General features: G+C 42.2%; 43 protein-coding genes and 3 pseudogenes (1 of these 46 running past the window's edge). 17 read left to right on the forward strand and 29 right to left on the reverse strand.

What is annotated here, in order from left to right; translation table 11 throughout:
• Positions 1-91 precede the first annotated feature (91 nt).
• Positions 92-379: pseudogene (locus H6G26_RS15285) on the forward strand (Uma2 family endonuclease); the annotation flags it as partial.
• Positions 380-440: 61 nt separating this feature from the next.
• Here the strand turns inward: H6G26_RS15285 and H6G26_RS15290 are convergent.
• Positions 441-1,007, reverse strand: a complete 567-nt coding sequence (locus H6G26_RS15290; RefSeq protein WP_190730066.1) for a DUF2808 domain-containing protein — start codon at positions 1,005-1,007, stop codon at positions 441-443.
• A 22-nt stretch (positions 1,008-1,029) separates the two neighbouring features.
• Entirely contained in the window at positions 1,030-1,467 is a 438-nt protein-coding gene (locus tag H6G26_RS15295; RefSeq protein WP_190730067.1) for a DoxX family protein, read from the reverse strand.
• 296 nt (positions 1,468-1,763) lie between these two features.
• Here H6G26_RS15295 and H6G26_RS15300 point away from each other — a divergent pair, with 296 nt between their 5' ends.
• Positions 1,764-3,938 carry a DEAD/DEAH box helicase gene (locus H6G26_RS15300; RefSeq protein WP_190730068.1) on the forward strand — a complete coding sequence of 725 codons (2,175 nt, stop codon included), beginning with the start codon at positions 1,764-1,766 and terminating at the stop codon, positions 3,936-3,938.
• Positions 3,939-4,087: 149 nt separating this feature from the next.
• Here H6G26_RS15300 and H6G26_RS15305 read toward each other — a convergent pair whose 3' ends face one another.
• Positions 4,088-4,966, reverse strand: a complete 879-nt coding sequence (locus H6G26_RS15305) for an SMP-30/gluconolactonase/LRE family protein (protein WP_190730069.1) — start codon at positions 4,964-4,966, stop codon at positions 4,088-4,090.
• Positions 4,967-5,144: 178 nt separating this feature from the next.
• Positions 5,145-6,083 carry an NAD-dependent epimerase/dehydratase family protein gene (locus H6G26_RS15310; RefSeq protein WP_190730070.1) on the reverse strand — a complete coding sequence of 313 codons (939 nt, stop codon included), beginning with the start codon at positions 6,081-6,083 and terminating at the stop codon, positions 5,145-5,147.
• 274 nt (positions 6,084-6,357) lie between these two features.
• Here H6G26_RS15310 and H6G26_RS15315 point away from each other — a divergent pair, with 274 nt between their 5' ends.
• The 6 genes from H6G26_RS15315 to H6G26_RS15340 all read left to right on the forward strand — a co-directional run bounded on the left by H6G26_RS15315 (position 6,358) and on the right by H6G26_RS15340 (position 12,903).
• Entirely contained in the window at positions 6,358-7,512 is a 1,155-nt protein-coding gene (locus H6G26_RS15315) for a glycosyltransferase (protein WP_190730071.1), read from the forward strand.
• Between the two features lie 98 nt (positions 7,513-7,610).
• Positions 7,611-8,366, forward strand: coding sequence for a sugar transferase (locus H6G26_RS15320; RefSeq protein ID WP_190730146.1), 756 nt, complete (start codon positions 7,611-7,613; stop codon positions 8,364-8,366).
• 792 nt (positions 8,367-9,158) lie between these two features.
• Positions 9,159-10,238: a GDP-mannose 4,6-dehydratase gene (gmd, locus tag H6G26_RS15325; RefSeq protein WP_190730072.1), complete on the forward strand. Its 1,080-nt coding sequence runs from the start codon at positions 9,159-9,161 to the stop codon at positions 10,236-10,238.
• A 23-nt stretch (positions 10,239-10,261) separates the two neighbouring features.
• Entirely contained in the window at positions 10,262-11,206 is a 945-nt protein-coding gene (locus H6G26_RS15330; protein WP_190730073.1) for a GDP-L-fucose synthase, read from the forward strand.
• Positions 11,207-11,279: 73 nt separating this feature from the next.
• The gene (locus H6G26_RS15335) at positions 11,280-11,855 is read left to right on the forward strand and encodes a 5-formyltetrahydrofolate cyclo-ligase (protein ID WP_190730074.1); all 576 of its coding nucleotides are present in this window, start codon (positions 11,280-11,282) and stop codon (positions 11,853-11,855) included.
• Between the two features lie 37 nt (positions 11,856-11,892).
• On the forward strand, positions 11,893-12,903 hold the full coding sequence (locus tag H6G26_RS15340) for a catalase family protein (RefSeq protein WP_190730075.1): 1,011 nt from the start codon (positions 11,893-11,895) through the stop codon (positions 12,901-12,903).
• A 489-nt stretch (positions 12,904-13,392) separates the two neighbouring features.
• Here the strand turns inward: H6G26_RS15340 and H6G26_RS15345 are convergent, their stop codons facing one another.
• On the reverse strand, positions 13,393-14,478 hold the full coding sequence (locus H6G26_RS15345; RefSeq protein ID WP_199326909.1) for an alpha/beta hydrolase: 1,086 nt from the start codon (positions 14,476-14,478) through the stop codon (positions 13,393-13,395).
• 240 nt (positions 14,479-14,718) lie between these two features.
• On the opposite strand from H6G26_RS15345, the gene H6G26_RS15350 reads away from it, so the two are divergent.
• Positions 14,719-15,645, forward strand: coding sequence for an AraC family transcriptional regulator (locus H6G26_RS15350; RefSeq protein ID WP_190730076.1), 927 nt, complete (start codon positions 14,719-14,721; stop codon positions 15,643-15,645).
• Positions 15,646-15,866: 221 nt separating this feature from the next.
• On the opposite strand, the pseudogene H6G26_RS15355 reads toward H6G26_RS15350, so the two are convergent.
• A pseudogene (locus H6G26_RS15355) lies at positions 15,867-15,989 on the reverse strand (IS5/IS1182 family transposase); the annotation flags it as partial.
• 56 nt (positions 15,990-16,045) lie between these two features.
• On the opposite strand from H6G26_RS15355, the gene H6G26_RS15360 reads away from it, so the two are divergent.
• Entirely contained in the window at positions 16,046-16,882 is an 837-nt protein-coding gene (locus tag H6G26_RS15360) for a carbohydrate ABC transporter permease (RefSeq protein ID WP_190730077.1), read from the forward strand.
• Positions 16,883-16,936: 54 nt separating this feature from the next.
• Here H6G26_RS15360 and H6G26_RS15365 read toward each other — a convergent pair whose 3' ends face one another.
• The 3 genes from H6G26_RS15365 to H6G26_RS15375 all read right to left on the reverse strand — a co-directional run bounded on the left by H6G26_RS15365 (position 16,937) and on the right by H6G26_RS15375 (position 22,363).
• Entirely contained in the window at positions 16,937-17,590 is a 654-nt protein-coding gene (locus H6G26_RS15365) for a sugar transferase (RefSeq protein WP_190730078.1), read from the reverse strand.
• Positions 17,591-17,905: 315 nt separating this feature from the next.
• Positions 17,906-21,901: a hypothetical protein gene (locus tag H6G26_RS15370; protein WP_190730079.1), complete on the reverse strand. Its 3,996-nt coding sequence runs from the start codon at positions 21,899-21,901 to the stop codon at positions 17,906-17,908.
• 312 nt (positions 21,902-22,213) lie between these two features.
• A complete protein-coding gene (locus tag H6G26_RS15375; protein WP_190730080.1) occupies positions 22,214-22,363 on the reverse strand; it encodes a hypothetical protein in 150 nt (49 codons plus the stop codon).
• A gap of 476 nt (positions 22,364-22,839) precedes the next feature.
• On the opposite strand from H6G26_RS15375, the gene H6G26_RS15380 reads away from it, so the two are divergent.
• From H6G26_RS15380 to H6G26_RS15390, 3 genes are all read left to right on the forward strand, one after another.
• Positions 22,840-23,544 carry a Crp/Fnr family transcriptional regulator gene (locus tag H6G26_RS15380; RefSeq protein WP_190730081.1) on the forward strand — a complete coding sequence of 235 codons (705 nt, stop codon included), beginning with the start codon at positions 22,840-22,842 and terminating at the stop codon, positions 23,542-23,544.
• A gap of 13 nt (positions 23,545-23,557) precedes the next feature.
• Positions 23,558-24,295 carry a DUF2232 domain-containing protein gene (locus H6G26_RS15385; RefSeq protein ID WP_190730082.1) on the forward strand — a complete coding sequence of 246 codons (738 nt, stop codon included), beginning with the start codon at positions 23,558-23,560 and terminating at the stop codon, positions 24,293-24,295.
• 91 nt (positions 24,296-24,386) lie between these two features.
• Entirely contained in the window at positions 24,387-25,601 is a 1,215-nt protein-coding gene (locus tag H6G26_RS15390; protein WP_190730083.1) for a nicotinate-nucleotide--dimethylbenzimidazole phosphoribosyltransferase, read from the forward strand.
• A gap of 150 nt (positions 25,602-25,751) precedes the next feature.
• Here the strand turns inward: H6G26_RS15390 and H6G26_RS15395 are convergent, their stop codons facing one another.
• On the reverse strand, positions 25,752-26,120 hold the full coding sequence (locus H6G26_RS15395) for a hypothetical protein (protein ID WP_190730084.1): 369 nt from the start codon (positions 26,118-26,120) through the stop codon (positions 25,752-25,754).
• 357 nt (positions 26,121-26,477) lie between these two features.
• Here H6G26_RS15395 and H6G26_RS15400 point away from each other — a divergent pair, with 357 nt between their 5' ends.
• Positions 26,478-27,635 (forward strand): extracellular solute-binding protein, encoded by a 1,158-nt coding sequence (locus H6G26_RS15400; RefSeq protein ID WP_190730085.1) that lies wholly within the window; start codon positions 26,478-26,480, stop codon positions 27,633-27,635.
• A gap of 77 nt (positions 27,636-27,712) precedes the next feature.
• Here H6G26_RS15400 and H6G26_RS15405 read toward each other — a convergent pair whose 3' ends face one another.
• The gene (locus tag H6G26_RS15405) at positions 27,713-28,285 is read right to left on the reverse strand and encodes a hypothetical protein (protein ID WP_242053728.1); all 573 of its coding nucleotides are present in this window, start codon (positions 28,283-28,285) and stop codon (positions 27,713-27,715) included.
• 48 nt (positions 28,286-28,333) lie between these two features.
• Positions 28,334-29,128: pseudogene (locus H6G26_RS15410) on the reverse strand (class I SAM-dependent methyltransferase).
• 364 nt (positions 29,129-29,492) lie between these two features.
• Here H6G26_RS15410 and ppk2 point away from each other — a divergent pair.
• Complete coding sequence (gene ppk2 / locus H6G26_RS15415) at positions 29,493-30,395, forward strand: polyphosphate kinase 2 (protein WP_190730086.1); 903 nt, start codon at positions 29,493-29,495, stop codon at positions 30,393-30,395.
• A gap of 45 nt (positions 30,396-30,440) precedes the next feature.
• Here ppk2 and H6G26_RS15420 read toward each other — a convergent pair whose 3' ends face one another.
• From H6G26_RS15420 to H6G26_RS15465, 10 genes are all read right to left on the reverse strand, one after another.
• On the reverse strand, positions 30,441-33,110 hold the full coding sequence (locus H6G26_RS15420; RefSeq protein WP_190730087.1) for a U32 family peptidase: 2,670 nt from the start codon (positions 33,108-33,110) through the stop codon (positions 30,441-30,443).
• 100 nt (positions 33,111-33,210) lie between these two features.
• A complete protein-coding gene (locus H6G26_RS15425) occupies positions 33,211-33,861 on the reverse strand; it encodes a DUF3226 domain-containing protein (protein WP_190730088.1) in 651 nt (216 codons plus the stop codon).
• 2 nt (positions 33,862-33,863) lie between these two features.
• A complete protein-coding gene (locus H6G26_RS15430; protein ID WP_190730089.1) occupies positions 33,864-35,006 on the reverse strand; it encodes an ATP-binding protein in 1,143 nt (380 codons plus the stop codon).
• Positions 35,007-35,190: 184 nt separating this feature from the next.
• Complete coding sequence (locus H6G26_RS15435; RefSeq protein WP_190730090.1) at positions 35,191-35,808, reverse strand: Uma2 family endonuclease; 618 nt, start codon at positions 35,806-35,808, stop codon at positions 35,191-35,193.
• Between the two features lie 185 nt (positions 35,809-35,993).
• A complete protein-coding gene (locus tag H6G26_RS15440; protein WP_190730091.1) occupies positions 35,994-37,799 on the reverse strand; it encodes an ABC transporter ATP-binding protein in 1,806 nt (601 codons plus the stop codon).
• A 122-nt stretch (positions 37,800-37,921) separates the two neighbouring features.
• Positions 37,922-40,063 carry a peptidase domain-containing ABC transporter gene (locus H6G26_RS15445; protein ID WP_190730092.1) on the reverse strand — a complete coding sequence of 714 codons (2,142 nt, stop codon included), beginning with the start codon at positions 40,061-40,063 and terminating at the stop codon, positions 37,922-37,924.
• Between the two features lie 531 nt (positions 40,064-40,594).
• Positions 40,595-43,861 (reverse strand): type 2 lanthipeptide synthetase LanM family protein, encoded by a 3,267-nt coding sequence (locus H6G26_RS15450; RefSeq protein WP_190730093.1) that lies wholly within the window; start codon positions 43,859-43,861, stop codon positions 40,595-40,597.
• Between the two features lie 182 nt (positions 43,862-44,043).
• The gene (locus H6G26_RS15455) at positions 44,044-44,298 is read right to left on the reverse strand and encodes a mersacidin/lichenicidin family type 2 lantibiotic (protein WP_190730094.1); all 255 of its coding nucleotides are present in this window, start codon (positions 44,296-44,298) and stop codon (positions 44,044-44,046) included.
• A gap of 1,201 nt (positions 44,299-45,499) precedes the next feature.
• On the reverse strand, positions 45,500-46,630 hold the full coding sequence (locus tag H6G26_RS15460) for an aldo/keto reductase (protein WP_190730095.1): 1,131 nt from the start codon (positions 46,628-46,630) through the stop codon (positions 45,500-45,502).
• 95 nt (positions 46,631-46,725) lie between these two features.
• Positions 46,726-47,223, reverse strand: coding sequence for a bifunctional nuclease family protein (locus H6G26_RS15465; RefSeq protein WP_190730096.1), 498 nt, complete (start codon positions 47,221-47,223; stop codon positions 46,726-46,728).
• Positions 47,224-47,563: 340 nt separating this feature from the next.
• Here H6G26_RS15465 and H6G26_RS15470 point away from each other — a divergent pair, with 340 nt between their 5' ends.
• Positions 47,564-48,244, forward strand: coding sequence for a riboflavin synthase (locus H6G26_RS15470; protein ID WP_190730097.1), 681 nt, complete (start codon positions 47,564-47,566; stop codon positions 48,242-48,244).
• Positions 48,245-48,311: 67 nt separating this feature from the next.
• Here the strand turns inward: H6G26_RS15470 and H6G26_RS15475 are convergent, their stop codons facing one another.
• The gene (locus H6G26_RS15475; RefSeq protein WP_190730098.1) at positions 48,312-49,868 is read right to left on the reverse strand and encodes a M23 family metallopeptidase; all 1,557 of its coding nucleotides are present in this window, start codon (positions 49,866-49,868) and stop codon (positions 48,312-48,314) included.
• Between the two features lie 90 nt (positions 49,869-49,958).
• Positions 49,959-50,777, reverse strand: coding sequence for a biotin--[acetyl-CoA-carboxylase] ligase (locus tag H6G26_RS15480; protein WP_190730099.1), 819 nt, complete (start codon positions 50,775-50,777; stop codon positions 49,959-49,961).
• Between the two features lie 77 nt (positions 50,778-50,854).
• Between H6G26_RS15480 and pgeF the strand changes: the two genes are divergently transcribed.
• A complete protein-coding gene (pgeF, locus tag H6G26_RS15485; protein WP_190730100.1) occupies positions 50,855-51,631 on the forward strand; it encodes a peptidoglycan editing factor PgeF in 777 nt (258 codons plus the stop codon).
• A gap of 68 nt (positions 51,632-51,699) precedes the next feature.
• On the opposite strand, the gene H6G26_RS15490 is transcribed toward pgeF, so the two are convergent.
• From H6G26_RS15490 to csaB, 5 genes are all read right to left on the reverse strand, one after another.
• Positions 51,700-52,788, reverse strand: coding sequence for a hypothetical protein (locus H6G26_RS15490; RefSeq protein ID WP_190730101.1), 1,089 nt, complete (start codon positions 52,786-52,788; stop codon positions 51,700-51,702).
• Positions 52,789-52,795: 7 nt separating this feature from the next.
• Positions 52,796-54,250, reverse strand: coding sequence for an MBOAT family protein (locus tag H6G26_RS15495; RefSeq protein ID WP_190730102.1), 1,455 nt, complete (start codon positions 54,248-54,250; stop codon positions 52,796-52,798).
• A gap of 85 nt (positions 54,251-54,335) precedes the next feature.
• Positions 54,336-54,521: a hypothetical protein gene (locus H6G26_RS15500; RefSeq protein ID WP_190730103.1), complete on the reverse strand. Its 186-nt coding sequence runs from the start codon at positions 54,519-54,521 to the stop codon at positions 54,336-54,338.
• Between the two features lie 275 nt (positions 54,522-54,796).
• Complete coding sequence (locus tag H6G26_RS15505; protein WP_190730104.1) at positions 54,797-56,272, reverse strand: glycosyltransferase family 87 protein; 1,476 nt, start codon at positions 56,270-56,272, stop codon at positions 54,797-54,799.
• A gap of 404 nt (positions 56,273-56,676) precedes the next feature.
• On the reverse strand, positions 56,677-57,671 hold the 3' portion of the coding sequence (csaB, locus tag H6G26_RS15510; protein ID WP_190730149.1) for a polysaccharide pyruvyl transferase CsaB. It continues 49 nt past the right edge of the window; 995 of the gene's 1,044 nt are visible here — the last part of the coding sequence; its start codon lies off the right edge, out of view; its stop codon occupies positions 56,677-56,679.

Consider the following 57,671-nt stretch of genomic DNA (forward strand, 5'->3'; position numbering starts at 1 on the left):
GACACACCAACGAAAAATCTCTCAGATGCACCACACTTAATTTCCATTCTTGGGAACAATGCTTAATTTACATGACTTTGAACCTTAACTGAACCGTATTGATGCACTCACACCCGAAGAACAAGAAAAGTTTCCGCCCGCACCAGATTTTGTTTTAGAGTTAATGTCACCAAGCGATAGTTTGCGAGAAACGCAAACGAAAATGCAGGAATATATCGATAACGGAGTTAAATTAGGCTGGTTAATTAATCCGAAAATGCGTCAGGTAGAAATATATTGTATTGGTAAACCAATAGAAACATTAGTATCTCCACAAGAATTATCAGGAGATGGTATTTTACCAGGATTTATTTTAAATTTACAAATAATCTGGGGATAAATATTTGCGATGCCTGCGGCGGGCTGCGCCTACGCAATTTTGCAACAAGTTGCTGTAATACTTATGGAAACCACCAGTGACTTCTATTGCTGTAAAACTGAAACCGTCCAAAGCCGAGAAATTGTCCGTGAGATTTTTCACCTACTGGGAATGCTGTTACACCCAGTAAGTAGACACCAGAAAAGCTGGGATTCTTCACAGGGCTAAGGGCGATTGTAACTGTCTGTCCCGGAGTAACAGGCGGATCAAAATTCACAGTAACGGTTCGTGTCTTGCGTTCTGCTGTAACTGGGCCTAATGTTAGCCGAGATTCTTTGCGATCGCTGGTTCCGACAAAGGCGCGGGTATCATTAAGATCATAGCGGATGTTTTCTGCTCCTTCCCTTTGTGCGATCGTTACCTTCTGGAGGGATTCTCCAGCATTTTCCGGCACGTTAATCTTGAAATAGTAAGTTGCGCCCCAAACATTCACATCTTTATAAGTAGTTGTTGCCTCAACAAGTTTCGGCGGTTGGACAAAGTAGACTGTGCCATCTCTAAGCTGCACCGCTTGAGTCACGGGAAGGGTTACTCCTCCAATACCGATTGCTAACGAGAGTGTTATTCCAAACAAAGTTGCAACACGCATAATTCAGATATAAAAAACGCACTCATTTCAATTCTAATTCTTTAGGAATGAGTGACTTGGGAATGATAGAAATTTGTTTTTCGCAATCAGAAGATTTCGTGTACCACCAAGCCCAAGCAATTAAAACTGCTTGAAAGGGAAGCCTGACTACGTGTACCCAAGGTGAATTAGGTATATGTTCAATCTTAATAAGATTAACCGCCATATAAATATTGGCAGGGTAGACAGCAATAAAAAGAGCAAGAAGTCCCCAAGCAGCAGCTTGACTTACAGGCGGGACTAATAAGCCGATACCACCCAAAATTTCATAAAAGCCACTAAGATAAACTAATCCTAAAGGGTAAGGAAGTTGCGGAGGTACAATTTTGACATATTCTTCTGGAACAAGAAAATGTGTCACTCCAACCACAATGATGGATATAGCAAGTATGACTCGTAATATTTCCTTATATTTATTCATGGGTTTTGCCTGATTATATACTTGTCCCTATTACTTCAGTTTGATTAATAGATGTTAATCTGTCTTGAGTCAATAGGGGGAAAAATCGGCAAAAATTACTAAAATACCATTGAATTAAGAGATTTATCTATAGCTTTTCCTAAATGAGGTAAATTATAGCCCCCCCCTTCGCTTGCGGGGTGGGGTTCTTGTACCTCACTCAACTGAGAACCGCTATAAGTCCATCACATCCTAAAGCTATGTGACCGATTCTTTAATGCTCACACAGCTACTTATCACTAATTATTCATCAAAAAATGAGCGATGCCTTTAGCCGACTTGCACCCTTCATTCAAGAATATATTTATCATCACCAGTGGACTGAATTACGACCAGTTCAAATTGCTGCTTGTCAAGTTATATTTGACACTGATGCTCATTTGCTAGTTACTGCTGCAACTGCTGCGGGGAAAACAGAAGCAGCCTTTCTGCCAATTTTGACTTTATTACATACCAACCCTGCTACAACTATAGGGGCATTATATATTAGTCCAATCAAAGCTTTAATTAATGATCAATTTGAGCGCCTCAACGACTTACTCAAAGAAGCAGATATTCCAGTTTGGCATTGGCACGGTGATGTTTCTCAAAGTCGAAAAAGCAAGCTTTTAAAGAACCCTCAAGGCATTCTACAAATTACACCAGAATCTTTAGAAAGTTTATTAATTAATAAAAATAACGACCTACTTCGCTTATTTGGTGATTTAAGATTTGTGATCATTGATGAAATTCATGCCTTTATGGGTTCCGAACGCGGTTGTCAAATTATTTGCCAATTACAACGTTTAGCAAAGTTGACGCAAAGGCAACCACGCCGTATTGGTTTATCGGCAACTCTTGGTGATTACTCAATAGCTGAAGAATGGTTGCGTTCTGGAACAGAGAAGCGAGTCATTACACCGCAAGCTGACGGAATCAAACGCCAAATAAAACTAGCTGTAGAACATTTTTATATTAGTGATGAAGTAGATGAATCAGAGGCAACAGCTTATGAACAATATATTTTTAACCTTAGCAAATCTCGCAAATGTTTAATATTTGCTAATAATCGTACGCGAACTGAATCTGTAATAGCATCTTTGCGACAAATTGCCACAGAACAAGGACTACCAGATATATATCATGTGCATCATGGGAGTATATCTGCTAGCTTACGGCAATCTGCTGAAAATGCGATGCGTGAACCCAACAATCCAGCAGTTACCGCCGCTACTCTGACTTTAGAATTAGGTATAGATATCGGTTATTTAGAGCGAGTTATTCAGTTAGAATCACCCTTGTCTGTAGCTAGTTTTTTACAGCGTTTAGGACGTAGTGGCAGGAGAGGTGAAGCTGCCGATATGCGCTTTATCTGTGCTGAAGAGAAACCATTATCAGAAGCTTATCTACCAGAGCAAATACCCTGGCAACTTTTGCAGTCTATCGCTATAATCCAACTTTATTTAGATGAGCAATGGATTGAACCAATCAGACCGATTAAATATCCTTTGAGTTTGCTTTATCACCAAACAATGAGCATTTTAACAGCAACAGGGGAACTTTCACCTAATGCCTTAGCTAAACAAATTTTTAGCTTGCCACCCTTTGTTGCTATTTCCAAAGAGGATTTCCAATTACTGCTGCGCTATTTAATTGATATTGGTCATATTCAGCATACTGAACAAGGTAAATTAATCTTGGGTTTGGCAGGAGAAAAGATTGTGAGAAAATTTCAGTTTTATGCTGTCTTTGCTGAACAGCAAGAATATATTGTTAAACAAGGTGTAACGCAAATTGGCAGTATCGTCACGCCGCCTGCTGTTGGCAATCAATTTGCTTTAGCTGGGAGAACTTGGGAAGTCGTAGAAGTTGACTTTAAAAAAAAGGCTATTTTTGTTAAACAAGCTGAGGGGAAATCTAGTATTTATTGGCGTGGTGGTAGTGGTACTATTCATACCAAAGTTTTACAACGAATGCAACAGGTTCTATTTGAAAATATCGAGTACAGCTATTTGCAAAAAAATGCTTTGCAACGTTTACGTAAAGTTCGCCAATTAGTTAAGCAGGTTGGATTAGATAAACAAAATATTTTGCAATTAGAAAAAGGTAAATGCTGCATTTTCCCCTGGATGGGTACAGTTGGTTACCGCACTTTAGAAAGATTACTCAACTCTTACTGTCGAGAATCGTTAGAAATTATCAGTATTGGCGGAGTAAATCCTTATTATTTGACAATTAAACTAGGCAAGGATAAATTTAAATATCTTTATCCTGAAATTGCTTCATTGTGTGAGCAAAGAATTACCTCAGAAGATTTAGTCAGTACTTCAGAAGCACCGGAAATCCAAAAGTATGATCAATTTATTCCTCATCCACTTTTACGAAAGGCTTTTGCTAGCGATTATTTAGATATGAGAGAGCTAAAACAGCAAGTGGCATTGTGGAGACAATAAAGAAGAAGCTGTTACGCATTCAACTTGAACATTTACATGAAGGCTGATGACTGATAACTGATAACCGTTGACTGTCAACAGTTAACAGAAAAGAGAATAAAAATAGAATTTATAAATTCCACGAATGATTTAGGACTACTATATAATTCTTAAAAATTATTACTAGGTAATCCAGTAACATCAGTTTGCAGAGCAAACAAATCACCAGAGTAGAAACTTTGTTCGATCTCTGCTTGACTGAGTCCAACTGAAGCAGTGGTAATGTAAAGTGTTTGCAAATCTTCGCCGCCAAAAGTACAGCTAGTTGGCACTTGCACAGGTAGCTTTATCCGCAATATCTCTTCACCCTTGGGATTGAAACGAATCACACACCATCCATCCCACATAGCTGACCAAATATGTCCTTCACTGTCTATTGTCAAACCATCTGGGTAGAATGATTCATGAGTTAAATCAACAAAAACCCGGCGATTAGTAATATTCCCTGTTACGGAATTAAAGTCGTAAGCATATATTTTTTGCTGAGGAGAATCTGTTAAGTAAAATGTCTTTTGATCTGGACTCCACCCCAGACCATTAGAGATAGTCAATCCTGTTTCCATTACATGCAATGAACCATCATTGTCATAGCGATAGAGGCTCGCCTGAGGTTTTTCCAAAGAACACATTGAGCCAAACCAAAAGCGGCCTTGAGGGTCACATTTGCCATCATTGAAACGATTATCTAGGAGATTCTCTTCAATTTCCAAAATGGGGTTAACTTCACCTGTCTGGGTGTTGAGAAACGCCAAATGATGGCGCAGTGCCATAATTAATCTATCTTTACCTGCTGTTGCGATCGCACCTACTACATCTCCCACATCAAAAAAGGAACTTTTTCCCGTAGCAGGATGAAACTGATGCACGCGATGGTTATGAATATCAACCCAATACAGTAGGTTTTGAGTTGAGTCCCACATTGGGCCTTCACCTAAGCGGGCACGGGCTTCTAGAACATTGTGGAGTGGATATTGCAACTTGTTCACCATTTACAAAAAGGAATTTCAACGGCATTGACGCAATAAATATGTTAAAAACGTCTGCCTTCCTATTCAAGTAAAAACTGAAGACGTGATGAATTTCTTCTTCCCCAGGTAAAAGAAAAAACTCTTCCTTTTGACTAAAACTCAGATTCCCGACTTATTTAATAAATCGGGAATCTTGTTGTTAAACAGCTTGTAAAATCTCCTCATCTACAGAGAAATCTACTTCAGCTTTGTCTTTTGCATTAGCCAAAAAGTCATTTTCTAAAGAATCTTGTAATCCAGAAATTAAATCATATTCAGGATGCCAGTTTAATTCTGTTTGCGCTTTGTTCACCGAAGCAAAGAAATGCTGCACCCGCATCGGAAAAGCTTTACGCTTGCCGAAATCAAACTTTTTCGGGTCGTAATGGACAATTTTTACAGCATCGGGTGATTTACCAGCCGCTATAGCGCTAGCACGGGCTAAACCATCAAAAGTGACAAAGCGATCGCCAGAGATATTATAAATCTGTCCTATGGCTTGTTCATTACCTAAAACCTGAGTCATTGCTTTTGCTAAGTCTTTTACATGACCTAGCTGCGTGATATGTAACCCATTTCCCGGGATGGGAATGGGGCGATCGCGCACAATTCTGTCAAAAAACCAGCCTTCTAACTCATTATAATTACGAGGCCCGTAAATATAAGTAGGACGAATGGAAGTAAAGGGTAATCCCAATTGAGTCAGATAAGCTTCTGTTTCATGCTTACCCTTGTGGCGACTTTTCGGATCTACCGAATCGCCTTCTACGTGGGGCAATTGGTCAGATTTGAGATACACGCCCGCAGAACTCATATACACAAAATGTTGCACTCGGTCTTGAAAAATTTCTGCCAGTGGTTGAGTATCAGTAAGTTCCCGCGCGTTATTGTCAAAAATGACATCAAAGTTTTCATGTGATAACTTTGCCTTTAATTGAGTAGCATCAGTGCGATCGCCTATAATTTGTCCTACTCCCTCTAAAGAAGGTGCTGGTCGATTTCCCCGATTGAACAGCACCACCTCATGTCCTTGTTCCACTAGTAGTTGAGTCAAATAAACACCAATGAACCGAGTACCACCCATAATGAGAATTCGCATAAATTCACCATTTCTATATCAGTTGTCATTAAAGGAGTAGGGGAAAAGCAGGGGAGCCAGGGCAAGAATAACTGTTGGTATTCCCCATTCCCCACTGCCCACTCCCCAATCTGAGATTATCAGGTTGCAGCATCCATCTGGAACCTCTGACAAAAAGATTGCGTCTGATGTGCTAATCTGGGTGGCTTCCCGTTAATTGATCACAAGGGGAAACTTTTCAGTTAACGTCATCAAGTTGGCCTTTGTATTTTCTTTCCATTTATTCAAGTTAGCTGTGCCCTTGAAATATGCTCTGGTTCATGAGTGGTTGACACCCAAAGCCACCGGTGGTTCAGAACTCGTTGTACGAGAAATTTTGAATCACATTAATGCTGATTTGTATGCCCTCATAGATTTTGAATCCAGCAATCCTGAAAGTTATTTGTACAAGCGTCAAATTGGCAAGACGTTTCTTCAGGACTTTCCCTATGCCCGCAACGGTGTACAAAAATACTTGCCTTTGTGGCCTTTGGCAATTGAACAGCTTGATTTGCGGCATTATGACGTAATTCTGTCTTCATCCCATGCTGTTGCCAAAGGAATCTTGACTACTCCCGAACAGATGCATATTTGCTACTGTCACAGCCCTATGCGCTATGCCTGGGACTTGACTTTTGATTATCTGCGCCACAGCAAACTAGGTAGTGGTTTCCCTGGATGGGTGACACGATATTTATTACATCGTTTGCGCCAGTGGGATGTATTGAGTGCCAATCGCGTTGATTACTTCATTGCTAACTCGCAACATACAGCTCGGCGGATTTGGCGTTGCTATCGCCGAGAAGCAACAGTCATTTACCCACCAGTGAATATTGCGGAATTTCCATTTCTGTCTGAGAAAGAGGACTTTTATCTGACAGTTTCCCGGTTAGTGAGTTACAAGCAAATATCGTTGATTGTCAAGGCTTTTAATCAACTAAAACGGCCATTAGTAGTCATTGGTACAGGAGATGAAATGAACAAGATTCGCGAGATAGCAAACTCTAATATCCAAATACTGGGATGGCAACCCGATAATGTGGTAAAAAAATATATGTCTAGGGCTAAGGCGTTTGTATATGCAGCTTGTGAAGATTTTGGTATCGCCCTAGTGGAAGCACAAGCCTGTGGCACGCCAGTGATTGCCTACGGTGCAGGGGGTGCTCTAGAAACAGTGCGAGATATCCGCTCTGGAGTGGATACAGGGACAGGTATATTCTTCAGGACGCAAACAGAGGCGGCTTTAGTGGAGGCAGTAGAAAAGTTTGAAGTGTATGAGGGTTCGTTCAGTTCCGAGTATATGCGATCGCACGCCGCGCAGTTTTCACCGCAAATCTTTGCAGATCGTTATCTAGATTTTGTAAACAAGTGCAACGAAAAAGACCGTTTTCGGCATAATGGTCTTGGTTAATGTCTTATTTTTTTAGGCTTTTGGCAATTTTCCCCAGAAGCACATCATTTTGGCTTTAATATTGGGACTATGTGTGGTGTGGATTATAAAGGAGTATGATGACTGCCCAGAGCTCACTCCTCTCCGGCAAGCGAGGCGTAAGGCAAGACACCAGAACGTCTACGCGTTTCTTAAAACGCGGTCCAAAAACGAAGACACCAAAAGTTAAACTTAAAGGTTTATCTTTTCAGGGTTTAAACGGAGAGTTTGCCAAACGACTGTTCGATATAGTGTTTTCGCTGTCAGTGTTAATTTTGTTCTTACCCGTCTATTTAATTTTGGCCTTGCTGATTGCTTTCAGCTCAGAAGGCCCAATTTTTTATGTCCAGGAACGGGTAGGGAAAAATTACAAACCGTTTAATTGTATTAAGTTCCGAACAATGGTAAGCAATGCTGACGAAATCCTCATGCAAATGATGGAAACATCGCCTGAATTGCGACAAGAATTTGAAAGCAGTTTTAAGCTGAAACAAGACCCCCGGATTACCAAAATTGGTCGATTTTTGCGAATTACTAGCTTAGACGAATTTCCCCAGTTCTGGAACGTTTTAAAAGGGGACATGAGTGTAGTCGGCCCCCGACCCTTAGTAGCAGAAGAACTGCCAAAATACGGTTCTTACATTGATGAGATTTTAACGATCCGTCCAGGAATTACAGGTTTGTGGCAGGTGTCTGGGCGTAATGATATTCCCTACCCTCGGCGAGTCCAGATAGACCTGCATTATGCTAGGTTTAGGAATCTCTGGCTTGATTTATGGATCATCTTGAAAACTGTTGATGTGGTCATTGTGCCCAAAAATAATGGGGCATACTGAGTAACTACTTAGGGCCGATTCTGTGGGGCAGTTAATGCCCCTAAGTATTAATTATTGCCATAAGACTAAAGAACTATAGGGCTCATATTTGATTTTTGAACAAAACTCAGTACACCTTTATTCCTTCTTCCCAGTCCCTAATCCCCAGTCCCTTACCTCTATGAGTGATTCTCCAAATCAAAGACGCTTGATAGCGCAGCGTATACCCTTCGGGATGCTTCGCTTAGAGCGACGCAGGAGCGTCTGACTCGCTACCGCTTCGCTATCGGATTGCTATATAACAGTCCTAAATCATTTGTAAAAAAAATTAACCGCAGACGCGACCCGACGCCGTTGACGGTTAACAGTCTTTCGTGTTATCCAATCCCCTTTTACAGGTAAGATGAGCTTAAGTGTTTCCATTTAGCTAAAATTCCTTTAAGTCTGTTTGTAGTTCATTTTGCTCTTATTCTGATTTTTGCAATAAATATAATTTCAAATACTTATTTTATTCAGTCTTCATAAAACCAGATATATATAAAATTTTGACAAAAAAACAACGAACACAAAAAGAATGTTGATTTATTTGTTAAAAGAAAAAATATACATAATCAAACAAATTAAACAGTTTCGATATATTTAAGCTTGGACTTACGTGTTAAATTAATCTTTATTAAGTATATTTATTTAGGAGAAAAGTATCCTAACAACAATAACTCGTAGGTTTACCATTAGGCAATTCAGCAATTAGTTGCTAAGTTGTATCAGATTGTTTGTAACTTTTTAATCAAAGGCAATAAGGGATAATTGAGCATGACGCAACAGAAACGAGCATTAATTACTGGTATTACTGGGCAAGATGGTTCATATTTAAGTGAGTTTTTGTTGGAACAAGGTTATGAGGTTCATGGCATTATTCGCCGGACTTCTACCTTTAACACAGACCGCATCGATCACATTTATGAAGACCCCCATAAAGAGGGAGTGCGGTTATTTCTTCACTATGGTGACTTGACAGATGGTACGACGTTGCGACGCATTTTAGAAGAAGTCCAGCCAGTAGAGATTTACAACCTGGGCGCTCAATCTCATGTCAGAGTAAGCTTTGATTCACCAGAATACACAGTGGATGCTGTCGGAATGGGGACGTTGCGTCTTTTAGAAGCAATTCGGGACTATCAACACCGTACCGGAATTCAGGTGCGATTTTACCAGGCGGGTTCTTCAGAAATGTACGGTTTAGTACAAGCAATACCTCAAACTGAGACAACGCCCTTTTATCCCCGCAGCCCTTATGCCTGTGCGAAAGTTTACGCCCACTGGCAAACTGTAAATTATCGTGAGTCTTATGATTTATTTGCTTGTAACGGCATACTTTTTAACCACGAGTCACCACGGCGGGGTGAAACCTTTGTAACCCGCAAAATTACTAGAGCAGTGGCTGGTATCGTTGCTGGGAAGCAGAAAAAAATTTACATGGGTAATCTAGACGCAAAGCGAGATTGGGGCTATGCGAAGGATTACGTCAAAGCAATGTGGTTGATGTTGCAGAAAGACCAGCCAGACGATTACGTAATTGCTACTGGTGAAACCCACTCGGTGCGCGAGTTTTTGGAACTGGCATTTAATTACGTAAATCTCAATTGGGAAGATTATGTAGAGTTTGATGAGCGTTACCTCCGTCCATCTGAGGTAGAGTTGTTGATTGGCGATTCTACCAAAGCACGGCAGAATTTGGGCTGGGCACCATCAGTAACCTTTAAAGAATTAGTTTCATTAATGGTAGAAGCAGATTTACAAGCATTGGGTCAAACTTCACCCAATGGAAATGGTTCACAATTCCCATTAGATATTGCGACTATTCGTCAACAACTAGGCGCTTTGCACTTCTGATTTGCACCACAGAGGATAAAAATATGACCGCCTTAACATTAAAAAATAAACGCATTCTTGTCACTGGTGGGTCGGGGTTTCTAGGTCGTCGGGTGATAGATCAACTGTGTAAAGCAGGGGCTAATCATGAGAAGATTACAGTAACGCGATCGCGCGATTGTGATTTGCGTGTTTGGGAAAATAGCCAACGTGCAGTTGACCAGCAAGACGTAATTATCCACCTAGCAGCTCATGTTGGTGGCATCGGTCTGAACCGCGAAAAACCCGCAGAGTTGTTCTACGATAATTTGATCATGGGTACGCAGCTAATTCACGCTGCCTATCAAGCTGGAGTAGAAAAATTCGTTTGTGTTGGCACAATCTGCGCCTATCCTAAATTTACTCCAGTGCCATTTAAAGAAGACGATCTTTGGAATGGCTACCCAGAGGAAACCAATGCCCCCTACGGAATTGCTAAAAAAGCGCTTTTAGTTCAATTGCAATCTTACCGCCAGCAGTACGGTTTTAATGGAATTTATCTACTGCCAGTGAATCTATATGGCCCAGAAGATAACTTTGACCCTGGAAGTTCTCACGTTATTCCAGCGTTAATTCGCAAAGTTCACGAAGCCCAAATTCAAGGAGAAAAGCAACTCCCAGTTTGGGGTGATGGCAGCCCCACCCGCGAGTTTCTATATTCAGAAGATGCAGCGCGGGGGATTGTTATGGGAACTCAATTGTATAACGAATTGGAACCAGTTAACTTGGGAACAGGTTATGAAATCTCCATCCTTAATTTAATAACTCTAATCTGCGAATTGATGGAATTTAAGGGTGAAATTGTATGGCAAACTGACAAGCCTAATGGTCAACCCCGTCGCTGTTTAGATACTGAACGGGCAAAGCAAGCCTTTAATTTCACGGCTCAGGTGGGCTTTGAGCAAGGGTTAAAGAATACGATTGAGTGGTATCGTCAACACGCTGCATAACCATGTATTAGTAAATGTAGAGTGTTATAAGCTGGGCAATGCCCAGCTTATTTTTTTGGCGCATAAATATTTCATGGACAAAGTTAATCATCAATTAAATAAAGCAGAACTACGGCGCACTCTACTTAAAACCCGTCAATCAATGCCCGTTCGAGAGTGGAGAGAAAAAAGCGATCACATTTGCTCTCATTTACAAAACTCTACTTCGTTCTCCCAAGCAAAAACAATACTTGCTTATTTCAGCTTTCGTCAAGAACCTGATCTCAGTCCACTATTTGCGAACACCAAATACCGTTGGGGATTTCCTCGCTGCATTGATAAATCTCTATGTTGGCATATTTGGACACCTGAAGATTCTGTCCAAAGCGGCACTTATGGCATTACTGAACCACACCCCGACACTCCAATCTTAGATGTTGCCGAAGTAGATTTAATTCTCGTCCCCAGTGTCGCTTGCGACCATCAAGGATATCGCCTGGGTTATGGCGGTGGATATTACGATCGCTTGCTCAGTTTACCGCAGTGGCAGACAAAGCCGACTATCGGAATTATCTTTGATTTCGCCTATTTGTCCCAAATACCTATTGAAACTTGGGATAAACCACTACAAGCTGTTTCTACGGAAACCGGATTGACTCAGAAAGGCTAAGGCTTCAGGATGATGAAGACATACCATCAAATATTTTATGGCTAATCCAACATCATCTACCACTGAGCAGGAAGCAATAATCGACGAGATTATCGCAACTAGCCTCCAAGCTCAACAAAAAACCGGCCCAGACCTCCGCCAAATTCATAGCAAAAGTCATGGACTCCTTTCAGGAGAGTTTATTATTGAACCCAATCTTCCTGAAGACCTGAAAGTAGGTTTGTTCAAAACGCCCCAAACTTATCCTGTGTGGATTCGTTTCTCTAATGGTGGTGCGCCTCAAAAGCGTGGTCAATTTAACTCCGATAGCCAACCGGATGTTCGTGGTATCGCCATCAAGGTGATGAATGTGGAGGGGCAAAAAGTGCTGGATGACGAAGAAAAAACTCAAGATTTTATACTCAACAATTATCCTACTTTTTTGACCAAAGACGTTCGTGATTACGCTGATCTTTCCAGAGCAGGTAGTGGAGAACTTAGCCCAGAGCGGATGCAGGAACTTGGTTACGCCTTTGCTATCTTGCAAAAAATTGGCAGCCAGAAGGTAGGAAATCCGCTTTTGATTCAATATTGGAGCATGGCTCCCTTTAAGTTTGGTAATCGCATTGTAAAATTGTCTGTCAAATCTCAACAACCTGAACAACCACCCGAAACACTTCCCGAATCAGAAAATTACCTCCGAGAAGCGTTGGTGAAATATTTGACTGAAGAAGGTCGAGAAGCATCTTTTGACTTCTTCATTCAGTTTTATGTAGATGACGAAAAAACGCCAATTGAAGACCATGTTAAAGAATGGCAAGAAGCAGATTCACCGCTTATTAAAGTTGCAACTATCCGCATTCCCAGCCAAACATTTGACTTTGAAGAACGCAAACGTTTAGATGAGGGTATATTATTTTCTCCTTGGCATACACTGCTAGATCATGAGCCTGTTGGAAGCGTGAATCTTTCTCGCAAGAGGCTTTACAGCGAACTTGCAAAGTATCGACGAGAACAAATTGCCCAACGCTTGCGGGAACCACAACCTTATGTAGCGGTTGAAGGTTAACCACTGTAAATTGGCTGAAAACTGCCAGATAATAATTCAAAATTCAAAATAAAGATATTTTCAGGCGGGTATTTAAACCCCAACTAAAACCGAGCGGAGTCGGAGCAACCGTTGCTCCGGCCTATATTTATGCTTAGGGTATTAAACCTAGAACTCTTGCAAAAGTGTTTTGTGGTATGATTAAAAATTTGACAATTTGCAATTAGAAAATTTAATTAGCAGTGAGATTCGGGAGAACTAAACAGCTTACCTCAAGGAAATTTAAGCGAATAACTGGAGTAAGCCGTCAAACCTTTGAGCGCTTCTTAAAAATCGAAATTCAATCTTTAACAGAACTTTTATTTGTACTCGAATGAGTGCGAATACGAATTCAATCATCGTGACAAAGATTTGTTTCAATTATTGTTGAAATTACTCGCAAAGAAACCGTCGTTATATCTCAAACGACGGTTTATTCAATAATTCTTCGTTTCTTATCCCAAACTCACTTTACTTTAAATGTTCGGTAAAAAATGACGTGAGTTTATCAAAGGGAATTAACTCAACTCTGTCATATAAATCAACGTGTCCTGCTTTCGGAATGATATACAATTCTTTGGGTTCGGCTGCACGTTTGTAGGCATCCTCACTAAACTCTCTTGAGTGAGCCTGATCGCCCGTGATCAAAAGCATAGGACGAGGGGAAATCGTTTCTATGTCATTAAACGGGTAAAAATTCATAAACTTAACGTTACTGCTTAACGTCGGGTGCGTTGTGAGTTCCGGCGACCCTCCTTTTGGAGTGTATTCACCTCGCGGAGTGCGGTAGAAATCATAAAACTCACGCTGGATAGGGTGTGTGTTTTCATCTAATCTATGTACAGTCCCACTCGTGTATTTGGTTTCACCATCGGTAAACTCTACATAACGTTGCTTTGCAGCCTCCTCCTGGATTTTCTTTCTCTGCTCAAGGGTCAGCGAATGGTTAAGTGCATTTCGGTTAGCTGCTCCCATATCGTACATGCTGACAGTTGCGATCGCTTTCATTCGCGGATCAATCTTAGCGGCACTGATAACAAAGCTTCCGCTACCACAAATTCCAATTATTCCGATTCGGTTTCTATCAACAAATGGACGGGTGCCAAGAAAGTCAACTGCTGCACTGAAATCTTCAGAATAAATATCAGGCGCAACAGCGTTGCGTGGTTTGCCCTCACTCTCGCCCCAGAAAGACAAGTCAAGAGATAAAGCCACAAACCCTCGTTCAGCCATATTTGTAGCATACACGTTGGCACTTTGTTCTTTTACAGCTCCCATAGGATGCCCAACAATAATCGCCGAATGTTTTTTACTCTGATCTAAATTCTTGGGAATAAATAGATGCCCCGCAACATTCATTTTGTATTGGTTTTTAAAAGTAACCTTATACATCGTAACGTTGTCGCTTACCTTAAAAGTTGTATATCCCTTTGGTGTTATTTGTTCCATTTCTTCCATTTCTTTTGTTTTTTCTGATTGTCCTTTTTGTTCTGTTTGTGTGTAAGCTTGCCCGCTTATCATAAGAGCCATCATCGGTAAAATTAATATATAGTTCATATAATTTCTCCCCTTTCCATTGTGAGATTTACAGATTGAAATTGTTGCTCTATTAATCTTAAATTTCTCCAAATATCAATCTGGTTTTATCAGCAGCGTTTCTATCGTTTGCTGTATGAGTTCAATTATGCAGGCATGGAAACGGATAGCGTGAGGACGTTCATCGAAAAAAACCGGACAATTCTCCAAAAAATCGCCGTGCAATGTGCTGAACAGAAACAGAATGTTTAATATAAATTTATGAACCAAAAGGAAGCAGAATTTGAAAAGCGAAAGATGCAGATCAATCGGGAAGAGCTGATCGAAAGAATGATTCGTCTCGCTCCTGAAAACAGCCTTTTGGAAGTGTTTCCGGGCATTTTCATATATCAATCGTCGAAACCGACCGAGAGTCAGGTATCCGTATTAAAGCCCGCCTTCTGCGTCATAGCGCAGGGCAGCAAGGATGTGCTTTTGAACGATGAATTATTTCACTATGATTCCGGTCATTACTTAATCTCGACACTTGATTTGCCGATTATGAGTAATGTCGTCCAAGCGTCCGAGGAAAAACCTTATTTGAATCTTCGGATAGACCTCGACCCGGCACTTGTTGCTGCGGTGATGATTGAATCCGGCATCAAAACAAACAAAAGCGGTGCCGGAGTCAAGGCGATGGATGTTAGCCCGGTTGATGCCGATTTACTCGATGCGGTCGTCAAATTAGTAAAACTATTTGACACGCCGGACGAAACAGAGTTTCTCGCGCCGCTCATCATCCGCGAGATCATCTACCGACTTTTAAAGGGAAAACAGAGCGCACGCCTGGGTCAGCTTATCACTACCGAAAGCGACGCGCAGCGCATCTCCAGGGTTGTCAAGCAAATCCGCGAGAACATTGATCAGCCGCTGAAAATCAAAGATACAGCCCGCGAACTCGGCATGAGCGTGTCAGGCTTTCACCAACATTTTAAGTCCGTCACGGCGATGAGTCCCTTGCAGTTCCAGAAACAAATACGGCTTCAGGAAGCACGCCGTCTGATGCTCGGCGAAAACATGGATGTGGCGAGCGCCAGCTTTCGGGTCGGTTACGATGACGCGTCTTATTTCAGCCGGGAATATAAAAAACTATTTGGTATTCCCCCGCATCGTGACATCGCCAAGCTGCGGAGCAATTTAGGGCAATAAGAATTGTACAGGTTTATTGTGCAAAAAACTAATACAAAATAACTCTTGCATAAATATTTTCTGGTATAATCATGGGTTATTCTTCTTGGCTTAGAGAAATATAAATAGTCGCAATTTACCAAGTTTATAATATTAACTGTTGCTGAAGAATACCATTTAGAAATTTGATATAGCTAACTGATTCAGCAAATTACTAATTGATGAATTTCTGCAATTCCTTAATAACCTTTATCTGCTATAACTTTAAGTAAGTCTCCAAACCTTACACTACTGATTTTAAATAGCCTAAAATCATTAATTCTTACCTTTCCATGCCCTAAACAAATAAGCTGACCACTTTTTTGGCATTTAACAGTCACTACTTATAAATATTTACAAAGCTCGGAAATTTATTAATCCAATGCTGAACTTGAAAAAATCACGATCGCAGATTCTGCTAATGTATGTGCTATTGGGAGCGATCGCACTGGTGATGCTCTTTCCTTTACTGTGGCTGGTTAGTACAGCCTTGAAATCGCCTACAGAAAATATTTTGCAGTCGCCGCCACAGTTATTGCCTGCCTCACCAACACTAGATAACTTCTTTAGTGTATGGAACTCTTTACCTTTTGGGCAATATCTGTATAACAGCACTTTGGTTTCAGTGCTGACTGTGGGCTTAAATTTACTATTTTGCGCTTTAGCTGCCTATCCGTTGGCAAGGTTATCATTTGTCGGGCGAGACTGGATTTTTGTAGCGATCGTCTCTACGATTATGATTCCCTTCCAAATCGTGATGATTCCCCTTTATATTTTGACAGTCCAGTTGGGTTTGAGAAATAGTTATCTAGGGATGATTTTTCCGAGTTTAGCTTCTGCTTTTGGCATTTTTCTATTACGCCAAGCTTTTATGAGTGTGCCCAAAGAGATAGAAGAAGCCGCGCGGATGGATGGCAGTTCGGAGTTAGGTTTGTGGTGGCATGTGATGTTACCAGCAGTTCGCCCAGCATTGGTAACTTTAGCTATTTTTGTATTTATTGGTGCTTGGAGTGATTTTTTGTGGCCTTTAATCGTCATCCAAGACGAAAATTTATACACTCTCCCCTTGGGAGTTGCCAAGCTGGCAGGCACATTTTCTCTTGACTGGCGCTTGGTAGCTGCTGGTTCAGTGATTGCGATCGCCCCAGTATTATTACTATTTTTGTTTTTACAACGTTACATTGTCCCCACGGAAACTGGTAGCGGGGTCAAAGGTTGAATAAGAAAGTGGAGATGAGGGAACGCAAAGAAAAACTAGTGACTAATGACTAATTCAATAAGCCCCAGTCTTTTTTAAAACTACCCAGATAGTTTTAACAATCAGACTCAGGTCATAAGTTACAGACCATTTGCATTGATAATCTATATCCATCTTGACAATGGTTTCAAAGTCTGTAATGTTAGAACGTCCATTAGCCTGCCATTCTCCGGTAATGCCTGGTTTGACTCGCAATCTATCCCAGTGGTGTGGATCGTAATTGCTGACTTCATCAGGAGTGGGTGGACGAGTACCAACTAAACTCATGTCCCCTACCAGAACATTCCAAAATTGGGGAAATTCGTCTAAACTGGTACGCCGCAAAAACTTACCGACAGGAGTAATGCGAGGATCGTCGACAGATTTAAAAATGTGACCTTTGGCTTGGTTTTCAACCAAATGCTTGAGTTTATCGGCATCGACGATCATGGAACGGAATTTCCAAATGCGGAAAGTTTTTCCGTTCAAACCACAGCGAATTTGGGAATAAAATATTGGACTTGGCTCATGAATAAAGGTAGCAATCGCCAGTGGAATTGCTACCATAAATGTAATAATCAGCCCTACAATGGCTCCAATAATGTCAATTAATCGTTTTCTTACGCTTAAAGTTGACGGGTGTAAAGGCTGTTGCGAACAATTAACTGAATAAAGATAAAGGTGATTCACTAGGACTAACTTATCTACAACAGGACTTTTTGATCAGTAGTGTAGACATGAACACAATGTTTAGTCGATTTTTACTGCTTTTATCATTACCACCGAATATGATGAATATACACAAAAGTTGAACAATATAAAAACCGAAAATCTAAAGTTTACAAAATCTTTCAATTAAGGTGGTAGATCGTAAAGTTACAGTATTTTTTTCATCTAATAAAAATATAGTGTTCTGGATACACATTTAAAATATTACAGTGTTGAGAGCAGAAAGCCCATCAGGATGTGACCGACTCAGAAAGACACATCCGTGATGCATTAATCTCAATGATTAACCTCTAAAGCAAAATTCACTAAGTATGGTTCCTCCAGTGATTGCTGATTACTAGCTTTGATCGCATCTAGATAGCGGCGCAAAGATAACAGTTGTTGGGAATTGGGACGATAAGTGAGACTCCCTTGTTTTTCAAAAAGTGGTGCTGTAGTGATCGCCTGATAGTCAGGATTTTCTTGCGAACTCTGAGTGAGCCAAGTTGAATCTGTAACTGAAGGTATCAAACCCGAAGGTAGTTCACCTTCCAAAAAAGCCAGCAGGCGTTGCTGACAAGTGCGAGTATTGATCCCACGACCCTCAAATAGCTGGATAACTTCACCAAAAGATAAAGCTCGGTCTGGTAGCAGCCGCAGCAATTCTGTAAATAAGAAATAATCAGTGTATTGTTGCCTGGGTATATCTAATATCTGGGGATGCAGAGGCAGCATCGCTAAACCATAAGCAACCCGACTACAATTGGGAGCGCCGTTTTCGCCGAGATATAAATCTTGAATAATCTTGGCACCGGGGAGTTTTTGCCGTAGCCATCGGTTTACCGTCCCGACACAAGCCAACCCACCAGTCAGAATCGCTTGATTAATGGATTCTGTGGGGATGCCACGAGCTACCAACAACTTGTTGAGTTCTCGGTTTAGGCGACGCACAAAGGGGACAAATACGTGGCTTTCTAAGTCTCGTCGCTGCAAAATCCATTGCTGATCGGCCAATTCCAGGGTAAAAGAATCTTGGTGTTGCAAAATCAGCTTTAGAGCTAGGGCGGCATCTAATACCGCCTGTCCCAGTAGAGAACTTTCTAGACGCTGCTGGAGGCGAATCCGAGCAGTGATATCTGGTTCCCCGACTCTTGGTAGTTCTAATTCTTCCAACCCTAAACTCTGCCAACGCATTTGGTCTAAACCGGGAATTGACGGTTGCCATTGCCAAGGATTACTGATAATAGTTTTGCCATCGCTTGGTGTTTCTTGGCGTGATTGCCGAGATTTCGGTGGCAATAGCAGGTGGCAGATAATATCTTGTTCAATTCCCTTGCTAGCATAGGCAAAACTATGGAGCATGAAATCATTGTATGTCAATTGCACCAATGTTTCTGGGACATCAACCAGCAACATTTCTGTGGTAGATGTTCCAATGTTAATGACAAGGGTATTGCCAACAATGGGATGTTCGCTGGTTTTTGCAGGATAAGAACCCTGAGGTTGGCTTAATTTTACTTGCTCACCGTTAGCAGCATCGAGTTCTGGGAGTAAACTAGCGATCGCTTCTTCTACAAAAAAGACTTGCTGCGGATGTTGGATGAGTTTACTGGTGAGTAAAGCTTCCCGTACATTGAAGCGGTATGATTCCGACCAACTAGATGGACATGTGCAAATTACACCAGCAATATTATTGATAATCTTGGGAAAATCTTGTTCGCTGATCCCCACAGCAGCAGCCATTAAACTAGGGGTGGTACAAGTTTTTTCGGATTTGAGGGTTAATAGTAGCTTAGAGAGCGATCGCACAATCCAAATCAAAGGGCCTGCCGAAAATTCATTTAATTGCAAAACAGGTTCCCATTTCTGTCGTTCACTCTTGTAGGGAATGGCTACTTGTAAATAGGGCTTTAACTGCGCCGAGTAGAGATTATTTTTTCTTGCATCTGCTGTTGATCTCCGTGTTACAGGAGTGGTGGCCGAGCGATCGGGCACTTTATCTTGGGCAACAGCCGCAGGTGCTGTCTGTTCATGTACTTCAATACTTTCGTTTTCTCCGTGGGGAACAGAAGCTGTAGGTAGATAAACTTCTGTTGGTAAACGAAATGATTGTTGAAAGGAAGTTGTTCCCGGCGGATTTTCTGATGACCAGTAGATAGGATGTACAACAAAAGTCGAGCGATTTAATAATGCGGCAGAAATTCCTGTTGTACCTAAATCAATTCCTAAATACCAGACTGATTCTAGAACATTGAGCGATTCTGGATTATTGATGGAGTTAGAAATTGGAGGTAAAGAACTTTCTTCAACAGGAGTTATAACTTCCTTTTTTCGTTCAGTTTCTACCTGGGGGACTGCCAAACTGGAGAAAGCAGCAGTTGAGCTATTTTCTACTATTTGAAGATTTTCTGTTTCCGTTTCAGGGGAAGTTGTGGAGATTGTGTCTTGAGTTTTATCATTTAGTTCTGAGAAAATATCCAAGTTGTTAGCTGGTTGGGACTCAGAATTTAGCTGCTGATCAAAATTAGCCAAATCCCGATCTAATTGCTGCAACTGTTCTTCATCTAAAGAAATATCAAGTATGGCTGGAGCCTGGTTTGACTCAACACAAAGCAAATTTTCTTGTGGCGAAGCAGCAATGTAGTTATCTGAAGATGGTTCTGGTTGATCATCATTAATTAATACTTCTGGTGTGGCGATACCTTGGGTAGGCTTTGCCAACGCAATTTCCGCAAATTCCTCTGCTTCTGGAGTAACTGGTGCTGTAGTTGTGGCATCCTCCGCAGAGAATGACACTTCTAGCAGTTCCTGATCATCGCCTGCATCAGGCAATAGGTCAGTTAGGGTATTAATTGTATCAACACTAGCTGGCTGAGTGTCGATTTGCGCGGGAAAACTGTCTGTTTGTGGCAGAGAGTTGCTAAGAGGCGAGTTTAGGTCAGTCTCCTCTGCAAAAAATAGTTCTTCCTGTGTTTCCGATGATGAATCTGTGGTTTCTACTAAAGTCTCTTGGGATGAAAGACCCATATCTGATGTCACAACAGGAGAATTCACAGTTGCAGGGACAGATGAATTCTCAGCGATGTTCAACGTTGATTCTGAGGCAGTGGCAACCTCAAGGCTTGGATTATTAACATCACCAGTACCAAACAAACTGGCGTAAAGCTGATCTACTTCATCACCTATTAACGCAGAAATATCTTGCGATAATTCCGTCGGGGTTTCAGAAGATTCAGATGAGTCTAAGCCAAGCTGTAACATCACTGCATCTAAATCCTCTGTGAGAGTAGTCTCCTGTTGCTCAGAATTAATTGTAACTGAAGATGAAGTTTCTGATTGTAGAAACTCCAAGGGTTGGGCTGCAACTCCAGCAGGAATCTCGCCTGAGTCAACCAATGATGCTTGTGTATCAGATTCGACCTCAAGGAAAGATGGCTGGGAACTTGGGGATTGTTGCTGCAAATGCTGGGTCAAATTGTTGATAAAGCTGCCCATCAACTGTTCGCCTTGCATTCCCTTGCTATGCATTCTTGCCAGCGCTTGCGACAGGGATTCGTCATAAGTATTAATGTTGCGCTGTAGTGCTTCAAATACTACATTTACAGTCCCATCTAATGATAATAGGTGTTGATCCAACTCCCTAGCCAGCTGCGTTAAGCGCTCCACACGGTCTGGTGATTCTAATAAAGGTTGAGTTGCAAAAGTTGCTGGTTCTGAGTTTGCAGTATTTTCTCCTGAAGAACTGGCGGAATTTTCCCACGTCTGTGCTAGTGGTGTTAAAGCTGGCACAAGACGACTCATGAGTACCTGTAAAAACTCGGTAATCACCTGCTCTTGGTTTGTCAACTGCTGCGCTAAGGAGTAATTTTGCAATCGTCTTTGCTCTAGCTGCCGAATTTCCTGTACGAGAGTGGCTCGCTCTTGCAAGAGCAATTCTAATTCCGATCGCAATGGCTGGATCAAGCTCGAAAATTCACTTTTTAATTGTTCTGCCCCAACAGTACTCTGTTCCTGATAGAATTCGAGCGGCGGTAATGGATACTGGTTATTATCTTGGTCAAGAAATTTTGTGAATAAAGGCGATGGCGGTTCTTCAGAAGATTGATCTGAGATGTCGCTCTCTAATGCTTCTTTTTCTTGTAGTTTCACCAAGAAGTTGCGAATTCGTTCTAAAACCTCTTTATGCTCCTGCGCCTGACCAGGCAGAAATCTAGACAGGCGCTTGCCACCACTGGCAAGTAAGTTGTCAATGTCTGCGATCAGCTTTTGAATTTCATCTGCACTGGAAGTCACTTTTATCACCTTACCTAAAAACGTCTGTCACCTAATGTGACAATTACTTTACAATCACCGTACCCCTACGGGTATCTTGCTACGCGCAGCGTCTCCCATAGGAGAAGTTTTGAGTGACAAAAGCCGCTGCTTGTGCTTGTGACTGTCATTATGTTATGGATTACTGGGAGTCGTGGCAATCTTCAGTCAGCGTTTGTTTAAGAAGCTTTGTTTTGCAGCTCATTAAGTTGCCTATTTTTGAAAATCGCTAAAATACCTGAGCAATAATTTACTCCCTTTAGTATCATTAGTATTGTTTGCCTATATTTTTAACTAAACTAGCAGAAGTCTCTCGCTTACCTGATAGGAGAGTGATTGGATAGCAGTTTCTTTAAGTCGCCTCTGCCGACGCCACTTTCTGATGGGAGAAACCCCAAGACCACTGCCGATAACTTTTTGCTCCCGCAAGAGGTCAGAGGACATGGAGAAAACAAACTCTTTTTCTGGTATGATTTTATATCTTGCCCATATTTCGACTCCGCTCGACAACCATCAATGCCGTAAGCGAAAACCAAGCTGATCGGTACACATTGCAAGAGAAAGATTTGGATCTTGGGAATTAGGACTCCTAACAAGAGGAGGGAATGTAATACCAATAAGGACTATGGAGTTCGGTAGTCTATTCCTGATGAATTAGGACTTAGACTATACCGCCTAGCGGTTAGTATGTGTTAGTTTACCAAATTCGGCCTCAGTCCCCCGCCATAACACTACTTTGTTTTAATGGTGGGTACTTCACACTTATAGGTAAAGATTATTTAGAAAAACGTTCTTGTCGCTTTCTTATTTAGCATAGTTTAGTTTTCTTTTTAAAAGGGAGCTGTGCTTTGATAGCTTAAGCTGAAAATGGCGGTCTTGTTTTTCGTGTGTATATAGCAGCTTCAATTAAAGATGTCGTAATGGAAGACCGATATAGCTTGCAAGCACAGGCTAATTCCTGGATGATCACGTCGTCGGCTCCCTTTTTTCAAGGGTTGCCAGAAACTGTTGTGGAATCAGCCCTGAGCCATCTTGCTACCCGCACTCACCCAGCCAATCAGGTAATTCTACTGGAAAATGACTGGGGTGGTTCTGTGTATTTTATTTTGGACGGATGGGTAAAAATTCGCACCTACAATCTGGAAGGAAAAGAGGTAACGCTGAATATTCTTGGCAAAGGGGAATTGTTTGGTGAAATGGCAGCGCTAGATGAAGTTCCTCGATCCACAGATGTGATTACCTTGACCCCAACGGTAATTGGTAGTATGCCTGCTCAGGATTTTGTCAAGTTACTTCATATAGAACCCTTGGCGGGAGTTCGATTGGCGCAACTAATGGCACGACGGTTGCGGCAAGTAAATCGCCGATTGAGGTTGCGGGAATCTGATAGCCAGTCACGAGTGGCAGATACGTTGCTATTTTTGGCAGAAGGACAGGGAAAAAAAGGGCAAACAGGAATCGAAATCCCCAATTTACCTCATCGGGAATTGAGTAGTTTGAGCGGACTGGCGCGGGAAACTGTGACACGAGTGTTGACAAGGCTAGAAAAAAAAGGCTTGATTAAACGGGATCAAGACACTATTTGTATTCCCGATTTGTCAGCCTTAGAAAGAATGATAGTTTAAAAACTTGTCAGATATGAGTATTTTAGATTCTCTGCCAAACGAGCCGGAGGAAAATCCATCCCCTGAGTCTCCAACTCCCCACAATCATTGGTTAGACAAAGAACAGCAGTTAATGCCTCCTCAAATCAAGGCTGATGCGCCTTTGAGGATGGTGGAAACGGCGTTTTTAGCCAGTACTGCGAGCTTGATTTGGTTTATTAATTTCTACTTTCCCTTAGGTCCAGTTTTACGGATATTTTTTCCGGTGCCGATCGCTCTAGTTTATCTGCGTTGGGGCAGGCGTGCGGCATGGATGGCAGCACTCACTTCCGGCTTACTGCTGACGGTACTAATGGGGCCAGCCCGCAGTTTGCTGTTTGTCATGCCCTACGGGTTCATGGGTGTGCTTTTGGGAGCGACATGGTATCGTCGTGTTCCCTGGATTGTTTCTATCACTTTGGGTACGTTGTTGGGTGCTTTGGGAGTCTTTTTTCGGCTGTGGTTGCTGTCTGTTCTGTCGGGTGAGGACTTGTGGATTTATGGAATTACCCAGGCGACTAGGATCATAGAGTGGGTATTTTTGAGGCTGAGTTTGTTGGCGAGTCCCAGTGTGTTTTTGATTCAAGTGGTGGTGATCGGTCTAATTTTACTCAACAACTTTATTTACCTTTTTTTGGTACACCTAGCATCATGGTTGCTTTTTGATCGTCTGGGTAACCCCATTCCCCGTCCACCACGCTGGGTACAAGTTCTCATAGATTATGAAGGATAGTTATTGGTCATTAGTCACTTGTCATTAGTCATTTGTCCTTGGTTAAATAATGAGTCCTAACTAATCACCAATGCTCCATGCCCAATTCCCAATGCCCAATTCCCAAATTCGTATTTATACCCAAAAAGCACAGGGTGAAGAATGGCTACGACGGTATAGTGGTTCTCTACCCATATTTGCCTGTGTTTTAGGATTTACTGAAACTGGTTTAATTCCAGGGATTTCAGCAGCAGGTCGCACTCCAGAAGATCGGAAATATACTGCTTGTGCCGATGCTGAGTTTTTGTACTATGGCCCAGAACATAAAGCCCAATATCCCCTACCACCATTAGCTGCTGGGGCTTCGCCTGTGCTGATTTCTCGCGCTGTATTTGAGTCACTAAATATACCAGTTCATTTGTTTAATGCTGGTTTACCCCAGCCTCCTGCTGTGCCAGCAATTGATTTAGGTGGCGCTCCTGCTCACTGTTTAAGTGGAGGTGCTGCTATGGAAATAACAACAGTACACCACTTGTTTAAACAAGGGCTACTTTGGGGAGAACGCCTTGCTGCCAATATCCAACAGGGGTATCTAATAATCGGTGAGTGCGTCGTCGGAGGTACTACAACTGCCTTGGCAATCTTAACTGCTTTGGGTATAGATGCTGCCGGAAAAGTCAACAGTAGCCACCCTATTTGTAACCACGTGCAAAAATGGGCACTAGTGCAAGCTGGGCTGGAGAAGATGATGGGGAGCAGGGAGCAGGGAGCAGGGGGAGATGAGGGAGCAGGGGAAGAAAATTTTACTTTGTCCTCGTTATCCTCCTCATCTTTTCCAGTTAACCCCTTGCAACTCGTCGCTGCTGTGGGTGATCCGATGCAAGTAGTGGTAGCTGGGATGGCGATCGCTGCTAGTCGTAGTTGTGGTGTAATGCTTGCTGGTGGAACGCAAATGCTAGCGGTTTATGCGCTAATAAGTGCGATCGCTCAAGCTTATGCCTTATCATGGCAACCAGAAGAAGTAGTTGTGGGCACAACTCGCTGGGTAGCAGAAGACCCTACTGGCGCTACAGTTGATTTAGCCCTCAACTTAGGAAAAGGTAACTTAACTCAGACTGGAGAAACCCCTCCCTTATTAGCAACTCATTTGAGCTTTGCTGATTCTCGTTATCCCCAACTGAGAGCTTATGAGCAGGGCTTTGTGAAAGAAGGTATGGGCGCTGGAGCGGCTTGCATAGCCGCCCATCTTAGCCAAAATTGGCAGCAACACCAGCTTTTGGCAGCTATTGAAGCCCAACTTGAACGGCTAAGTACAGCATTTCATTAATTAATAGCTAATTAAATTTGGCAAGACTCTGGCTTCCTCTACACTTGATTAAAAACTTCCAAGATTGTCATCAAGTACTAGCAAGAAATTAATCAGATTTGCTTGCTGCGGGGAATTAAACCTAGCCTGTCTATCTACGTAGCAGGAAATTTAATGAATTCTCTCTTTGAGTAATTGTTCTTCCAAGGCAGCAATGCGATTGTATGCTGCTGTTAATTGTGCTGTGAGTCGTTGTATTTGAATTTCTGGTGTTATATTATCTCCACCTTGACGATGCATATCTAGATAAATGCCATCTATCAAGACATCCTTGTGTTCCATTTCTGGATTTAAATTGTTACGTCTGAACTGGTAGCCACCAGTTGCGCCATTTTCTTGCTCATTATGCTTTGCTTGTGTATTTGCTAAAGAACACTCTGAGAAAGCTTGAGCGACTTTACCATCAAGCTGCTCAATCACTTGGCAGAGCGCATCCAGTTTTTCGCTTAAAATCAGGATTTGCTTCTGTAATGGCTCCATTTAATACCCTCATCCGTACATTTTCTATATGTTATTCAATTTAGTCTCAAGGTTAACAATACTTATGGATTATTTAAGTATTGATAATTTTTGGTGGAAAAGTGACATTTAAATCATTATTTCTAAATATAAGCAAAGTTTGACCATAAGTATCACTAAGGAAATTTCTGGATAAAAATTAATCTCTAGCTATTTATTTGCCGAAAAATGCGCTATTTTAAGCCAAATTTTCAAGATTATGGGTATTAACAAGAAAAAATATCGGTAATTTTCCAATTCCACTTTTTCAAATAGTCAGCCTCTGGTAAATCTCTGCTTAATATTAGGTATAATCTAAAATTTCAAAATCCAAAATCAATGGATCGACGGTCTTTTTTGCTAGGTACAAGTACATTGGCACTTTCACAAGTGCTTTTTGGCTGTGGTGGAGACAATGAGAGGGAACTCAAAGTACAGTTATTAAAAGGTTCTATACCTGGTCAGGTTGTTAATCAGTTCCAAAAAGGTTTGCAGCAACAGGTGCAGTTAAAGTTTGCTCCAGTTGAGCAGATACAAGATTTATTTCAGCAATTACAAAATTGGCAGCAGAAACCAAAAGCCACCGATGAACAGGGATGGAGGCGCTTTATACCTTTTAGGCAAGGTCAAAAATCGGCTGATGCAGACCTAGTGACGTTGGGAGATTACTGGCTAAAAGCAGCTATTGAGCAAAAACTGATTCAACCACTCCAAGAGGCACAGGGAAACGAATTAAAGCAGTGGTCTGCTTTAGATGAAAGGTGGAAACAAGTGGTGACGCGCAACGACCAAGGTAACTTAGATACTCAAGGAAAGGTGTGGGGTGCGCCTTATCGGTGGGGTAGCACGGTGATTGTTTATAACCGTGACAAGTTTCAAAAATTGAGATGGACGCCTAAAGATTGGAGTGATTTGTGGCGAGATGGAGTGCAGCAGCGCATTTCCCTATTGAATCAACCACGAGAAGTTATTGGTTTGGTTTTAAAGAAGCTAGGAAAATCTTATAATACAGAGAATCTTGACCAAGTACCCGACTTGGAAAAGGAATTACAGACATTAAACCAACAGGTGAAATTATACAGTTCCAATAACTACTTGGAACCTCTAATTATGGGAGACACTTGGCTAGCGGTTGGTTGGTCAAGCGATGTATTGCCACTTCTGGGACGTTATCCGCAACTTGCCGTAGTTATCCCCCAGTCAGGAACAGCAATCTGGGCAGACTTGTGGGTACGCCCCGCAGGTATCACTAAGGATACTTTATCAGTTCAATGGATTGATTTTTGTTGGCAACCAAGCACAGCTAAACAAATTTCGGTGCTGACCAAAAGTAATTCGCCAATTTCTACAAATATTGTCGCTTCTGATATCCAAGAACCATTACGGAGTCTGTTGCAAAGCGATGGCGAAGTTTTTGATAAAAGCGAATTTTTGCTTCCCTTACTACCATCTGCAATAAAACAATACGAGTCTTTATTCGCCAAAATTAAGGTTTAATTGGGAATTGGGGATTGGGAATTGGAGATTGGGTATGGTTGGTTATTCTCCTTGTCCCCCCATTCCCACTCCCTTTTCTACAAAGAACGCTGTAACCCTATCTTGTTCTTAAGATTCGTTTGGATACTGCATGAAGCTGGACTTGTACTAAAGTTGCAAGTGTAGGTTGCCAAGGGTTCTTTTTGATAATTAAATACCCGGACGTTGTAGCCAAAGTTACGTGCAGCGCTACCCAAGCGATTGACGAACTCGTAGCGCTGTATAGAGTCTAGTAAGCTCCAAATTTGCTGATTCACGAGCAAGTCTACTCTTGCAGGCTCTTTCTCAGAAGCTGGATATGCTATCCAATTATCCAATAGCTTTCCCTCAGAGTTTTGTTGTGCCCACCATAAACTGGGAACGGTTAATCGTTCTGGATTAATTGTGTTAGCTGTGATTACATAGTTTTTTGGCTTGGTCAATAAATCTAGTTCCAGAGGCGCAGTAGAAGGCGACGGTATTAGGGGGGTTTGCGCTAGTGAGGGCCGGACTAATAAAGTTGTGAGGCTAATGGTTAATAATAATGAAAATGATCTCTGACGATGGCTGCGCCAACGCCTGTCGTAGGATGCCCAAAGGGCTGTAGCGCGATCGCACAATTTAGGTATCATAAATAATTTGTAATTCGTAATTAAGGCATAAGTTAAAATTCGCACAATTTAAACTTTAATGGCAACGATGCGAATTCTTCGATAATCTGCTGTCCAAATTCCTTGTTGATACAACATCGACTTGAGATATTCGTTCACGACGCGAATTACTTGTATTTGTTGCTCATCAGTTAGCCCTACTAAAAAAGCACTGGCGAACATCCCAATCCAGTTTGCCATACCTGCTTCTCCTTCTGCTAAAGGAGTTGGGCGAGCAAAAAGCATGGCATGAATGACATCAAAGCCTTGCTGTTCCAGTAAGCTGGCGTACTCGCCAATACTAGGAAAATACCAAGGATTTAGGCCTTGTGCAGAAATATTAAGTGCTTCTAAGGCGCTTTCTAGAGCTGTGGCGATCGCTTGCACATTTCCCTTACCACCAAATTCTGCCACAAAACGACCTCCAGGTTTTAGTGCTTGATGTATGGAAGCGATGCCTGCGGCGGTAAACTACGCACTATCTGCTTCTTTCACCCAATGCAATACAGCGTTGGAAAATACAGCATCCAATGGCTTATCTACTCGAAAGTTCCTAGCATCAGCAACATCAAAGCGGATATGGGGATAGTTTTGCCTTGCCTTTTCTATCATTGCGGGTGCATGATCAACTCCCAGTACTTCAGCCCCAGCTTGGGCAATTTTTTCTGTGAGTTGTCCAGTGCCACAGCCTAGATCCAAAATCCATTCTCCTGGTTTAGGGTTGAGGAATTTTAGTAAGTCTTCACCATACTGCCAGACAAAGGCGTGTTTATCTTGGTAAAGGGCAGTATTCCAATGATTATTGGGTAAGGAAATATTACTCATAAATAATAATGGTCGTTCTTATTTAGATCATGACAGAAAAGAGTTTGCTGTTTCGTATCATTTTGTAACTCTAATACTTGCTAAACATATTTTTATGCTAAAGAATGATCGCCTATCTAAACATAAATTGAGCTTACTATAATAAAAGTGATTGCTTGATTAGATAAATCTTTTGTTTCGGCGATATATTTCTAGCGCTTGCTGATGATAATTAATGGCTTTTTGCTTTTCGTCTAATTGCATATGCTGTTTTACAAGATATTAGGTTGACTCGTGTCAATCCCAGCAACCTTGCTTTGCTCTCGACAGTTATGCTTGAAATTTATTGCCTCATCGTCTTTAAACATTAACCGCAAAAAAGTTTATGAACACCGAACAAGATAATGGAAATCCGATTAAAAAAGCTACAGAATCTCCGATGGCAAAGCTAAAAGCCCAGAAAAAGACCGCAAAAAAATTCAAAAAACACACGAGTGAAGGTGAAGGAAGTTCTAAATTATCCAGTCGGCTTTACGAAAAAAAAATAGCCAAGCTGCAATTAGAACTGGTGAAAATGCAGTATTGGGTGAAGTTTACAGGTGCCCGCATCGTGATTCTTTTTGAAGGACGGGATGCCGCAGGTAAGGGGGGTACAATTAAACGGATTGCGGAGCCGTTGAATCCGCGTGGTTGCCGGATCGTTGCTTTAGGAACGCCTAGCGATCGCGAAAAGACCCAATGGTATTTTCAACGCTATGTGACTCACTTGCCAGCTGCGGGTGAAATTGTTTTGTTTGATCGCAGTTGGTATAACCGTGCTGGGGTAGAACATGTAATGGGTTTTTGCACAGAAGAACAGTACAACAATTTCATCCAAGATTGTCCAGAATTTGAACGGATGTTGGTACGTGAGGGCATCATTCTACTGAAGTATTGGTTTTCTGTCAGCGATGATGAGCAAGAACGGCGCTTTCAATCCCGAACCACTGATCCAGCACGACGGTGGAAACTAAGTCCAATGGATCTCGAATCGCGCGATCGCTGGGTAGAATACTCTAAAGCTAAGGATGTCATGTTTGCCCACACTAATATTCCCGAAGCACCTTGGTTCACCGTTGAAGCAGACGATAAAAAACGTGCTCGCCTGAATTGTATTTACCACATCCTCAGTAAGATTCCCTACGTGGATATGACCCCCCAACCTCTAGAACTGTCCCCCAGGAAGCCTGCTGATACCTATGTCAGACCACCCCTGAATGAACAGTTTTTTGTACCACAGATTTATTAGGGAACTCCAAAAAATAAATTTTCCTCCCCCTGCCCCTTTCCTCTTTTATGACCGCAGTGCAGACACTCCCATAGGGCCACGAGTTACGCCCAATTGATTTTGCAGTTTCAACTCACGCCAGAGTTGGGAACCTGTAATCTCACCTTGCAGTAGTTGATTGTAGCAATCTATTGTTTTACGCACTTGTTCTGGGGTTTCATTCACAAACTCGATGCGAAAGTGACTTAATCCCAATTCTATGAGGCGCTGTACGTACTCTGCTCCCGTTTGAGCAGTACCGTTAAATACAGTATTGCGGCAACCTACATCCGCCTTGAGGACGTGTTCGCTGCCAACGCGGTCTTTTAATTTTACTTCCTGCTTTTCACAAGGTCGTCCACAGTTGGTGTAGTCTGTACCCGTCGAGAGAAAGGCACAAAAAACACAATGTTCCATGTGAAACATCGGCATATGCTGATGGATCGTCACCTCAAACCACTGGGGCGGACAACTGGTGAGCAGGTCTTGTAGTTGGGTAATATTCAGGTCATAGGATGCCGTGAGTCGTTCCAAAGCAAAGTGTTGCTGAAAGTAGTCTGCTGTTAAGGCATTAGCAACGTTAAGTGAGAAATCTCCGATACAACGGTCTTGGGCAAAGAATTGCAGTTGATCATAGTTCCGTATCAGATAGCCATCTGCCTCACAGGCACGTACTTGTTGCAAAATCCAATTTTCTCCCGGTTTAGTAATTCGGGGTGGTGCAACCCAAATTGTGGGAAACGAGGAGTGGGGAGTGGGGAGTTGGGAGTTAGGAGTTAGAAGTGAAGAATTGTCTGCTTTGTTTTTTTGCTGTTGTTGGCGCACCATTTGCACTGCTTCTCGATAGGCGCGGGGATCTTCAAATTCACAGTACAGTGTTTCAATACCAGCTTTGAGTGCGGCTTGGAGTTGCTTGAGGTTTCGTACTAAGACTATGAGTGAAGGAGATAAGAGGGATAAGGGAGATGAGGAGGGTAATAGGTCTTGAAAAGAGACATCAGAATGTAATTGCCAACGTTTGGGTTGACTTCGCAATTCTTCCATCTGCACCACAATTTCCCGCCGCATCCGGTTCAACTCACTTACGGGCAACATAATGGCACCGCTAAGGTGATTGGTTAGTCTTTCTAAAAAGAAAGGTGTGTTACCGAGACGACCGAATTGTTCTTGTAAACGGTCTTTATGTAAGGGTTTGGTGTGCGCCTCCACCAAAGAAATTGCAGACTCTACTTTTACAATATTACCGAGTTGATCACGAGCGATCGCAATCAATGGCTGACCAATTTCTCCATAAACCTCTACATCAATCGGACGCTGAAATTGGGGATTCTCGCCTGCAAAACTCTGACGCAGTTGCTTATCAAGTTCTGGATCGCTGGTTTTCCAAATGCGATCACCTATATGCACTCGGCGCAAGTTTAAGTCATTTCGCCCAAAGGACAGGATAGATTCTTTACCTTTGGACACCACAGCATAAACCCGGCCGCCTTCTTCTTTCGCCTCTGGATGACCGCAGTCAAACACAATTCCATCTCCCGGTTTTACAGGCGCTTCCAGTTTGACTGTTACCTGTTCGTTGTGAATGCGGCTGACTTCACCTAAATAAACCCCACGTTTTTTACCAAAGCGGGCGTGAACTAGTTCCTGATTATTAATCCCGCCAAACCAGCCCGTGTAGAGTCCGCGAGAAAATGCCATTTCTAGGTTGTAGTGTTCTTGATTTGATTGACCTCTCGCCCAGCCCCACTCCGTTTCGGAGAGGGGAGCTTTTATTCCTCCTTCTGTTGTAGGGAAGGGAGTTAGGGGGTTAGGTCTTTCCAATTCCGCCATCACCCCATCTAAGGCTTGGCGATAAACACGGGTGACATTAGCAACATATTCTGGGGCTTTCAAACGACCTTCAATTTTGAGACAAGTTACTCCTGATTTCACCAAATCTGGCAAAACATCTAACCCTGCTAGGTCTTGAGGACTGAGTAAATATTTGCGTTCTTTTAAATTCACAACTTCCCCATCCGCGATTAACTCGTAGGGCATCCGGCAAGCTTGGGCACATTCACCTCGGTTGGCAGAACGTCCGCCTAAAGCCTCGCTAGTCAAACACTGACCGGAATACGCTACGCACAAAGCACCGTGAACAAAGACTTCCAAGGGCAGCGAAGTTTCCTGTTGGGCAATCTGCTGCTGAATTTTATTGATTTCCTGAAGAGAACATTCACGCGCCAGCACCACCAATTGACAGCCGAGGGACTTGGCAAATTCCACTCCAGCTGCGCTGGTAATCGTCATCTGCGTGGAAGCGTGAATGGGGAAATCGGGCGACAGGTGACGGATGAGACGGCATATACCTACATCCTGAACAATCACCGCATCTACACCTGCTGCAATAATTGTGCGGAGATATTGCTGTGCTTCTGCTAGTTCTTTGGGAAATATTAGTGTGTTGACAGTGAGATAACCCTTTACGCCGCGACGGTGCAGAAATGTCATCAATTGGGGTAAGTCCGCCTCAGTAAAATTTTGTGCCCGCATTCTGGCATTGAAGCGATCCAAACCGAAGTAAATCGCATCTGCCCCATTTTCCACAGCAGCTTTTGCACATTCCCAATTACCTGCTGGCGCGAGTAGTTCAGGGCGTTGAAGGGAGGGTTGGGAAAAAGGGCGTAGGCGTAGCCCATCGGAGATATCGCTTTTCATCAGATTTAGGGAGGGTTAAGTAGCACCATAGTGATTTTATCGAAGTTATTGGGGGATGGTGGGGAGGGGGCGGTCGCTTTTTGAAAATAGCAAAATAATATTATAAGTTGTAGACATTTTTAACATGGTTTAAAAATGTCTGCACCTTTGGATGTTGAGGATTCAGAATTTTATACTTTATAGCTTGATGCAGTTGTCTTCCTGGCTCTTCTTGCCATGCTAGCCAAGTGTAAATTTTAGCTTTATCAAAATAAGAATCTTTGAATAATGCTCCTTTGCTTTTTGCTTCTTGCGCTACTTCCTGAGCATATTGCCAAATAGTTTCGCTTTCATCTCTAATCATATAAGCTAAAAAGCTCTCTAACATACCTCTCATTTGGTTATCTGGCATAATCCAGATACCAAACTTAATTCCACTTTTTGTAACGTGAATAAGTCCTGTCTCTGATATTTCTTCAGGAAGATCGGGGATACTTGGCAAACAAGCATTTCTGATACTTATCCAACGTGCAGGTAAATCGTCATCTGCATCTATTATCACGCCTAAATGGGTAAGTCCTGATGCTTGTAATTCAGTAGAGATAAGGTTTGCATTAATGTTTTCATAACCTCCACAATCTTGTATTGATACAATTGCTTCCCTTTTGTTATCACCCCAACGAATTCCGTTTTTTTCTATTAATTCTGGTATAATTCGTAAATCTTCCGGCCCTTCTACTAACAGTTTCTTGGGCTCATAACCTTTTGCCATTACTAACGTACCTCAATTTCTCTTTCAGCAGCAATGATGATTTGAGGTTCAGTGAATACTATACTTGTTTCTTTACCTTTCTCAATTCTGTGAATTCTAATACCCTCCTCAGTTACATCTTCCTGCTCTGCAATACTGGCTAAACTTGTCCAACAATCACTATTGTGAGTAGTTGCAAAAACTTGCACATTTAATCTTTTGGCTGTTTCCCAAATCAGTTTCCACATATCAGACATCGCTGTAAAATGGAGTCCGGTATCAATCTCATCAACAAACAAGTATCCATCTTTAGCACACACTATAGCTAGTGCAAGCCCTAAGATACGCCAAATACCATCACCCATACTGCCAATTGGTACACGCTGATTACTATCAGAAAGAAGTACAAAAAAACCGCCCCGCGAATCTAAGGAATACCTGGACTTTCGAGAACTAACTGGAGCAATCCGTTGAATTTTAGAGTATATTCTACTAAGTGCTTGCTCTACAAGTTTTTCTTCAGGCGTTAGTACTATCTGATCGAATAGTTCAATCATCTTCTCAGTTCCTAAAGAAGATGATGTTATAAATTGTATTTTTGGTGATGAATTTTTAGGTTCTCTACGCAATTGACGAGTATAATCCTCTATAGGAAGTCCGCCATTAGCTGATAGCGGTAGTCTCCAAGGCTTTTCTTCTCGTCCATAATTCCACTTAATATTGAAATCTAGTTCTCTTAATGCATCTGGAACTTCATCATATAGAAACTCAGGCGATGAGCTAAGTGGCTCTTTTGAAGAAATTTTGCGTTCTTCTATTGATACAATAAGCTCCTCTTGAATGTTCCCATTAGTACCTGTTATTGAAAATTTACTCCCCAGTTCAATCTCGTGACCATAAAAAAGATGACGAACATCAAGGTCTTGAGCTTGAGGTAACCTTAACCTACGTTCACTACGCTCATCATCAAAAAAATATTCACTCCGGTTAGTCATTGTCTGACGTAGTGGATCAAGATTATTCCGTGAGCATAAAAGTTGAATAGCTTCTAGTATTGATGTTTTACCGATATTGTTTTTACCAACGAGCAAGTTGACTCTACCAAGCTGCTGAAGCTCGAAAGATTGGAAACTACGGAAATTCTCTATTTTTATCGTCTTCAACATAATTTTGCTAGCCGGAGACAACAAAGAGTTAATGACTAGTATTAGTATAAGCACTCTTAACAGTTATCACTTGAGTAAAAACAAGCGATGCCTGCGGCGGTCTACGCCTAGGCCTTTGTCAAGTCAGATAAATTATACGATATCTTCTCTGCGAGACCCGAACGATGGGCCATGCCTACGCACCTTACCCTAATTCCTCAATATCAGCACTTTCCCCTTCCGACTCAACAGGCTCAAACTTCACCTTGTTGTATAAATCTTGTAGTGAAATCTCAAAGGGTACGGTTACAAGTGCGATCGCTTCATCTTCTTCATCATATTCACGAAGCGTCCATTGCTTTTTACCAATTTTAGAAAATTGCTCTACATAAATTCTTGTTTGGTCAATTAACAGATATTCTTGAAAGGTAGAAATAGTTCGGTAAGCTTCAAATTTATATTGGCGATCGTAGCCTTTCGTTGATTTTGATAAGACCTCAACAATAATCTGTGGATTAAGAATTACATCCTTCCGGTTGTTAAAAAACTCTGGTTCACCTGCCAGAATCATCACATCTGGATAGGTATAGGTAAGCTTTTGGGGTATCCACAGACGAATATCACCCATGAAAACTTCGTAATCTTGCTGGCGAAACGCAAAATTTAAGGCAGCACTTAGATTCAACGAGATTCGATTGTGATTTATTGTTCCACCTGCCATAGGAATAATTTGTCCGTCTATGTATTCACTTTTGTAGTCAGCAGCTTCCTCTAACTCTAAATATTCCTCTGGGGTATAGTATCGCTGTTGTGTTATTTGCATAGTTCTATCGGGTAACAATGTTTAACGATACGGAGCGTCTAGGCAATAAAGAGATTTTACCCACGTTTACCGAACAGGTTAACATGGTTTGATAGAGGTGCTATGTGCTTTGTAGAAAGTGAGCGTAGGCGCAGCCCAACCTAGGTATCGCTATCTCAATTTACAAAGATTTCAAGCTTCTTTTCCTACTGATAACCAGCTGCTTGTAACAGAAACAATTTGGCATAACGTCCTCCTAGCTGTAACAGTTCTTCGTGAGTTCCTTGTTCTATAACTTCCCCGTTTTCTATTACTAAAATTTTGTCAGCCATTCGTACTGTTGAGAAGCGATGGGAAATCAAAAGTACCATCTGATTTTGAGTAATAGCGCGAAAATGATTGAAAATCTCAAACTCAGCTTGGGCATCTATTGCTGATGTTGGTTCATCTAACACCAAGATATCTGCTTGCGATCGCATAAAAGCACGAGACAAAGCAATTTTCTGCCACTGTCCCCCAGAAAGTTCTTGTCCTCCTTTAAACCAACGACCAAGTTGAGTCTGGAAGCTTTGGGGTAATTGGTCAATAAAAGATTGGGCCATGCCTTTTTCAGCAGCAGTTTCCCAACGGTTTTTGTTTTCAAGATGTTCTACATCGCCCACGCCAATATTCTCCCCAACAGTAAACTGGTAGCGGACAAAGTTCTGAAAAATTACACCAATGCGACGCCGCAGCACATCTACATCCCATTCCTGCAAGTCCAAGCCATCTAAGAAAATTCGCCCAGAGTCGGGGGTGTAGAGTCGGGTAAGTAGTTTGATTAATGTAGTTTTACCGGAACCATTCTCACCCACAATTGCCAGTTTCTCTCTGGGTTTCAAGTGTAGCGAAATGTTTGTCAACGCTGGCTTGGAACTTCCTGGATAAGTAAATGATACGTTCTCGAAACGGATACCATCTTGCGGATTTAAACCAATAGTTGCTTTACCCCAAGACTTTGGTACTTTCTCTTCCAGGAAATCGTAGAGATTTGATAGATATAGGTTGTCTTCATACATCCCTCCAATAGAGGTGAGGGCATTGGAGAAAGTAGACTGTCCTTGGCGAAATACAGTGAGATACATTGTCATATCTCCCAATGAAATCCTACCTCGCACTGTTTCCAGGACAATCCAAGCATAAGCTAGGTAAAAAGCGCCAGTACTAATTAAACTCAGGAGATATCCCCACACTCCTCGCCGTAAAGTCAAATCACGATCTTCGCCATAGAGTTGATCAAACAGGTTGCGGTAACGTCCTAGCAACATCTCTCCCAACTGGTAGAGTTTTACTTCTGTGACAAAATCTTCTCTTGCTAGCAGATTTTCTAAGTAGTGCTGTTGACGGGTTTCTGCTGCACGCCAACTAAACAAGCGAAAGCCTTCCCCAGCAAACTTCGTTTCAGCAATAAATACAGGGATAGCTGCCAAAATCAGCATTAGCACCGCCCAAATTGAGAAATTTACTAGCAAAATACCGTAGGTGAACAGGGAAAGAGCATTTTGCACTAACCCAAAGGTGCGGTTTACTAAAGAAAGGGGACGAACTGATGCTTCTCGTCGGGCATTGGTCAATTTATCATAGAATTCTGAATCTTCAAACTGCCTGAGATCCAGTGTCAGCGCCTTTTCTAAGATAAGTACATTTACCCTTTGACCCAGTAGCGCCCGCAATAACGATTGACAAATGATGATTCCCCGTTGACCGCCTGCTAGTAAAATTACAGCGATCGCTTCTAATCCTACATAAAATAGAGACGGATAAATATTGACAAAACCATTATTTTGTGAGCTAGCTTGAGAGGCAAATACCACTGCATCAACAATTAATTTACTGATGTAGGATATTGCCGCCGGTAAAAGACCAGCAACTATTGTTAAACTAGCCAGAAGAATAGTAAGCGATCGGCTAGTAGTCCATACTAGGCTTATAGCCCGTCCACTGTAACGGAAAACCGTCAGTGATTGGCGCAAGACATTTCTTTTTTTTTAATCTTCATCTTTCTGTTCCGCGAGATACCCTAGGTTCAGCGGATATTCCTAACTTTATATTAACGTGAGTCTCCAGACTCACGTTGGTATTACTGAGTCACGCTTTATGGCGTCAAAAAATCTAAATGGTCTCCGGATTTGGAGAGTAAATCTTTTAGGGTGCCTTGGAGAAGCAACTTGCCTTGATCCAGTAGCACAATCCAGCTAGCACGGTTAATTACTCTAGGACGGTGGCTAATCAAAATAGTGGTTTTGCCCTGCCGATGATACAAGAGCCTATCTAAGACTTGTGCTTCGCTCACTGGATCGAGTCCAGCAGTCGATTCATCCAAAATTAAGACTGGGGGATCTGTTACTATTGCTCTGGCGATCGCTAGTCTTTGACGTTGCCCTCCAGAAATATTTGCTCCAAATTCACCTAATACAGTTTGATATTTGTCTGGTAGTTTACTGATAAATTCATCAGCTTCAGCAATTTGGCAAGCTTGGACAATTTGCTCAAACGTCGCATGGGGACAACCCAAGCGGAAGTTTTCAATGATCGAGCGACTCCAGAAATGGGCCTCTTGGGGAACAAGGATAACTTGCTGCCGGAGGCTATCTAAGGATATATCTTGCAGATTATATATGCCAAAGCGAATATTACCAGACTGAGGTTGATATAAACCAGCAATCATTTTAGCGAGGGTACTTTTACCACAACCTGATTTACCAATCAGGGCGATCGCTTCACCACCAGGAAGTCTGAGGGACAATTCCTCTAGTAACTCAGGTCTGCCAGCGTAGTGAAAGTTGAGATTTGTGCAAATGATGTCTGCATCGCCTGGAATTTGAGTAAAAGGCTTTTTAATATCGCCTTGATTTTCAGGAGTGGAATCAATAACTTCTGCCAGACGCTCAGTAGCTGTTTTAACCTGAGTATATTCATCTACAAATCCGATAAGCGTACCAATCAAAGATAGAAAATTATTATTCATAGCATTAAAGGCAAGCAGTTGACCGATGCTTAATTCCCTGCTGATTACGAGACTACTACCGAACCAAAGCAAGGCAACGCTGCCGATTCTAAAGACTAACCTTGAGAAACTGTTGTTAACAATATCAATTTGAATTGTGCGGAATGTTTGGTTTGCCAAGCGGCCAAAGCGGCTTTGGAATTCTTCCCAGAATTGGGGTGCTGCTGCTGTAGTTTTGAGTGTTAATGCACCCTTAAAAGTTTCTACCATAACGCCTTGGTTTTGTGCGTCCAAAACCAATATACTACGAACTTTTTGCTGGAGAGTAGGGAAGAAAATAAATGTAGATAGCGTCATTAAAACAGCAATAATGATGGCAATGAGGGTAAGCTTTCTGCTGTAGAATAGCATGAAGCCTAAAGAAATTACTGCTATAAACAACTCACTTGGTAAACTGACAACAACTTGTGAAACTAGCTGGTTAACTTGTTGAATATCTCGAAGCCTGCTGACAATTTCACCACTGCGACGGGATTCATAGTAAATCAGCGGCAATCGCAGAATTTGTCGTCCAAATTCCAGCACTAACCCTAACTCTAAGCGTTGAGCAAAATGAGCTATCAGGTTATATTGAACTAATTCCAGGCTACTGCTAACAACGTACATTACCACAACAGCGATCGCTACAGCATTAAGCAGTCTTATATCGCCCCGGATTAACACGTCATCTGTCAGAATTTGGATCAAAAATGGAGAAGCTAAAGAAAGCAGACCGACTATTTGGGCTGAAAGCAAAGCTTGTAAGATGATGCCACGATAGGGCCACACGCGCTTAATAAATCGCTCAAAACCGCTAATCTTCTCATCGTCTTGAGTATAAAAGCGAACTGAGTCTGGCTCAATTAAAAGCATCACCCAATTTATCCAACCCTCCATTAACTCCTTTTTAGAGAGATAACGGATGTTTGCAGCTGGGTCGGCGATCACATATTTCCTACCCTGCTTACCGTACAAAACAACCCAATGAATGCCTCTCCAATGCATAATTGCTGGCAGTGGCAATTCACCCTTGTCTACCATCTCCAGTGGTGCTTTGACTCCCCGAGCATTAAAACCCAGAGCCTCTGCTCCCCGCTTTAGACCCAGCAATGTAGTCCCTAATTGCCCAGTGCCTACAGCTTCGCGAGTGTGGTTGAGGGTAAAACTACGCCCGTAATGTTTGGCAATAGTAGCAAGACAAGCAGCTCCACAGTCTTCTTCACTGTGCTGGCGAACATTTTTGTATTTCATCAAAGTCTTAAAACCTTTTTAAGCCCTCGATTGATGCACGAAAACTAACTAAAGATAGATTAAATAATCAACAAATTATGCTTTGTAATAGCCCTTGAGTTAGTTAAAGCCAAGAACCAAGAAAACCCATTTATATAATAATATCAAAAATAAGTTTGATAAGCGATCGCATCATTAAATAGATTAGAAAATAATGACCAATAAACCGGGAAATATTAATATTAATCTCCCGGTTTATCTAATGTCTCAAAGTTGACTCTAGATATCAAAATGCCAACAGATAAATGCTATGTTTGAAAAAACATTATGACAAACTGCTTCAAATCAACTAGAGATACATAAAATTTTATCTTCTACTACCGTTGCCCTGTTGTTTTACGCTCTCAAATATTTCTTGTTAAGTTTTATAGAGCCATCTCTATCAGAAATTGGTTTCAACTTTAATTATCTAAACTGCAAAAACATTTCAGCTAAGACTTCAATTCATATACTTTTGAGAGTGCAGCCATGATAAGTTACACTCTCATACTGTTATGTTGTTCCTGCTCTTATACTGTTCACCTTGGGCGGTTCCAGCACCAGTACTGAAGGTACACGCGTCGGCTCTGCCAATCGCAGCAGTCCATAGCCGATACCTGCCAACCCTGTCATCAACCCAGGAGATTCCACACCTAATGGATTTCCACATAACCAGCCATGCTTGCTGATGCTATCGAGGATCGCACCTGCAAGGCGGTTGGTTTGAGAACGCAACTGCGGATCGCCAAGGATTTCACTAGCTTGTAACAACAACTCCAGATTGCCTAGATCGCCATGACACAAGGAATGGTTACTACCAAATCCCTCAGCCAGGGTAGTCTTGAGTGCTGTATCAATCTCGGCTCTGGTCTCGCTGTCATCAAGATGGCGCAGACAGCGCAAACGAGCTAGTCCAATTCCTGGCGCACCATTACACCATGCTGTCATACAGTGCTGGTGACTAGTGTTGGTCGCTACGTCTGATGTGTGTAACTCCCGTAGGTCTAGCCAATTCGCCTCCTGGGGACAAAAGAGACTACGCTCATAGGCGATCGCATCGAGAGCTGCTGTCCGAAAACGCTCTATATTGGTTAGTGCAGCCAGTTCCAAAAGTGCCCACGCTATCCCGGCTGCCCCATGAGAGAAGCCGGTCAATGGCTCTTTTGCCATCCCCGCCGGCACAACCCAACCAATGCCCTGCTTCATTGGTTGAGCATGGGCAATGAGATAATCGCCACATTTGATCGCAGCAGCAAGTATACGCTCAGACGAGGTGCAACGATACAGGACGATTAAACTACTAAGACACCCAGCTGCACCAGTGGTTATGTCAAGTCGTTCATCTTTCTCAATTAGAGGCAATAGAAGCTCAACAGCCTCTTCAGCTTCAGCCAGCAAAGCTGGATTATCCCAAAGCACACCTAAATGGGCCAATGTGTAAAGCATTCCGCCCCAACCATCAAAGCCACCAATCCAGGTAATGGATGATTTACGGCGCTCCCATTGGTGCCGCATCGTTCTCAGAGTAGTCTGTGCTAGTGTGCTATAGCGTGACTCTTGGGTAATAGCACCCAAATACCCTAAGAATAGCGCCACCCCAGGTAGACCATCATAAAGGTCTAATCCCAAGGGCAACAGAGACCAGTAGCGTTCTTTTTCGAGTGTCAAACCGAGCCAGTTGACATTATTCTCGCTATGAAGCGCTAACGCTTCCAGCCGTTCTCCGATGATTTGGGCAGCTGAGTGCAGTTGCTCATAATCTGCAATGGTTTCTAGTTCAGTGAGATGATAATGCCGTTGCTTTTGATCTACACCTACAAATAGCGTTGTCAGAGAAGCAGAGATAAACCAAAGTTGGCGTTCCAAATCCTGGTGACTGAGCTGCTTAATATGATTCTTAACAAATTCCAGCCCTGGGTGAGCAAAAAGATCCTTAATCTGCTTGTTAGAACTGCTCCAGATATCGCTGAAGCTAGGACGGGTGACGAACATTGGGATATCGCCCTGTTGCAGGTCTTCGAGTTCAGCCGGAATTATCTTAACCAGATCGGGGCTGCTTTTGATTCCGTCCCAAAGGCGATCAAAAAAGCGATCGCGCTCAAGTGCATTACGTAGCATATCAGGATGAAAACTCTCTTCCAGTAGCCGAGCATAAGTCCGCGTTCCCCGAAGGATGATCCGAACTTCATCCTCAGCAAAGCAGTCCAAAGGCCCTTGCTCTAACAACAATTCATCCCGGTGTTTCAAGAGCAACTGGTAAATAGCGGTGAATCCGGCAATGAGCGCTTCAGTGTAGTCGAGTAAATTTACTTCTGTGCCGTTAAGATTTGGTCGGTTCTGCCTCCCTGGCATTGCTACCCGCTCGCGCATTAGTCGCATCTCATCCGTACCCATTCCTTCCCAATAAGGGCGGCGATCTGGGGTTAGTTGACCTTCTTTTCCACCCAATCCGCTAATATCAGTACCTTCATATTCAGCATTCGACCAAACACGCTCGGGCAGTAATCCCACTCGTAAAACTGAGTACGCCATCGAATCGAATGCAAATTCATCTGCTTCTGCGATGTCAATTCCTTTAGCGTTCGGGTGGAAGAGTGATTCCAAGTCAATCAAGACGGGATGTTCGCCTGCCGCAATCAAGTTTTCATAGTGAAAATCTGTTGCTTGTATTGCATATAATAATGCTAGATAGCCGCCCTGCCGCTCGTAGAAGCGCTGAATCTCTTCTAAAGAAGTGCAGCCTTGGGCGTCAATAAATTCTACCCAACCATAGGTGCCGCGATCTAAGATTTTCAGTGTCCTAAATGGAGGATGATCGCCTTTCTCGTTAATCCAAGTTAATAGTTCCTGAAAATGCACATCGACAGCTAGAGACTTTGGCTTATAAACTATTTGAAAGCCAGAACTAAAGTTTGCAACTAGCACTGCTCGTCCGCCCCGGTGCTGATCGCCTTCACCACCGTCTATTTCTACCAGCAAACCTGCATCATTCTCCGACCTAAAAGTAGCGCGGATAGCCTGCCAATCTGCACACAGGTGATGTAAAAACTCCAGACTAAAATTAACCCAGTGATCAATGCGAATCTTTAATTGGCGAGCTAAGACTGGGTACTCTTGGAGGAGGGCAATTGCTACATCTCGCTCTTGCAAACGCTGTAAGAAACTTTCAAATCTTTCTTCAGCCGTATCGCCATTGAGAAGTCCTTGCAGACGAGCCACGTTGAGTTCTAGCACCATTGTGCGCTCTAACATTGAGAGCAACGACCCTGGTAGATTTTCAAAAAGTACTTCTTCAATGGTGCTGGGATCGTAGGGCAGATCCGAGTACATTGATTCAAGTGCCTGTATCCCCTCATGCACCCGAGCGCAACCTTGGCTAATGAGTGGTTCAATCACGCTTAAAAAGCCACTCATCTCGTAATCTTCCAGTACTTTAAGTAAAGGAAGCTGATTTGAGCTAGCGGGACGAGAAAAAGCCTGGGCAAGCTCAACTAACCATGTTGGCGGTTCAGATAAGCGATCGCGTACAGCCTCAATTGGTTCGCCAAGGAGGTAGCGAAATTCATCCTCAGTCATGCCATCTATTGCCAGACGCTGCTCAAAGTAAGAGCTTGTCGTGAATGAAGCTTGCGATCGCCAGCGCTGCATACGTCGTTCAGCAAGATCCACATTCACTTCCACAGTCGGTATCTCAACTGGGACTGATTGCAACGATGCAAGGCGTTCTGTCAATTTGAGCGCCTGGTACCAGGCAGACACTTGAAATTCGGGTGAATTCATAATATTAATGTCCTCATACACGGCACGTCAGCGTGGAGGTTATTCACAGCGCACTATCAGCGGCAGTGGAAGGGGGTCACAGCGACCCCCTTCTAGCGCACTAATCAACCGCGGTGATTGATGCACTCAAGCACTAGACAACCAGCTATTGTTACTTAGTGGCTGCTCTAATAATGGTGCTATTAGTGTTTTTTCTTGTCGTGTTTCTTGTGATCAGCATTACACATGGAGGTTTTATAGCCGGTCTTACCCCATCCTTTTCCGGGTTCGCACGAGGAGTTACTACTACCTCCGCCTCCTGCAAGCGATCCCATATCTAGATCCGACAGTTCAACCAGTCCAACTGGGGAGTCAGGTAATAGCGCACGCTGGGAATCGCTCAGGCTAAGCCGATAATCTTCATCTTTCCATGCACGAATGATATCTAAAGAAGACATGATATACTCCTTAATTAAGTAATGATGTTGTTGCGTTGTTTCCTGAACTACGAAGTAAGTTTTTGGGTATAGGCGCAGCAGCACCTGGAGGAGCACTCAAACACTACATCACAGTGTTTAAAAGTGCTTCTTCCTTCCTCAACAAAAGCTCTCTTCTCAACCAAGTTCCTTCTTACTTGGTCTGAAGTTGAGAGAATTCATTAAGGTTTTATAGAACCTGAGAGAGCTTTTACATCTCTTTAGTTCTTACTTCAAATTTCTTGAATACAACTGGAGCAAGTTTTCGCTTAATACAAATTTGCTTGCCAAAACCCTCGTTTATTGAGATTTACAGGCGTTATTAAGCAACCAACCTTGACCTCCCTTTAGATTAGCAATTACTTATACTCTCGTAAAAGTTATTTAGTTAAGAAATATGTTTTCAAGAAGTTACTAGTTAGGACTTTTTAGTATAAAATTTATCGTTTGGTCTTCAGAAAAGATACTTGTGTATTTAAGAATATTATGAGTATTTTAATAAAAAACGCCAATATTCAGGACTTAAGCACTGTACAAAAGAGCTATATTGTGTATTAACGTAAACACGTTGTTCCAGGCTTTTGGAGGTTGCTTTTGATTGCTGGTGATCGCCAAAATATGATTGAAAAACCTAGATAGAAGCCTTGAAAACTGTACCCGTCATTTTTGCTTTTATGTCAATGCGTAAGTAATATATTCAGTATGTAGAACATTATACAGAAATTTAGAATATTGTACAAAGAGCGTATTTCACTAAATGCAATAGAAACTTTGATGTTATTTATACTTGTTATTTTTAATATGTATAAATATATTTAATAAAACGATTTTTGCAAATAGTGAAATTCGTCAAGCTTTACAGGCTTTGAAAAAACACTAATTCTTTGGGTATATAAGCTATTCTGATGAAAAACCCTTTAATTAGATACATCTGCCTACAGACACACTTTTGGCAGAAATACTCAAAGAGCAAGTAAAGCGTTGAAATAATCGGACTTCCAAAGAATAAATTGCCCCAAATAATTATTGGCTGAGTATCTAAGAGCAATAATGATAATCATTATTTTATAGTATATTTTATTTTTTGGAAGTCCCTTACTCCCCTTTCCTTGCAGGGAAGCGGCTGTTCTTGTTAGGTCTGTATTCCATGCAATTAAGAACCGCTATAGAAATCAAAAAAGTGTCAACCCCACAATCTCCTACCTACTTTCCCACTTAATTTTTGGTGAGCATCTTCTAATAAAGCTGGAATATTTAATTTTTCTGGACACCGAGGCAAACAGTCACCGCATTCTGTACAGCGATTGGCTTTCATTCCAGGGAACCAGTGACCGGCATTTTCAAACATTCCATAACGATATTGCCCATAATCTTTCATGTCGTATGCTACTACAAGATTACGTAACCGCAAAACCTCTGGAATATTGATATTTTCTGGACAGGGCAAACAAGCATAACACTGGCTACACTTATCAGCTTCCAAAGCAACTTTTTGCTGATTTTCTAACCTTTGGAAAGCAGAAATTTCTGCTGATGTTAACTCTCCATCATCGTCAGCGACTTGCAAAGGTTGCCTCAATTCATCTGGGTTTGCTGGCCCTATACTCAAAGTAGTAATACGGTTATCAGACAGTAAAAATCTATAGCTTAATTCTAAGGGTAAATACGGGTAACACAGGTCTTCTAGGGTTTGGGGTGGTGTGTACAAACGCCCTCCTTTATCAGCAGGGGAAATAATGAAAATGCCCATGTCTTTTTCGGCAGCTAGTTGAATCGCTGGTGCGTGCCGTTGGAAAAAATAGTAATAATGCAGATAGACAAATTCAAAAAAATCTGTATTGATTGCTGCCTGAATTAGCTCTAATGACCCGTGGGTGGAAAAACCAACGTGTCGCACTCGACCATCAGCAACAGCTTCCTCTACGGCTTGCATACAGCCATTTTTGGCTTGCACCCACTCCAAATGTTGCCAAGTGTTCAAACCATGAACGCCTAAGCAATCTAAATAATCTAGCTGTAATCGTTCTAGAGATTCGTCGATGTACCGACGCATGGTGTCAGCATCTGCTGTGGCCGAGATTTTGGTAGTGATGTGAAGCCTCGTTCGGGGTAATGACAACCCAGCTTTTAGTGCCCTACCAAGATACTCCTCACTTTTGCCGTAACCTCTGGCAGTTTCTAGATGATTAATTCCTAACGCTAAGGCTTGTTCAATGGTTTGGTGAGCATTTTCAAAAGAAGCCAAGTAGCGCATTGTTCCCAAGGAAAAAACTGAGAGGCGCAGATTCGTTTTTCCAAAGCGTCGGTATTGCATCTTTTACAAAGAGTTAGGAGCTGATTCAATTTTAGATTTTAGATTTTAGATTTTTCCTTCAATCTAAAATCCAAAATTCAAAATCTAAAATTGCCCTAGCTGTCGTCATTACCAAAGCGCTTGATCAAATCTTCAGGACGGAGATTAGAAATAAATTCACGGAAGGCTTGCTGTTCGGCTTCATCTGCATCACGATCAACAGGGATAGAAGCATCAGCAATCACTTCTTCCATTACCCAAATAGGAGTATTTGTACGGAGGGCAATAGCGATCGCATCGCTAGGACGCGCATCAATTTCTTTTTTGACCTCGCCTTGCTGGACGATTAAGGCTGCATAAAATGTATCCTTTTGCAGGGAATGAATAATCACCTTTTCTAGAGTCATGTTCCAAGTCTCTAGAATATTCACAATCAGGTCGTGGGTTAAGGGCCTGGGAGGCTTCTGATTCTCCAGCGCACCCATAATTGCCCTAGCCTGTTCCTGACCGATGTAAATTGGCAAAGCCCGCCGATCTGAAGAATCTTTCAAAAGGACGATCGGGCTGCGAGTTATGGCATCTAATGCTATGCCAGCGACTTTCATTTCAATCATTGCCTAAGCCTCTACAATGCTTTGAGAGCCTTGAATGCTGTGTAACAAATAGCACTCCTTTTTAGGCGGTTTGTTGACAGTAATAAACATAAGCATTCGTTCTCTATAATTGCTTCTATTAAACTCCGAACTTGTGGTGAAAACCAGAGTAAGTCAAATTGGTCTTCTTAGACAATAACCTTCTTACCCAAGTATGCCTTGTGAAGGATGCTAATGTGTTAATATCCCTATACGAAAAAAAGTCAGAAAATATACTTGAATGTTGGAGATTTATGTGATAAATACCAATTGATTTCAAGCAAAAATAGGCAATAAATAGAGATAGTTTGACAAAAAAGCCGTGTTTACAGGATTAATCCAGGCATTAGGAACGATGGAACCCTTGGGGGGCGATTCTTGGCAAATTACTTGTGTCAGCCAACCGGGTGAAGTAATTATGCAAGATTTGGCTTATGGTGACAGTGTTGCAGTAGATGGCGTTTGCCTGACAGTAGAAAAAGTTTTAAAAGACGGATTTATCGCCACGGCTTCACCGGAAACCCTACGCCGCACAACTCTGGGAGGTGAGCAAACGCAACAGAGATATGTCAATTTAGAAGCGTCGCTAAGGGTGGGCAGTAAAGTTGGCGGTCATTTTGTGATGGGTCATGTAGACGGCATTGGTCGATTGCTAGTGGCAGAACAAACGGCTAGTTCTTGGGAAATGACCTTTATTGCATCCGAGGCGATCGCACGGTACATTGTCCCTAAAGGTAGCATAGCTGTCAATGGCATCAGTCTCACAGTAGCCGCATATGAACCAGAACTGTCTCAATTCAAGGTGGCAGTAATTCCCCTCACTTATGCCGAGACAAATCTTCGCTATTTGGTTTCTGGGAGTTTGGTAAATCTAGAAGGGGATATTCTCGGCAAATACGTTGAAAAATTCCTTGACCCTGGAAAGCCACACACCAGAGCCACTGATGAAACTAGTATGGATGGCATTACACCCGCATTCTTAGCAGAACACGGGTATTTGTAATTGGGCATGGGGCATTGGGCATTGGGCATTGGTTTCTCCCTTATCTCCCAGTCCCCAGTCCCCAGTCTTAGCTCCCTGGTTTTTGGCTTACCTGAGTGGTTTGTAAGCCTAGCACTAACTGACTGAGGCCGCTTTGTAACTGCACGCCTGGGTCAGTAGCAACCCACCCATTCGGTGTCAGATGACGGACTTCAAAGTGCAGGTGAGGACCTGTGGAGTTGCCGGTGCTGCCAACTCGCCCAATGACAGTTCCAGGTTCTACCCACTGACCGGGTTGAACAAAGATTTCTGACATATGACCGTAGAGAGTTTGTTGAGCCGATTTATGATTCAGGGTAACGGTTAAACCATAACCGCCTAACCAGTTAGCTGTTTCCACTTGACCAGCAGCAGCTGCCAAAACTGGCGTACCTGTAGGCGCACCTAAGTCTGTACCAGCATGGAAACGTTGATTACCTGTAATTGGATGAACTCGCCAACCAAATACAGAAGTAATAGAAGCCGGAATAGATAGTGGATACATCATTCCCGTACCACTATAGGCGACTCTCCCCACGTAGGGGATTTGCGGCAATACTGATGCTAGGGAGAAGTCGTAAGCTACGTTGCTGGGGCGGGGTGCAATGTTGCCATCTGCCATTGGTGGCGGTAAAGTCCCACCACTGGGTGCGATGGGAGTTGCACTCACTCTTGTGGGGCTAAATTCGCCGGGACTGGGGATAAACCGATTAGGGCGAAATGCACTCTTGGTGACACCGCTAGAACCACTTTGAGCAGCACGCCACCTGCTAGTGTTGCCAGTAGTTGCAACTTGCCGCACGGGTGGAACTACTGGTAATTGTGCGTTTTGACTTCTTTTAAGCCAATTAGGTGCTGCTTTACGATTAGAATCAGCTACACTCCTTTGGGGTGCTTTGGCGCAAACGCCGCCTAATACGCTTTGTCCTGACGGCAAAATGGCTCGACAACCACTGGAGCGTTCTGTGAGAATTACGGAATTTGGTGCTTGATAAGTAGCTGTGGCACCACTGTCATAACTATTAGGATCAATATAGGCGTTACTATAATCCTTGGTTTTCCCGGCCGTTGCGCTGACAGCGCTGTTCGAGTTATTTGATGGTTGAGCAACTTCTGGGAGTTTTTCAGGTGCATAGCGGACAGGGGTATTGGGTTTTTCCTGTCTTACCCTTGCAGGAGTAACCTGGGAAGCTTCTACTTTGGGTTTTGACTGTCTGATAATAACAACAGGTTCAGCAGCTTCGATTTTGGGTGTAGCCTGTCTAACTGGCTGTTTTGATTGAGCAACCTCTGGCTTGCGTAATTTTTGTCTGAGTGTGGTTCGTCGTTGGGAAAATTCCGGTTGCGTTGGCGCTGCTTGAGGCGCAATAGTCTGTTTTTTAATTGGGTTTGTAACTGCTGTTGGCTGGAAATTTTCAACAGTAGGAACAATATTATCTATTTGTGTTTCAGTTTGGGCAAACACAAAGCCGCCGCTAAGGAGGCTGACGCTACCCAGCCAACAGAGGCTCTGGGCTGGTAGTGTTGAGGCAAAACGTTTTTTTGTTAGACCTTGCTGCCATAAGTAATGCAAACGATGATGGGCAGAATTATTGCGCTGCGTCATTTGTTCTCTCAGTTGTGTGTAATTAGCCTAAAGAGATGATGCTAGTGGTTTGTTTTGCCCAAAGAGCGAAATTTTGAACAAACCTCAAATTTAAACGGAAGATTTATGGTACCCCAAACTGATTGTACCGGGTTCAATATAAATTTCCGGTGTAATTAGTTGTTTTGTATCCTCTGTTTCCAAATCAACTCGTAAATTTCCTTGAGGAGTCACCCCAACTACTGTACCTGAAATATTATTGATGTACACCCGATCACCCATATTTATAAGCAAATCTAAATAGCGAGACAAGAGTACCTTTACTCCTTCTTGGTAAAGGCACTCCATACCGGATTCTATTCCCAGCAAGACTTTAGAGGTGAGCATTTCCAGACAAGAAATTGGTCGGAAATCTTGAGAAGCTTGCCACGATTCCAGATTGATTCCAGTTTCGGGTACTGGGTTTGTCCAGTTAATACCAACACCAATTACTGCTTGAGTGATTTGTCCTTTGTTTACTTTGGTTTCTGTCAAAATGCCGCCTAGTTTGCGACCATTTAAAACTAAATCGTTGGGCCATTTTATCCCAACATCAACACCGGATTGGCGCAATTGAGACGCAATTCCCCAAGCAGTAGCGAAAGTTAGCTGGTAACTTTCAGTAGCCTCTATTTTGTGGTCGAAAGAAATCGCCACGGAAAGATATAATCCCCCAACTGGAGAAATCCACTCGCGTCCCCATTGTCCCCGCCCAGCAGATTGCACAGTTGCAATTACTACTGTTCCTGAAATAGCCCCTTGGTTGAGTAAGTTCCAGAGGGTTTGGTTAGTTGAGGAGACGCTTTCAAAAAAGTGGAGGGAAAATGGTAAATATGTATACTTTTGCCCTGCTTTCAAGGCTGCTTCCAATTTTTGCAGATTAAATCCCACAGCAGTTAACCCAAATTCCGTTGTTCAAGTTAGCATTGATTGGCTAATGAGTGATTTCTGTTTAGGTTTGGTTGAAGATGCACACTTGGCACTGGCACAATTGGGAAGGACTACCCTATCTAACTTGTAGTATTCTGGAACGTTGGCATCACGGCTTCTTTACCCAGCAGTTTTGGCCGCGATCGCCACAAGTTATCACAGAAGTATTGCAACCAGAGGCATCAGTCTATCGCTTAAAGCAGGTTCATGGCAATACTGTTCTCACCCCCCAAGAAGTTGAAAGCTTCTTAAGCTCTGCTGAGGAGGATTTAGCATCGGCGGATGGTTTAATGAGTGAGCAGCCTCTACAAGCCGTTTGGGTAGCTAGTGCAGATTGTACACCCGTGCTAATTGGGGATGTGAAAACTGGACGAGTGGCAGCATTACACGCTGGTTGGCGGGGGACTGCCAAAAAGATTGTTCCCTTAGCGATCGCTCGATTACAATCTCAAGGCAGCAAACTCGATGATTTACGCATTGCAATGGGCCCTGCGATCGCTGGTGAGGTTTACCAAGTCTCTGTAGAGGTCGCGGCTGAAATCGGGGCTAGCATTATACCAGATGATGACGAACAAAAAATTGTTCAAGCATTGCATGAATTACCAAATTCGCCCTTACTGGAAGATCCCAATCCTGGAAAGGTACGGCTGGATGTGCGGCGAGTGAATACCTTACAGCTGGAAAACATGGGGATTAGTGCAGAACAAATTGCGATCGCCCCTTATTGTACTTTCCAAACTCCAGAGCATTTCTTTTCTTACCGTCGCGAAAAAGAGAAAAAAGTTCAATGGTCAGGAATTGTCAGCTTGGCTTAGTTCAATAATCGATTAGCCTTAGCATACAAATCCTGCACAAATTTGATCATCTTGGGGTTATTTTTCTCCTACACAATTTGATCAGCACTAATGGCAGCAAAATGCGGTTCAATCGTCTCTGGAGTCAGCAGTACTCCAAAATCTGAAGGCACAGTTTCCAGATGGTACTGAAACATTCTGTTCAAAATCAAATCTGCGATTCGATACTGATAATGAGCGCCATCTACGTAATTTTTCATCTCGCCACTGATAGACTCTGTGTTGATTTGACTGTAGCCAGTGAAATCCCAAGTTGGGAAAATTTTGACAACTTGTCGCTGCCAATCTTTATAAGCTGACGACAATCCAGCTACGTGCAAAGCTTGCAACTGCACAGCGTGTGTCGGTGAAAAAAAGACTTTGACAGCGATCTTTCGCTGACGACAGATATCAATGATTGTCTTAAAGTCCTTGAGTCGCTCATTTGAAATCTGATAGTTTTTATATCGTTCTTCTTGTTTAAAATAGCTGGATATAACTACTTCAAAGTTCTTCAGAACTCTACTATTGCCCTGGTCTGAAGTTACGCCGCTTTGTTTTTCCAAGCCTGTCAAGGCAGAAACACCAGTCTTTGAGGCTCTATTCGTAGCTAGGGTGTCCCAACTAGATTTAAAAGCACTCAAGGAAAAAATGGCATTCAAGGCGTCTTGAGTAGTAATTCTGTTTTTTTGCAGTCTGTCCTCAATAAAATCGGGTGCTTTTTTAACACCAACGCCAAAAGAAAAAAAATCTAAGCTAATTATTAACTGTTTCAAGTCAGGCTGATTAATCAAGGCGTGTTGGAAATAAAGTAACTCTTCTTGCATACCTGCTCCTGGTAAGCCTAAGTTATAAGCAGGCTGGGTGTTTACAAAAACTGGATGAACTGGAGATAGCCTGAGTGCGGTAGATGAACCTAGCAGAATTGTTTTCGGTTTAATGCGAGTCACATCTACTGCTTTTGTTAGTCTGGTGTGATTAAGTCTTGTCGGTTTTATCTGATTAACACCCTGCATCATATAAGTGTTGAACACGCCATAGGGGTCTATGAGAATATTAAAGAGACCAACAGCGAGCAGATTGAAAGAAACTAGGGTCAGAAAAATCGAGTTGAATTGCTTATAAGCTTTGATAGCCATACCTAATCTAAAATTGGAAGTAAAGGAATTCTGAGACTTTATTGAGTGATAATAGGCAGTAAAATGCGATCGCACTCACACCTACCGCCCACCACCACTTAGGTTGAAACCACTGCATAACTTGCTGTGTATTTGGTAGCAAAATAACCCATAGCATTAGTCCCACAAGGATAATCAGCTTGTCTTTACTTGGCATATAAGGGTAACTCTGCTGAAACTTGACCCCGAAAGCCCTCAACCATTGCAGGCTAGTCTGGTATCCTTCTGTTAATGCCAGTCCCTTCATTCCCGCCATTGTCCCCAGCAATTCCCCAGCATCATGGATACTTTGAGAGCGAAATAACACCCAGCTAATCATCACAGCAATAAATGTAATTGCCCAAGCTAGGAATTTTGGCAATGACTTACCCAGTTTGCGCCACCCATGATTGATACAGAGATACAGTCCATGCAGTCCACCCCAGACTAAATATGTCCAGCCTGCGCCATGCCATAGTCCACCTAGTAGCATCGTGATCAAAAGATTGATGTAGCGCTGCACTGCCCCCCGACGATTACCGCCAAGAGGGATATAGAGATAATCACGCAGAAAATTAGAGAGTGTAATGTGCCAGCGACGCCAAAAATCAATAATAGAAGTGGCTTTGTAAGGGGAATTAAAGTTAATGGGTAGCTGAATGTTGAGCATCAACCCCAAGCCAATCGCCATATCCGAGTAACCAGAAAAATCGAAGTATAGTTGCAGGGTATAACTGACTGCCCCCACCCAAGCTTCTAAAAAACTGACTGCACTCGCATTGCTAAAAACAGGGTTAACCCAAGGCGCCACAGTGTCAGCAATAATTACCTTCTTAAATAGCCCTAGAGTAAACCACGTCACACTTACAGCCATAGCCTTGTGGGAGAAGACCAGGTTTCGCAAGCGATAAAATTGGGGAATTGTATCCCTATGGTGCAAAATCGGCCCAGCAATTAAGTGCGGGAAAAAAGTAACAAATAAGCTGTAAGTTAAAAAATTATAATTTTTAGTCTCACCACGGTAAGCATCTACTAAGTAAGCTGTTTGAGTGAACGTGTAAAACGAAATACCCAGCGGCAGAATGATTTGGGGGATACTCCAGTTCGTGTTGAGTACCTGTTCAACAGAATTTATGAAAAAGTTAGCGTACTTGTAATACGCCAGTAGCCCCAGGTTAAAGCAAATACCTGCCCAAAGTAAATTTTTAGCTTGCTTACTACCAAGGTCAGATTTGCTGATATGTTTACCAACTTGATAGTTGATCCCAATTGAAATCAACAGCAGAGGTAGATAAGCAATACTCCAGTAACTATAGAAGCCTAAAGAAGCAATCACCAACCAGGCTAAAGCGACTTGAGTTAAACGCAATCTAGTCAAGCTGAAAAAGCCGATGAGGGTAATTGGTAAAAAACAAAAAATAAAGGCGTAGGAGTTAAATAGCATTTCAGTGTTACTGCTGAGAAAAAACCAGTGCTAGCTAATTTGATTTATACTAATCCTGATGAGATTGGCAACATGATTTGATTCCTTAGATGCCAGCTAAACCCACCATTTTTCTGGTAAAGTTAATCACCTGTTTCTGACAAGTTCCAAAGCTAGATTTCATAACAAAGATAGTGGTCAAAAATTGTGACACACCTTTCAAAAGTTGCGGATCTTCCAGACATAAAATCTTGCTGACATCGGGAAAAAGATAAAAAAGTTCGATGGTCAAGTCGCTTGTCTACGAGACGCTGCGCGAACGCTCCAATTAAAAATTAAAAATGTAAAATTAAAAATTGTAAGACGCTCGTGGACTCGCTCTAAGCGAAGCCATGCCGAAGGCTTTACGCTTCGCTATCAGTGGGGGCTTGTACCCAAAATTAATTAAATATTAGTGAAGAAGAATAATTTTTAATTTTTAACTTTTAATTAAAAAAAGGTCAGGGATTGTCAGTGGTAAAAGGTAAAAGTGGTTTTAGACTTTAGGATCAATTGACTCCTGATGTTCTAAGTTTCTACCCCATTCAAAAGTCCAAATTTCATCATTTGTTTTTGACGCAGTGAACTAATTGCTAAAACTAAAATACTTAGGGTGATTACTAAAACTCCATAACTCGGTAGGGCGAAGATAGTTACTTTCATAATGTATGGCAATTCACCTGCTTTCACGTTCCAACGGTTTGCTAAAGAGTGGATAAGCCAGCCGTGAATAACTGCTGTTTGCACTGCAAGAGCGCAAACCCCTGCTAACCAAACAAAGATTCTTTTTCTAGAGAATTTACAATGCCTAATCTGATCCAATAAATCATTTAGCAAAAAAACAACAGCAGGTATTAACATCACAGAACTAGTTTCTTGAGAATAGATGATCGCAATACTCAAACAAGAAACGAGTGCCATTTCTGGTAAATATATTTTTTTGGACCAGCCTGTAAAAGATTGTTGTAGATACCAATACCAACCTACCAAACCAACAATTATCAGAACAAGTAAGTTTGACAATAGCTTGGCAAAGAATGGGTTATTGGGAAATAATCTTGGCCCCACAACCATCAAATCAATGCGACTGATTGAAATATAGGGGCTAACTGATGGATCATTTAGCCAGAGTGAAAATCCACGAGCGACATCCGACACGAATTGCGTCAAAGAATTGCCCGTCAAGGCTAGGCCTATAAATACTAGAGAAGTTACTGTGACAACAGATACAAAAACTAGAGAGAACCGTCTTTTAAGTAGAAAATACAAAACGAATAATGCAGCTAACGTTGGTTTACAAACGGCAAGTCCCAAGCAAATTCCTGCTGGAATATCTTGATTTTTTCTAGCCAAGATAAACATCCATAAGATAAGAACTGCAATAAAAATGGCAACATTACCAACTTGAAGATCGCGAACTACGCCATAAATTAAGGCAACCGAAATTGTGCAAATAATTCTGAAGGCTCGTGACTTAGACTCTAGTAATATATTCGCTCCCCATAAGGCCAAAGCGATTGCTAATACATGCATTAAAACCCAGATTTTAAATGCAGTATTCATCGAAAAATAACCCAAAAACCAGATCAGAGGAATAATATTAGGTGGATAGACAAACGGTGGAAGAGAGCCACACACCGTAGTTATGTTACAGAAATTCTGATTAAAAATCTCGACATTAAAAGGACTCAAATGCTGATGAGCCAATTTACTCGCCACATAATACCACTGGAAATCCCATAAAGGTGGATTTGGCTGGTTTAGGAAATATATTAGCCAACCTGTATAACAGAGGAATCTTGTAACTACTAATACAACACCTGCTTGAACAAGAAAGTTAACAATTGGTTGGCGAAAAAATCGTATCAACCTTTGGATTACAGGAGATTTCAAGAATGAAGAATTTTTCCAGGCTGCCTTTTCATCATCTAATCGCCAATTATTTTTGAGGGCAAAAGCAACTACAATTACTATAATTAAATTCCAAAAGCCAAAGCTTATCATCGGAATAATCTCAATAATTATTTCTGTATTTTGCAGATAATATCACTGAAGTAAATCTTGATAATAGATACTTAAGTATTTTCATCACTACTTTACAAAAATTTGATAATTACTCCCGATTATTTTCATAATAACTTTATAAAATTTTGATAATTACTCCCTTCCCGCCATAAGATTGGCAAAAAGATGCGTCTTTCTATGCCAGTTGCTTGCCTGTAGGGGTAACTGGAAACTACCCTTTAACCTTTTAACTCTGCGTTCTCTGTGCCTCTGTGGTTAAATAAAATACTTTTTAGCTGCTCCAGACGTGAAAGATGCAGAGAGAAAAAAAAAGATTTTACCAGTCAACTTCAAAGGGCTAGTCTTCAAAGTTTTGCATTCTCTTCGCTCTACATTTTTTGGTCTTACTTATTACATAAAGCGTCGTTCAACAACTCGCGGTGCATTAATGCTCTATCTACTAAAGATTGTATTTGCTCTGGTGATAACGGATCGCCATTAGCGTAATGCTCCATCCAAGTCAGACTAATCAAATTAGGGTCATCTGGTAAACTAGCTAAATCCCATCCAGGCATTTCCAAGTCTTCCATGAGACGATTTACCTTGGGGTCATAACTGAGAGCAAAGCAACGACAACCAACAGATGCTGCCATAATCAAGCTGTGTAGACGCATCCCTATTGCCATTTCAACGCCGCGAAACACACCTTTCAAAAGTTGCGGATCTTCCAGACATAAAATCTTGCTGACATCTTTAAGGTGTGGTTGAATAGCTTCGGCAATACTTAAATCTTCACTTTTTTGAAACGGCAATAGTAAAATAAAAGCTTGCGTAGCTTTTTGAAAGTCAACCAAAGCACGAGTCAAGTTTGCTAGGCGTGTTTCTGTAAGCTGAGGATGCGATCGCAACGTTACCGCAACTCTTGGCGCAGGGAAATCCCAAAGTCCTGGTACTGGTTTCGATTCCAACGCCCAAACCGGGTCAGGAGCTATAATACAAGGAATTTGCCAATCAGATAATAAAGCCGCACTGGCGCGATCGCGGACACTAACTTTGCTACAATTACCAAAGGTTTCCCGTGCCAACCAACGAGTTTGCGGACGCACTAACGGGCCAATACCCTGCGCCCAAGCAACAGTTTTCAAACCCATTTTCTGCGCCAATGCCATCAGTCCGCCATAATAAAATGGGCTGATAGTGCTGGTAACATCCTGAATGAGACTCCCGCCACCCCAAATCAAGGCATCACTTGAGCGTAAAGCTTGCAGTACAGGTAAAACAGCCATGCGATCGCAAGTTTCTACATTGTAGCGATCGCGCGTTTCCTTTGGATTACCAGAAAGCACCACAGGCGTTACGTGAGATGGTAACATTTGCAAAAGCGTTGCTAACAAAGCTT

It is taken from the genome of Nostoc sp. FACHB-888 (assembly GCF_014696655.1).
In the GTDB taxonomy this organism is placed as follows: domain Bacteria; phylum Cyanobacteriota; class Cyanobacteriia; order Cyanobacteriales; family Nostocaceae; genus Nostoc.

Coding starts and splice junctions, on each gene's coding strand:
- H6G26_RS15465 (WP_190730096.1), bottom strand. CDS start 47,223: ATGATTGAAATGAAAGTCGCTGGCATAGCATTAGATGCCATAACTCGC.
- H6G26_RS15450 (WP_190730093.1), bottom strand. CDS start 43,861: ATGAATTCACCCGAATTTCAAGTGTCTGCCTGGTACCAGGCGCTCAAA.
- H6G26_RS15340 (WP_190730075.1), top strand. CDS start 11,893: ATGGCTAATCCAACATCATCTACCACTGAGCAGGAAGCAATAATCGAC.
- H6G26_RS15455 (WP_190730094.1), bottom strand. CDS start 44,298: ATGTCTTCTTTAGATATCATTCGTGCATGGAAAGATGAAGATTATCGG.
- H6G26_RS15475 (WP_190730098.1), bottom strand. CDS start 49,868: ATGACGCAGCGCAATAATTCTGCCCATCATCGTTTGCATTACTTATGG.
- H6G26_RS15300 (WP_190730068.1), top strand. CDS start 1,764: ATGAGCGATGCCTTTAGCCGACTTGCACCCTTCATTCAAGAATATATT.
- H6G26_RS15295 (WP_190730067.1), bottom strand. CDS start 1,467: ATGAATAAATATAAGGAAATATTACGAGTCATACTTGCTATATCCATC.
- H6G26_RS15330 (WP_190730073.1), top strand. CDS start 10,262: ATGACCGCCTTAACATTAAAAAATAAACGCATTCTTGTCACTGGTGGG.
- H6G26_RS15360 (WP_190730077.1), top strand. CDS start 16,046: ATGCTGAACTTGAAAAAATCACGATCGCAGATTCTGCTAATGTATGTG.
- H6G26_RS15350 (WP_190730076.1), top strand. CDS start 14,719: ATGAACCAAAAGGAAGCAGAATTTGAAAAGCGAAAGATGCAGATCAAT.
- H6G26_RS15320 (WP_190730146.1), top strand. CDS start 7,611: ATGACTGCCCAGAGCTCACTCCTCTCCGGCAAGCGAGGCGTAAGGCAA.
- H6G26_RS15305 (WP_190730069.1), bottom strand. CDS start 4,966: ATGGTGAACAAGTTGCAATATCCACTCCACAATGTTCTAGAAGCCCGT.
- H6G26_RS15420 (WP_190730087.1), bottom strand. CDS start 33,110: ATGAAAAGCGATATCTCCGATGGGCTACGCCTACGCCCTTTTTCCCAA.
- H6G26_RS15395 (WP_190730084.1), bottom strand. CDS start 26,120: ATGGAGCCATTACAGAAGCAAATCCTGATTTTAAGCGAAAAACTGGAT.
- H6G26_RS15435 (WP_190730090.1), bottom strand. CDS start 35,808: ATGCAAATAACACAACAGCGATACTATACCCCAGAGGAATATTTAGAG.
- H6G26_RS15405 (WP_242053728.1), bottom strand. CDS start 28,285: ATGATACCTAAATTGTGCGATCGCGCTACAGCCCTTTGGGCATCCTAC.
- H6G26_RS15400 (WP_190730085.1), top strand. CDS start 26,478: ATGGATCGACGGTCTTTTTTGCTAGGTACAAGTACATTGGCACTTTCA.
- H6G26_RS15390 (WP_190730083.1), top strand. CDS start 24,387: ATGCCCAATTCCCAAATTCGTATTTATACCCAAAAAGCACAGGGTGAA.
- H6G26_RS15345 (WP_199326909.1), bottom strand. CDS start 14,478: ATGAACTATATATTAATTTTACCGATGATGGCTCTTATGATAAGCGGG.
- H6G26_RS15385 (WP_190730082.1), top strand. CDS start 23,558: ATGAGTATTTTAGATTCTCTGCCAAACGAGCCGGAGGAAAATCCATCC.
- H6G26_RS15430 (WP_190730089.1), bottom strand. CDS start 35,006: ATGTTGAAGACGATAAAAATAGAGAATTTCCGTAGTTTCCAATCTTTC.
- H6G26_RS15290 (WP_190730066.1), bottom strand. CDS start 1,007: ATGCGTGTTGCAACTTTGTTTGGAATAACACTCTCGTTAGCAATCGGT.
- H6G26_RS15505 (WP_190730104.1), bottom strand. CDS start 56,272: ATGATAAGCTTTGGCTTTTGGAATTTAATTATAGTAATTGTAGTTGCT.
- ppk2 (WP_190730086.1), top strand. CDS start 29,493: ATGAACACCGAACAAGATAATGGAAATCCGATTAAAAAAGCTACAGAA.
- H6G26_RS15495 (WP_190730102.1), bottom strand. CDS start 54,250: ATGCTATTTAACTCCTACGCCTTTATTTTTTGTTTTTTACCAATTACC.
- H6G26_RS15460 (WP_190730095.1), bottom strand. CDS start 46,630: ATGCAATACCGACGCTTTGGAAAAACGAATCTGCGCCTCTCAGTTTTT.
- H6G26_RS15445 (WP_190730092.1), bottom strand. CDS start 40,063: ATGAAATACAAAAATGTTCGCCAGCACAGTGAAGAAGACTGTGGAGCT.
- H6G26_RS15490 (WP_190730101.1), bottom strand. CDS start 52,788: ATGGCTATCAAAGCTTATAAGCAATTCAACTCGATTTTTCTGACCCTA.
- pgeF (WP_190730100.1), top strand. CDS start 50,855: ATGCACACTTGGCACTGGCACAATTGGGAAGGACTACCCTATCTAACT.
- H6G26_RS15310 (WP_190730070.1), bottom strand. CDS start 6,083: ATGCGAATTCTCATTATGGGTGGTACTCGGTTCATTGGTGTTTATTTG.
- gmd (WP_190730072.1), top strand. CDS start 9,159: ATGACGCAACAGAAACGAGCATTAATTACTGGTATTACTGGGCAAGAT.
- H6G26_RS15375 (WP_190730080.1), bottom strand. CDS start 22,363: ATGTCCTCTGACCTCTTGCGGGAGCAAAAAGTTATCGGCAGTGGTCTT.
- H6G26_RS15335 (WP_190730074.1), top strand. CDS start 11,280: ATGGACAAAGTTAATCATCAATTAAATAAAGCAGAACTACGGCGCACT.
- H6G26_RS15425 (WP_190730088.1), bottom strand. CDS start 33,861: ATGGCAAAAGGTTATGAGCCCAAGAAACTGTTAGTAGAAGGGCCGGAA.
- H6G26_RS15380 (WP_190730081.1), top strand. CDS start 22,840: ATGGAAGACCGATATAGCTTGCAAGCACAGGCTAATTCCTGGATGATC.